Source organism: Arthrobacter sp. zg-Y916, from assembly GCF_020907385.1.
GTDB lineage: Bacteria > Actinomycetota > Actinomycetes > Actinomycetales > Micrococcaceae > Arthrobacter_B > Arthrobacter_B caoxuetaonis.
In genome coordinates this window covers 169,977-227,487 of record NZ_JAJJOD010000007.1, presented here as the reverse complement: position 1 = coordinate 227,487, position 57,511 = coordinate 169,977, and the positions used below count along the sequence as shown (strand labels likewise).

Sequence of the window (57,511 nt, the reverse complement as noted above, 5' to 3'; positions counted from 1 at the left end):
TTCACGTACATTTCCATTCAACACCCGGCGGCCGTGACGTTCCTATTTGTGACCGGGTGCCCTAAGGTGGCCCGCGGCATGGTGTTTGGGCCCGGTTCGGTGCGATGGGCTAACGTGGAACCGAACCTGCGGCGCGGTCTGCGCCACGCCGGTTTTCCATCCCTTCTCTTCCGCACGAATGCTAGGAGCGGCTGGTCATGACGGACCTCATAGACACAACTGAGATGTATCTTCGAACCATTCTGGAACTCGAAGAGGAGAACATCGTGGCTCTCCGGGCGCGGATTGCCGAGCGCCTGCGCCATTCCGGTCCTACGGTCTCCCAGACCATCGGCCGGATGGAACGCGATGGCCTGGTTGTGGTTTCGGGAACCCGTCAGCTGGAGCTGACCGAATTCGGACGCCGGCGGGCAACGGAGGTCATGCGCAAGCACCGCCTGGCCGAGCGCCTGCTGGCCGACGTGATCGGACTGGACTGGGCCTACGTCCATGACGAGGCCTGCCGCTGGGAACACGTGATGAGCGAACGGGTGGAACGGCGGCTCTACGACTTGCTGGGACACCCCACAGAGTCGCCCTACGGGAACCCCATTCCAGGCCTGGAGGCGATTGGCGGGCTGCCCTCGGCGCAGACAACCAGCTGCCTGAATTTGGTCTCGGCGGTGGGTTCTGCCCAGCCGGGAGAAGAGATGCTGCTGGAACGGCTGGCCGAACCGATCCAGGTGGATCCCGAACTGCTGACCCAGCTCGATGAAGCCGGCCTGCGGCCCGGCGCCACCATTACGGCGGAGGTGGTAGGCGGCTATATCTCCGTGCGGGTTCCCGGGATTGAAGGCGCACTGGAACTGCCCGCGGAAGTGGCATCCCACGTCTTTGTCGCGCAGCCCGCCCGCGACATTCCGGTGTCCTGATAACGGAATGGTATCTTTTCGACTTTTTACCCTATAGTTGCATCTGACTACAGCAACCCCACCGCTTACCGGTCCGACAGCCGAACCCTGCCACTGGACCGCAGGTGCAACCGTTCGAAGGCAGGGGCGGAGGACCCAATCACCGGCAGCAGGGCTGCCTTGGGGTGAAGCCTCCGAGCAGCATGGAATCCTTGCGGATCCCGTGCGTCAGAGGCCGAGTTTTCTCTACTCGAATCCGACAGCTAACTTCGCAGGCTTTGCAGAGAGGGAAAAACTTGTCGAAGCATGCAGCTTCGGGCAGGCGCAGAGCCGAAACACCGGCTGCACCGCTGCGCCCACGCTCCACCGACCGGTCAACAGGCCGGCGCCGCGCAGAAACAGTCCAGCGCCCCCTTGGGGCGTCGGCACAGAAGCTGGCCATTGGTGCTGCGGCATCGGGCCTGGTCCTGACGGTCGCCCTGCCTACGACCGCTGCTGCCGATATTCCGATGGAGCAGCCCATGCCGTCAGCGGCACCTGCCGTGTCGGCGGATCCGAACGCCACACTGAGCTTCGACCGGGCGGCGCTTACCAGCAAGTTTGATCCGGACGCCAAGCTCCAGGGGCTCACCGTGGCCGGAATGGACGTCACGCCGGCCGCAGCCAAGGGCACACTGGCCACGCCGCTGGAATCCGAACTGGTGCAGACCTCGTCCTTCGGTTACCGGGTCAGTCCGATCACGGGAGCAGCGGGAGAGCTGCACACCGGCCAGGACTTTGCTGCTGCCTGCGGGACCGAGGTCACGGCAGCAGCCAGCGGCACCGTTACCTTTGCCGGGTGGCATGCCCTCGGCGGCGGGAACCGCGTGGTCCTCGATCACGGCAATGGCGTGGAGACGACGTATAATCACCTTTCCGCCATCAGCGTGTCTGTGGGGGATAAGGTCCAGCGCGGCCACTTGGTGGGCGCCAGCGGCAGCACCGGCGCATCAACCGGCTGCCATCTGCATTTCGAAGTAATGGTAAACGGCACTGCTGTCGACCCTCTTGGGTGGTTGTGATCCGCTCAACACGCTTTCGTGACCTGAGCGTGACATTTCCCTGATGTTGTTATATTCTCGTCACCGTGCCTGGTTCGCAAAGACCGGGCACTCTCGAACAGTTCGCCGAGCTCTGCCACTGTCTGAGATCCGTTCGCAAAAATCGCATGGCAGAGGCGGGGGAACCAATTTTGGGTTTCGTAAGAAGCCCTAGGGGTTAAGTTGCTGGACCTAGCCGTCCGCAGCCGGGTGACTCCCATCCGAATCCGACAGCTCACCTCGCAGGCGTTGGGAGAGGCAAACACTGTGTCATCAAACACGTCCGGACGCCACCGTGCGCCCGCAGTCCAAACCAGCCCGCTTACGGCGCTTTCCAAAGCCGTAACCGCCAACGCAGGATCTGTCGGCCGTCAGGCCGCCGTCGTCGTCGCAGCTTCCGGCCTCGTCCTGGCCGCAGGTATGCCGGCGCAGGCCGCACCGGTCTCCACTGACCGCCAGGCACTGGAATCCACCCCCCTCAACGTTGTGACCTCCAACGGGACCGTCACGGTCTCCGAGCAGGCACCTTTCGAACTTCCGGTTGAGCCCCTTGCCGGCTCGCTTTCCGGTGCCGAAATCCGCGCCGAAATTGCGGCAGCCGAGCTCGCGGCAGCCGAAGAAGCCGCAGCGGCACTCGCCGCCCAGCAGGAAGCCTATGCAGCCCAGCAGGCCGCAGCCGCTCCCGCAGCCGCAGCACAGGCTTCCACCGGCCTCACCACGGCGTCTTCCACTCCGGCGGCCGAGGTTAGCGCCAGCGGCGTTGCAGCCGGACTGGTAGCTTCTGCCTACTCGCAGATCGGCGTGGCACAGGACTGCACCGCCATGGTCGAGAAGGCACTGCGCTCGGTCGGCAAGTCCGTCGGCGACCTCGGTCCCTCACAGTTCTTCGCTTTCGGTGCCGTGGTTGGCACTCCGCAGGCAGGCGACCTGGTAATCACCGGCGGCCACGTAGCCATCTACGTCGGCAACGGCCAGGTCATCTCCGGTGGCCTGAACGGCATGAACACCGGCCTGCACTCCCTGTCCGACCTTCCCGGCGCAAGCTTCGTCCGCGTCAGCTGACGCGCGGTTGCCTGAAACTACGGAGAAACACCTTCCATGACCTCGACAACTGAGCGCGCGCGCCACCGGGCTCCTGTCCAGCGCACCAGCACCCTCACCGCCCTGGCCGGCGCAGTCAGCACCAACGCCGGCACGATGGGCCGCCAGGCCGCTGTCATCGCAGCAGCCTCGGGCCTGGTACTGACCACCGGCGTCGCAGCAAACGCTGCCGGTGCGGAGACCTCCCGTGACGTGCAGACCAGCAAGCTGGATCTCTCCTCCATCCCTCTTCAGGTCCCTGCTGATGCAGCAGGCCTGGAGCTGAAGCTCGCACAGGTACCCGGCGTTATTGCTGCCGAGCAGTCTGTTGTGGAAGCAGAAATCGCCGAAACCGCCGAAACCGCCGACATCTCGGTGCAGTCGCAGGAGGTCATCGCTCCCTCAGCGCAGGCCCAGGGCACCGGTACAGCTGCTGCTGCACCCGCCCAGGCGGCTCCCGCAGTTGCCTCCGGTGTCGGCGCGACCATCGCGGCCGCTGCCTACGCACAGCTGGGCGTGATGCAGGACTGCACCATGCTGGCAACGAACGCCCTGGCAGCTGCAGGCATCAACTACCACGGGTGGCCGGCCGGCTACCTTTCCCTCGGCCGCACGGTGGGTGCAGCTGAGGCGCTTCCGGGCGACCTGATCTACTACGCCGACGGCGGCATGGGCCTGGCTCACATTGCTGTTTACGTCGGCAACGGTCAGGCCATCCACGGCGGCTTCTTCGGAAACCAGACAGTGGTTGCCCCGGCAGAGCTCGGCTCGGGCGGCGTCTACATCCGCGTTGGCGGCTAGCAGTACCTTTTGACCTAGCAGTACCTTTTGACACAGTCCGGCAAAGGACCTTCCCCCTCGGGAAGGTCCTTTGCTGGTTCTGCCCGGCTATAGGCGCGGCCGCTCGGCACTCCGCCGATTCCTTGCCTTTCCTTCCCCTTAAATGGCGCGATTGCCTCCCGCGGCTTACTCTTGCAATCAAGATTCGAAGTACCGCGGTGTAAAGGTGGGGCTGCTTCTCCGCCTGCACCGGCGGGCAGGCGAAGAGGAACGTGCATGCGAACCTTGGTTCTGAATGCCGGCTACGAACCGCTGGCTGTCGTAACTTTCAAGCGCGCGCTGGTGCTGGTGCTCACCGGCAAAGCGAGCGTGCTTGCAGAAAGCGGCGATCCGGTGGTCGGCCCCACGGACGTCTTCGGACGCCCCTCAGTGATTCTCCTCAACCGCTACGTGAACATTCCCTACCGCGAGGGAACGGTCGCCACGCGGCGGGGTGTCCTGAGAAGGGACGGGCACTCCTGCGCGTATTGCGGTAAGCAGGCCTCTACCGTTGATCACGTTGTGCCGAAGTCCCGCGGGGGAGAAGACAGCTGGGAGAATCTTGTGGCCTGCTGCCTGAGATGCAACAACCACAAAGGGGACAAGACGTTGAACCAGCTCGGATGGAAACTGCGCTTTACTCCCCGGCCACCCAGGGGTGCCCGGTGGCAGATCCGTGAGCTGGAGCAGCCCGCAGCCCAGTGGAATCCCTTCCTCGGCGATACGGCAGCCTAGTGGCACTGCCGGAACCGCCCCCGCCTGCCTATGACGCCGTCGTCCTGGCCGGCGGACGCTCCTCCCGATTGGGGGGTGTGCCCAAGGCGGAGCTGGTCCTCGGGGAAAACAGCCTGCTTGAAATCACCCTCGACGCCGCTGCCGGAGCCCGCGAAATAGCCGTCGCCGGACCTGACCGGCTGGAATCAATGCTGCTTAGGCACGGGGATAACTGCGTTCGGGTCCGTGAGGATCCTCCGTTCGCAGGCCCGGCCGCGGCAGTCGGCGCCGCCCTCACGGTGCTTGACCAGCGGTCCGCTGCCCGCGGCCGCCCTGCGCCGGAATGGATACTGGTGCTGGCCTGCGACATGCCCGGCGTGGCCCGTGCAGTTCCCGCCCTGCTCACTGAAGCCGCCCGGGATCCCCGAACCTCCCTCATGGCAGTCGATGCAAGGGGCAAGGCGCAACCGCTGGCGGCGCTGTACCGGAGCGCCGAGCTGCGGCGCTGCGTGGCAGCGCGTCCGGAGGGACTGGAGAATCTGTCAATGTTCAGCCTGCTTGCTAGGGTGCAGTGGAGAGAGGTCGCCGTTCCAGCGGGAAGTACCGCGGACGTGGACACCTGGGAGGATGCCGGAAGATGGGGCATCAGCCCGGGTAACCGCACCGCCTGAAACCTGCTGCTTCCGGTGCTACGCGACGGACAAAGGAGCCACTATGGGAACCCAGCAGCAGCAACTTGAAGCTTGGACGCAGCGCCTGCTGCAGTCCTTGGAGCTCGAAGGCACAGAGGTGGACATCGACGCGGTCCTCGACTTGGCCGCAGCAGCAGCACACAACGTCGTGCGGCCTGCTGCACCGCTCACCACCTTCGTCGCCGGGCTGGCAGCCGGCCTGGCTGCGGGAAGCGGGCAGGCTGATGAGGCACTCGCCATGCGGGCAGCTATCCGGGCAGCCCAGCGTGAATGCGACGCCGCAGGGACGCAGGAGCAGAAGTGAACGGCGCCGCACCCCTCATTCTGCCGCTGCAGCCGAACACTTCCTGGGAACAGGCACGGCGGGCTTCCCACGCCGCGGCCCGGCCGCTGCCGTTTGAGACGGTCCCGCTGGCTGAAGCACTTGGCCAGACACTTGCCTCCGACGCCGTTGCCCTCCAGCCCGTGCCGCACTACCCGTCGTCCGCCATGGATGGCTGGGCCGTGGCCGGAGCACCGCCGTGGACGCTTGTGACGGCCGAAGAGCCCGAACATGAGCGCTGGCAGATCCACCGCGAATCGGGCCGCCGTCCGCTGCAGCGGGGACAGGCCGTGCCGATCCTGACAGGTGGACTGATTCCGGCCGGAGGAGAAGCGGTGCTGCGTTCCGAAAACGGGGTGCTGCGTCCCGGGGATCCCCAGACCATCGTTCCGGGGCCTTCTGCCCGGGCTGACGAACCGCGGCCCGGTGAACACATCCGCCCGGCGGGGGAGGAAGCAGCAGCAGAAGAAACCACGATCCCCGCGGGGACGGTGCTGAACCCGGCCCACATCGCGCTGGCTGCGGTCTGCGGCCATGACACGCTGCCAGTGCTGCGGGCCCCACGGGTTTCGCTGCTGTTCACCGGGGACGAAGTCATCGAGTTCGGCCTGCCGGACTCCGGTCAGGTGCGGGACACCTTCGGCCCCCAGCTTCCGCAGCTGGTGGAAATGCTCGGCGGCAGGATTGATGCCGTGCGGCGGCTTCCGGACCGGCTGGAGGACGTCGTCGCGGCGCTGAGCACCGATGCTGTGGACGAAGCGTCCCTGGCGATGTCCTCCGGCGATGTGCTGGTGACCACCGGCGGCACGGGAACATCAGAGGCGGACCATTTGCGCCGCGCGCTGGAGTCCGTCGACGCAGAGCTGCTGATAGACGGCATCGCGATGCGTCCGGGCCACCCCACCCTGCTGGCACGCCTTCCCGACGGCCGGTTTGTGGTTGCCCTGCCGGGCAACCCCCTGGCCGCGATGATGGCGGTGTTCACGGTCCTGGAGCCGCTGCTTGACGGGCTTCGCGGCGCAGCGGCGGCACCGGAGCGCCATGTGCTGGCAGGGGTCAGCATCGACCCGATGCCGGGCAAGACCCGCCTGGTGCCGTGCCGCATCCAGGACGGGCGTGCCATGCCCTCGCAGTACTACCGCTCAGGCATGCTGCGGGGACTGGCCGACGCTGACGCCGTGATGGTGGTACCCGAAGGCGGCTGCAGCCCCGACCAGAGTATTACTGCGCTGCCGCTGCCGTGGCCGGTGAAGCAGGCTCCAACCGGATAATCACCGATTTCGATGTGGGGGTGCCGCTGACGTCAGCAACCGAGTCCAGCGGCACCAGCACATTGGCCTCCGGGTAGTACGCGGCGGCACAGCCCACAGGGGTGTTGTAGGCGACCGCACGGAAGCTCTCGGCGCGCCGCTCCACCCCATCCTCGTACTCCGAGACCATGTCCACCAGGTCACCGTCCTTGAGTCCGGCCGCCGCCAGATCGGCGGCATTGACGAAGACGACCCTCCGCCCGCCGTAAATGCCCCGGTAACGGTCATCCTTGGCATACACCGTGGTGTTGTACTGGTCGTGCGCACGCAGGGTCTGCAGGATGAGGCGGCCCTCGGGCACCTTGGGGTACTGCAGTTCATTCGCCGTGAATCGGGCCTTGCCCGTCGCCGTGGCAAACTTCCTGCCGTCACGGGGGCCGTTGGGAAGCACAAAACCTCCGCCGCCCCGCTTGATCTTGGACTCGAAGCCCTCGAACCCGGGAATGACGTTCTCGATGTGGCGGCGGATCACGGAGTAGTCCGCACGGGCAGCCAGCCAGTCCAGCTGCGGGGCGTTGTTCCGGAAGGGCGCTTTGGTCCCGGTGAAAAGCCGTTCCGCGAGTTCGCTGACGATCGCAACCTCGGAGCGGACCTGCGGGCCGGGCGGGTCCAGCCGCCCCTGGGATGCGTGGACGGCGCTCATCGAGTCTTCCACAGTGACCCGCTGGTCCCCGCTGGCCTGCGTGTCGCGGTCGGTACGGCCCAGGGCCGGAAGGATGAGGGCCCTGGTGCCATGGACCAGGTGCGACTTGTTCAGCTTGGTGGAGACCTGGACCGTCAGCGCCGTGTTGCGCAGGGCATCCTCCGTGACCAGGGAATCCGGGGTCGCGCGGATGAAGTTGCCGCCCATGGCCATGAACACGCGGACCTTCGAATCCCGCATGGCACGGATCGCGTTGACGGTGTCGAAGCCGTGGCGGCGCGGGGACTGGAATCCGAATTCGTCGTCGAGCCGGTCGTGGAAAACTTCCGGCATGCGCTCGAAGATTCCCATGGTTCGGTCACCCTGGACGTTGGAATGTCCGCGCACCGGGCACACTCCGGCTCCCGGACGGCCGACGTTGCCCTGGAGCAGCAGGACGTTAACGATGTCGCGCAGCATCGGTACGGAATGCTTGTGCTGCGTCAGGCCCATGGCCCAGCACACCACGGTGGATTTCGATGCGGTCAGGCGGGCGCCGGTGGCTTCGATCTGTGCGCGGGTCAGGCCGCTGGCAAAGCAGATTTCATCCCAGCTGGTCCGGCGGAGTTCGGCAAGGTAGGCGTCCAGCCCGTCTGTGTAGGACTTGATGAAGGCATGGTCGAACACGTTCCCGTGCTCTTCCTCCTGCTCGAGCAGGTATTTGCCGAGTCCCTGGAAGAGCGCCTGGTCCCCGCCCAGACGAATCTGGAGGAAGTCGTCGGCGAGCTGGGTTCCGCCGCCGAACTTGGTGCCGAGGATGCCCGACGCCGTCTGCGGGTTGTCGAAACGCAGCAGTCCCGCTTCCGGCAGGGGATTCACCGCGATGATGGTCGCGCCGTTCTTCTTGGCCCGTTCCAGGGCGGTCAGCATCCGGGGGTGGTTGGTGCCGGGATTCTGGCCGGCCACGATGATCAGGTCCGAGCCCTGCACATCGTCCAGGCTGACGGTGCCCTTTCCCACGCCCAGGGTTTCGGTCAGCGCCGAGCCGGAGGATTCATGGCACATGTTCGAGCAGTCGGGCAGGTTATTGGTTCCGATGCCCCGGACCATGAGCTGGTAGAGGAACGCGGCCTCGTTGGATGTCCGTCCCGAGGTATAGAACACTGCCTGGTCGGGGGAATCCATGGCGCCGAGTTCCTCGACGATCAGGTCATAGGCAGCGTCCCAGCTGATGGGGCGGTAATGGGTGTCACCGGCCTCGAGCACCATGGGGTCAGTGAGCCGGCCCTGCTGGCCCAGCCAGTAGTCGTCCATCTCCAGCATCTCGGCCACGGAGTGCTCAGCGAAGAACTCCGGCGGAACCCGGCGCTTCGTGGCTTCTTCGGCTACGGCCTTGGCCCCGTTCTCGCAGAACTCTGCGGCATGCCGCTTGTCTCCTTCAGGCCAGGCGCAGCCGGGGCAGTCAAAGCCCTTCTTCTGGTTGACGTTCATGAGGGTCTGCGCGCTGCGGAGCGCACCCATCTGGTCGAAGGAAATACGCAGGGAATTGATGACGGCCGGAAGGCCGACGGCATGGGTCTTGGGTTCACCCACCCGCAGTTCGGATTCGTCGATTCCGTTCTTCGGAGCCTTGCTTGGCACAGCCACCACGTCCTCATGTAAGAATTCACCTAGTCTGAAGTGAGGCCAGTCTAAGACTTATTGAGGAGCGATGGGATGGGACGGGTTTCACGGCGTGCCCGAATTACAAGGTTCCGCATCGACGGGACGGCCAGCAAGCGCGACGACGTACTGGCCGGCGAGGAACCGCTCGAGATCCGCTTCCAGGGCCGATCCTTCACGGTGACCATGCGGACGCCGGGCGATGACTTTGACCTGGTGGCGGGCTTCCTCGTCTCCGAAGGCGTGATTTGGGAAGCCGGCCAGCTCATATCGATGCGGTACTGCGCCGGCGTCGACGAGGAAGGCCAGCAGACATTCAACGTCGTGGACGTGCAGCTGCGCCCCGGTACGGCGCTGCCGGACACGGGCATGGAACGCCATGTCTACACCTCCAGCTCCTGCGGCATCTGCGGTACGGCCTCCATTGAAGCAGTGCGAAAGTCCTCCCATTTCGATGTCGCCGACGACGGCGTGCGGGTACCCCTGGACGTGCTGGCGTCGCTGCCGGACAGGCTCCGCGGGAGCCAGGCGCTCTTCGACAAGACCGGCGGAGTGCACGCGGCCGGACTCTTCACGGCCGAGGGAGAACTGCTGTGCCTCCGCGAGGACGTTGGCAGGCACAACGCCGTCGACAAGGTGGTGGGCTGGGCGCTCCGCAACGGCCTGCTGCCGCTGCGCGGCACGGTTCTCCAGGTCTCGGGCCGGGCCTCTTTTGAACTTGTTCAGAAAGCCCAGCTGGCAGGTATTCCGGTCCTGGCGGCGGTCTCGGCGCCGTCCTCACTGTCAGTGGAACTGGCGCGTGATGCCGGCATGACGCTTGTGGGGTTCAGCCGCGGCAGTTCGCTGAACTGCTACTGCTTCCCGGAACGGATCGAAGCGCGGGCAGAGGTCGCCGCGGGCACCGGGGCGGGTTCCTAGCCGCTGGGCAGCAGTACTTCGACGCAGGTGCCCTCGCCCACGGCGGAGTCAATGGTGAGCGTACCGCCGTGCTGGTGCACGATGTCCTGGACGATCGCCAGGCCCAGTCCGGTACCGGGGATGGCTGCAGCTGTGGCGTTCGACGCGCGGAAGAACCGTCCGAAGAGCCTGGGCAGGTCTTCAGCGGGGATGCCGATACCGGTATCCCGGACACAGATGCGCAGCATAGGAGCTTTGCCGTCCGTAACGGGAACGCGGCAGGCCTCCACATTGACCGACCCGCCGGGCGGCGTGAACTTCACCGCGTTGGAAACCAGGTTGCTGAAGACCCGTTCAAGCTGTTCGCGGTCGCCGTCCAGACGGAACGCCGAATCCGTCTCCTGCAGCGTGAGGCCGATATTCCGGCTTGCAGCAGCGGGGGTCAGGGAGGCGATGACCTGATCCAGGAGTTCGCTCAGGATCAGCTCCTCCACGTCCATCCGGGGTTCCTCGGCGTCTGAGCGGGAAATGGTCAGCAGGTCGCCGATCAGGTGGTTCAGGCGGCTGGCGTTGCGGCCGACGATTTCGAGCATCTGCGCAATTTCGGGCGAGATCCCGCCGCCTGACCCGTCGAGGATGAGATCCAAGTATCCGGTGATGGATGTCAGGGGCGTGCGCAGTTCATGGTTGATCGTGGCCACGAAGTCGGTTTTCTCCCGGTCCAGCTCGCGCTGGCGGGCCAGGACGGTGCGCTGGGCCGTAATCAGGTGGCCCTGCACCAGTCCGTGGGCGAGGTTGCCGCTGACGTGCTGGATCAGTGAAAGCTCCGTGGGAGTCCAGACCCGCTCCGTGTTTTCTCCCGCCAGCCAGATGATGCCGAACGGCCGGTCCCCGTGGCCCAGGGGCACGATCACCGAGGTGCGCAGCCCGGCCTCGCGAGGAGCCGGGTGCAGGATCGGGTGCGTGTCGCATTCAGGATCCCAGTGGTCCCGCGCGGCCAGCACCCGGCCGTTTTCCCACAGCATTTCCGCTACTTCGATGGCCTGGCCCGGGTCGGGGGCCGGGATCGCGGCACGGGTTCCGGGCCGGCTCCAGGAGGTCAGCAGCTCCGGCACCCGTTCATCGGGGAAGGTTGTCAGGGCGACGTGGTCGGCACCGAATACGCCGCCCAGGCCGGAGACAACGGCGTCGGCCATGACATGGGGGTCGTTCGTGGCGCGGACAGCAGCGGAAATGACACGCGCCTTGCCGCGCAGCAGGTTGTTCACCTCCCGGCGGCGGCGCACGGCCAGGGACTCGGCCCGGATCAGCGCCGCGCGGTAGGACAGCTCATTGCCGGCCAGCGGGCTCAGCACAAAGTCCGTGATGCCGCGCCGCACCATGTCCTCCACATCAAGGAGCTCACCCGTAGTGATGAGGATGACAGGGGGACCGGAGCCGTCGGCACCGGGGAGCAGCCAGCTGCGCAGGTCCGGCCCTGCGGCCTCCACCGTGGCCGTGTCGACGACGGCGAGCACGGGAAGCGGAGCGTCCGGGACACTGCCGGAGGACACCGGACGCAGCCGGGCGAATGAAAGCGCTTCTTCCACTGCACTGCGCAGTGCTGTGTCGCTGACGGCAACCAGCGCCGGCAGGTCATCGCCGGGGCTGTCGGTAGACAGCCCCTCGTGGGTCGGCGCCGTGGGCATAGCGGCCCTTTCACTCTGTGTTCCCGGCTGTGTGCGGGCGGTTTGAGTGTATCCCAGCGCCGGGCCTATCCCGTGGTGCAGGACACATCGTTACCTGTGTCCCCTCCGGCTGCTGCCGCGCCCGGGAATGACGCGGAAGCGGCGGCGGTTATGAACGGCAGGCACAGGGACTCCGTCGCTTAAGCTGGTAGGTGCCGCCAAGTAAGGAAGTTAGACGCATGAGCATGGAAGGTGCTGCGTGGAGTTCTCTGTATAAGATCTCCACGGCCAAAGGCACAGACAAGAAGATTTCCCGCGAGACGCTGAAGCGTATTCTCGGGTTCGCAGCCCCTTACCGCAGGCAGCTGATCGGCTTCCTGGCGCTGTCCACGCTGGGAGCGTTCCTCGCCGTAGCCACGCCGGTCCTTGCCGGTGAGGTGGTGAACGCCCTCGTGGCCCAGACCTCCGTGGAGACCGTCATCTGGCTGGCGGCGCTGATCGCCGTGGTGGCAATCGCGGATGCGGGGGTTTCCCTTGCCACCCGCTGGTTCTCCTCCCGGATCGGCGAGCAGGTCATCCTGGACCTGCGGACCGCCGTCTTTGACCACGTCCAGCGCATGCCGATCGCCTTCTTCACCCGGACCCGCACGGGCGCGCTGGTCAGCCGCCTGAACAATGACGTCATCGGCGCCCAGCAGGCTTTCAGCGGAACGCTCTCCGGTGTGGTGAGCAACGTCGTCGCACTGGTCCTGACACTGATTGTCATGCTCAATACGTCCTGGCAGGTGACCGTGCTGGCCATGCTCCTGCTCCCGGTGTTCCTGGTGCCGGCGCGGCGGATGGGCGGACGGCTTGCCGCGCTCCGGCGCGAGGCCGCCAACCACAACGCCTCCATGGGCACCCAGATGACCGAGCGGTTCTCCGCTCCCGGCGCCACCCTGGTGAAGCTCTTCGGCCGGCCCGAGGCGGAATCCACGGAATTCGCCGTCCGTGCTGCACGGGTCCGGGACATTGGCGTGAAGACAGCCATGATGCAGTCCATCTTCGTGACGGCACTGACCTTGGTTTCCGCGCTCGCACTGGCCCTGGTGTACGGGTTGGGCGGCTACTTTGCCCTGACCGGCACCCTGAACACGGGCGACGTCGTGACCCTGGCCCTGCTGCTGACACGGCTGTACGCACCGCTGACCTCGCTGGCGAATGCCCGGGTGGAAATCATGAGCGCCGTCGTCAGCTTTGAACGCGTATTCGAGATCCTGGACCTCAAGCCGCTGATCCGGGAGAAGGAAAAGACCGCTCCGGTTCCCGCCGGACCGCTGGGCGTGGAGTTCGACAACGTGAGATTCGCCTACCCCACGGCGGACAAAGTCTCCCTGGCCTCCCTGGAAGACGTGGCGGTCCTGGACAGCCGCGGAGGAGAAGACGTGCTCCACGGAGTGTCGTTCAGGGTGGAGCCCGGCCAGACGGTGGCACTGGTAGGCAGCTCCGGCGCCGGCAAGTCAACGATCGCGCAGCTGCTCTCCCGCCTGTACGACGTCGATTCAGGGGCTGTCCGTTTCTCCGGCACCGATGTCCGCGACCTCAGCTTTGAAGGCATGCGTTCGGCGCTTGGCATGGTGACGCAGGACGGGCACCTGTTCCACGAGACGATCCGTTCCAACCTGCTGCTGGCGAACCCCGAAGCCTCCGAAGAAGAGATCTGGGATGCCCTGCGCCGGGCGCGGCTCGAAGACCTGATCCGGTCGCTGCCGGACGGGCTGGAGACCATGGTCGGGGAGCGGGGCTACCGGCTCTCCGGCGGAGAACGCCAGCGAATGACCATCGCCCGGCTCCTGCTGGCCCAGCCGCGCGTCGTCATCCTCGATGAAGCGACCGCCGCACTGGACTCCACTTCTGAGGCAGCGGTCCAGGCAGCCCTTACCGAAGCGCTCGAAGGTCGTACCGCCGTCGTGATTGCGCACCGCCTCTCCACGATCCGCAACGCGGACCGAATCCTGGTGGTGGAGGACGGGCGGATTGTCGAGCAGGGCACGCACGCGGAACTGCTGGCGGCCCGGGGCCGCTACGCCGAACTGCACAACACCCAGTTCGCGACCGGCGAGCCGGCGTCCGTGGCTGACTAGGCGCCGGCGACGATCACCTTTGTGCCTGCGGCTTCGAAGGCGGCTTTTTCCTCTGCAGTAATCCCTGAGTCCGTAATCAGGTTGCTGAAATTGAAGCCGCTGAGCGTCGCGAAGCTGCGGGCACCGATCTTGGACGAATCGGCCACTACGTAGGTCTGGGAGGCACGCCGGGACATCAGCGCATTCACGGCGGCTTCGGCTTCGTCATTGATGGTCGGGCCCACCTCCGGGTCCAGGCCGTTCACCCCGACAAATGCCAGGTCCAGCGCCACCCGCTGCAGGATGGTGTCCGTGTACGGTCCCACCAGCTCATAGGAACGCGGATTGACGACGCCGCCGGTCACCATGACGCGGATATTCGGCCTGACGACCAATTGGGCAGCGATGTTAATGGCGTTGGTGACAACCGTCAGTGTCGGCTTGCTGGAGGTTTCCATGAGGTCCCGGCGCATGCCGAGCGCGTGGGCGATCGCCGTGCTTGTGGTACCGCCGCAGAGTCCGATCACTGCGCCCTTGGGCACCAGGGCGCTGGCAGCCTGGGCGATTGCCTGTTTCTGGGCGGCCTGGTCGTCGCGCGCGTACCGGGAGGGAAGGTCGTAGGCAACCGCGTCCATCCTGGCACCGCCCCTGGTACGGGTGAGCAGCCGCTGCGCGGCGAGGGCATCAAGATCCCGGCGTGCCGTGGCGGGAGAAACCTCCAGCTGCGAGACGATGTCCTCCACCAGGACCTGGCCCTGCGCGGCGAGCAGATCGAGGATTGCGTTCAGCCGCTCTGTCTTTTCCATGGGTTCCTAGTCTTCGCCGGGGCAGTGGCACCCATGGAGCGAGAAGAGCGTCAGCAACCGGCCTGCCTCCGGTGCCAGAGCCTCCCGGCCCGCGCGGAGGTACTTCCGTGAATCCACCAGAGACGGGTTCTGTTCGAGCGCCCCGCGGACTGCACGGGTGAAGAAGCTGTTCAAATGGGTGGAAACATTTATCTTAGTCATCCCCGCCCGAATGGCCGCGACCAGCATGGCGTCGCTCACACCGGAGGATCCGTGCAGGACCAGCGGAACGTCCAGGCTCCTGCGCAGCTCGGCAATCAGGTCCAGATCCAGGGCGGCTGACCGATCGGTCATGGCATGGGAGGACCCGACGGCGACCGCCAGGGCATCGACTCCCGTTGACAGGACAAAGTCCACGGCTTCGAACGGGTCGGTGCGGATTCCGGGGGCGTGTGCGCCGTCCTTGCCTCCAATCTCCCCGAGTTCCGCCTCCACGAAGACGCCTGCTGCCTCGGCATGCTTCACCACTCGTGCTGTTGCGGCAACGTTCTCGCTGTACGGCAGGCGCGAAGCGTCGAACATGACGGAGCCGAATCCCAGCTCGAGCGCGCTGTGCACCAGTGCTTCGTCCTCGGCATGGTCTAGATGCAGTGCCACGGGGACGGAGGCAGCGGATGCCACGGACCTGCAGGCCAAAGCCAGCGGTTCCAGGGCCCCGTGGTACGCGGAGCAGTTTTCCGAGATCTGCAGGATGACCGGCAGGCCTGCTTCCTCCGCACCCATGACGATCGCCTCGGCTGTTTCAAGGTGCAGGACGTTGAAGGCGCCTATGCCGGTTCCGGTCGCAGCTGCGTCCTGCACCAGCGTGCGGGTAGGTGTGAGGCTCATGCGTTTTCCTCCTGTGTCAGGGCTGCGCCCCGGGTAACCCGATGTACCTGCACTTCGTCCGCGAAGGAGGCATAGCGGGGAGATATTTCGCCGGCAGCCGGCATGAGAACAGCGGCTGCGGACCAGGCCGTCGCGGCCCGCAGCCAGGTCGCCGGATTAACGTTGCCGGCGGCCAGCTGGACGGCAACCGCCGCGACGGCGGCGTCCCCGGCTCCGGTGGGATTTCCCGGCAGGCTGCGGCCCAGTGATGCAGTGTAGAAAGCGCCCGTCTCCTCCGCGGTAAAAAGCCACATTCCCTCAGCGCCCGCGCTGACCAGGACGTTCCGGGCTCCGGCCCGCAGGAGCGCTGCCGCGCCTGCGGGGACGCCAGCCTGCCTGGTTGCCTCCGCCAATTCCTCGCGGTTGGGTTTGAGCAGGAAGGCGCCCGCGGCCGCGGCCTCCAGGAGTGCGGGGCCGGAGGTGTCAATGATGCACGGCAGCCCGGACGCGTTGCCGAGCCGGACCAGCCGGGCGAAAAAATCGGGGGGAGCCTGCGGCGGGAGGCTGCCCGCACCAACCAGGCAGCCTGCATGGGGGAGTTCGGCTTCGACAGCTCCCAGCAGGTGCTCCCCTTCCCCCGGCGAAAGCGGGAATCCTGTTTCGTTGAAGATGCTCGTCAGCCCGCTCCCCTCATCAACGAAGGCCATGCTTCGCCTAGTGGGTGCTGCGGTGTCCACGAGCACGTGGGGCAGGCCGGAAGAAGCCAGTTCGGCTCGGAATATTTTCCCCGCCGGACCGCCGGAGGGAGCGACCGCCAGCGCCCGGTAACCGAGCTGGTGTGCCACGCGGGCCGCGTTGATGCCTTTGCCTCCGGCCCGGGCCAGCGGAGGCTGCACGCGGTGGGTGCTTCCCGGTATCAGGGCGGGAACGGCGTACGTCTCGTCGAGAGCGGGGTTCGGGGTCAGGGTGAGGACCGTGCCGGGAACCTGGTTCATGCGGTTGCCGCCAGCAGGTCCCGGGCGCGCAGCGCGGCCCCCGTCAGGCCGGCATCCTGTCCAAGGACGGAGCTGAGCAGCCGGGGACGGCGGTGGAAGGAGAGGCGGGAATCAACCAGCCGTGCCACCGGATCCAGCAATGCGCTGCCGGCCTGGGACAGTCCGCCGCCGAAGATGACCGCTTCACTGCCCAGCACCGCGGTTATCGAAGCGACGACAGCGGCGAGGGCCTCGACCGCCTCGTTCCAGATCCTGGCGGCGTCGGTGTTCCCGGCAGCAGCCGCGGCCAGGACCTCCCGGGCGCCGGAGACAGGCACGCCGGTGAGCTCTGTGTAGCGGCGGGCAATGGCACCTGCTGAAGCGACAGTTTCCAGGCAGCCCGAGGCGCCGCACGCGCAGGGGATGCCGCCTGCCACCGGGGCATGCCCGATTTCACCGGCGAACCCGCCGCCATGGACGCGCCGGCCGTCGCAGAACAGGGCTCCGGCGATCCCGGTGCCGATGACCATGACGACGGCATCCCGCAGTCCGCGTCCGGCGCCGAGCCGCATCTCGGCTTCACCGGCCAGGCCGACGTCGTGTCCGAACGCCACCGGCAGTCCGGTCGCCTCCTCGACATTGCGGGAGAAGGGATAATTCCGCCAGCCGAGGTTCGTGGAGAGGATGCCGACGCCGGATACCTCATCCACGAGGCCCGGAACCACCAAACCGATGGATCGGACGGGCACACTGCCTGCCTGCTCCTGGTAATCCGCCAGAAGCCGGGCGACCTCTTCGACAACGACGTCGCCTGGACGCTGGGCGTCGCGGGGCGTGGAGAGCCGTCTCAGGCCGTGGAGTGTGCCCGAGCCGTCCTGGAGGGCGACCTTGATGTCGGTGCCGCCGACATCGAGGGCGAGGACGAGTCCGTTCCCGTCCCGGGGAACCAAGGGGTGCATTTGGAGTCCTAGTCGTCCAGGATGACGGAGCGGGTCAGGTTGCGGGGACTGTCAGGGTTCAAACCAGCGGCCAGTGCCCTTTCCAGTGCGACTTTGTGGACCCGGACGAGTTCGGCCAGCGGATGCCGGCCTTCGGCCTCGAACCGCGCGCCCGCAGCACGGACGTCATCGCCGAGTCCAGCGGGCTCCGGAGCCAGGAGCCAGGTGACCCTCCCCGGTGCAGCTATCGCAATCGGGCCGTGGCGGTATTCCATGGCGGGATACGATTCCGTCCACTCCTGGGCTGCTTCCCGCATTTTGAGGGCCGCCTCGTGGGCCAGGCCGACGGTCCAGCCCCGGCCCAGGAAAGTAAACTGTCCGGCTTCCAGCAGGGGCGCGGGAGTGCTTTCCTCCAAGACCCCGCGGGCATCGGCGACCGCGTCCGAGAGATCCCAGCCGAGGGAGGAAAGCAGGTAGCAAAGCGCTGCCGTGGCGAAGCGGGTTTGGACAACGGATCTTTCGTCGGCGTACGGCAGTGCAATGACGGCATCGGCCAGTTCGGCGGCAGGCGTTCCCGTTGCTCCCAGCACGAGGACCGTCCGTGTTCCTGTGCCGCGGAGGCTGGACATGAGTTCCAGGATTTCGCTGGTGGTCCCGGAGCGCGTGATGGCAACTACGGTGTCGTATCCCCGTGCCGTAAGGCCGGCGGCTTCAGAGGCGGCAAAAGCGTCGGTGACTCCGTGGCCGGCACTCTCACGCGCAGAGGCGTAGGCCTGTGCCATGAACCACGAGGTGCCGCACCCCACCACGGCCACTCTCGCTCCGCTGCCCGGGAGCAGCTGCTCGCCGCCTGCCTGGCTGATCGCGCGTTCCCAGATCCCGGGCTGGGACTGGAGTTCTTCGCGCATCCATTGCCCCGGAAGGGTGGCGGCGGATGCTGTGGTCGCAGATTCGGGCATTTCGGGCTGTGCTCCTTTTCGAAGGATGCGCCTCACTCCCGGGGCGCGCGATTACTTCATGGTGCATCTTGATTGCTTTAGATGTCCAGCAATCATAAAAAATCATCCTAGCTGGTGGCCCGTTTCCGCCCGCAAAGCCGCGAAGCCCGCACGTTTCGGTGTCATGAAACTTTTTCCAACCTCTTGACTCTGTGCACTGGGCAGGAAATTATGTGGCATCTGCTTGCTTGCTTGTGATTGTGAACAGGTAGAAAAAGTCATGATTTATCACGCGCCCTACCGGTCCATCACTTGAAAGAGGATTCAATGAAGAGAAAACTCCCCCTGGGCCTCATGGCGGCCGTCGCCGCCGGCACCCTGGCAGTCTCCTCCTGCGGCTTCGGCGGGGGAGGGGACAGCGAAGACGGCGCCACCACCCTGAACATGCTGGTCCCCACGTATTCCGACGGCACCAAGGCCCTGTGGGAGGGTGTCATCGAGGAATTCGAGGCGGCCAACGAGGACATCGACATCAATCTCCAGGTCGAGTCCTGGGAGAACCTTGAATCAGTCCTGCAGACCAAGATCCAGGCAGGGGAAGCGCCGGACATTTACAACGGCGGTGCTTTCTCCGCCTTCGCGGAAGAGGGACTGCTCTACCCCGCGGCGGATGTTGCCTCCGAGGAGACAATCGCCGACTTCCAAGAATCGTTCGCGGAGAATGAAGCGCTGGACGGCACACAGTATGGTCTGCCGCTGATTGCTTCGGCACGTGCCCTCTTCTACAACCAGGACCTGTTCGACGCAGCCGGCGTCGAGGCTCCGCCCACCTCCTGGGATGAGCTGCATGAGGCCGCGAAGAAGATCTCGGCGACAGGAACCCCCGGATACGGTATGCCGCTGGGGTCCGAGGAAGCCCAGGGTGAGAGCCTGATCTGGTTCGCAGGCAACGGCGGCGGCTTCGGCGACGAATCGGAAATCACCGTCAACAGCCCGGAAAACGTTGAAGCGGCGGAGTTCATGAAGAAGATGATCACCGACGGCGTCACGCAGCCGGACCCCGGAGCCACCCAGCGCACCCCCATGCTGAACGTCTTCGCACAGGGCCAGATCGGCATGGTCTACGCCCTTCCGCAGACTGTGGGACAGATTGAGGAAGCGAATCCTGACCTCAACTACGGTGTCACCAGTGTTCCGACGAACACGGGTGAGCCGTCTACCCTTGGCGTCGCTGACCGTCTCATGGCGTTCAAGAACGACGACACCAAGGCCGAGGCCATTACCGCGTTCATGGACTTCTTCTTTGCCGAGGACCAGTACGTGAACTGGGTCCAGACGGAGGGCTTCCTTCCCACGACGAAGAGCGGATCCGAGGCCATGGCGTCGGACGAAACCCTGAAGCCCTTCCTCGAGATGCTGCCCAGCGCCAAGTTCTACCCGACAACGAACCCGGCCTGGAATGCCACCGACGGTGCCTTCAAGTCCCTGATGGGCCAGTTGGAAGACCAGGACGCGGCTACGGTCCTGGAGCAGATCCAGTCCAAGGCAGACGCTTCCTAGACCGGACAGAGCAGCACGGATACAGCAGCACAGATACAGCAGAACAGATGCAGCAGCAGGGGCCGGTCCGCACGCCGGGGGCCGGCCCCTCAGCCCGAGAACGGTAGCCAGACATGAGCATACTGACCACGCCGCGGACATCGGTTCCGGGACGGAAACCGCCGAAACCGAAACCACGGACGAAGGCACAGAGGTCCCGGGAAATATTGGCAGCCCTTCCCTGGATAGGCCCGGTGCTGCTGCTGATATTTGGCGTGGTGGTCTTTCCCGCCGGTTACATGATCTACAGCTCAACGCGGAAGATCAGCCAGGCAGGCACCAACGTCGAAGGTGTGGGCCTGGCAAACTTCGCCACGATCTTCAGCGATCCCAATCTTCCCCGCATCCTGCTCAATACGGTGGTGTGGGTAGTCGTCGTCGTGAGCTTGACGGTGCTGATCTCGCTCGCCCTGGCGAACTTCCTCAACAAGCCGTTTCCCGGCCGGACACTGGTGCGCATGGCCGTCGTCGTGCCTTGGGCCGCCAGCGTCGTCATGACTACCACTGTGTTCTATTACGGGCTGGACCGGGACTACGGAATCATCAACAAGTTCATGGTGGACATCGGGCTGATGGACAGCCCTTACGGCTTCACCAAGAACGTTGCCTCCGCCCTTGCGGCAGCGATCATCGTGGGAGTCTTTGTGTCCCTGCCGTTCACTACCTACACCCTGCTTGCCGGATTCCAGGCTATCCCCGGCGACACACTGGAAGCCGCGAAAATGGACGGAGCTGGACCCGCCAAGACGTTCTTCAGCGTCGTCCTGCCGCAGCTGCGCGGTGCCCTGGCCGTTTCGGTGCTGATCAATATCATCAACGTCTTCAACAACCTGCCCATCCTGAGGATCATGACGGGTTCCATTCCCGGATACAACGCGGACACGTTGATGACCTACATCTTCAAAGTGCTCCAGTTCGAGCGGCGGCTCGACATTGCCAGTGCGCTCAGCGTGGTCAATTTTGCCGTGGTGCTCGTGATCGTCGCGGTGTACGTCAAAGTCGTCAAGCCCATGAAGGAGGCCTAGATGGCCGCCACCGCGCCCGTTCCCGTTCACGTCCCGGCACCGCTGAAGCTCCGGACACGCGGCAACAGCACCGCCGAAAACAGCCGGCGCCGCATGGGCCTGCGCTCTGCAATCGGGGCAGTCATTGCGCTGGTATTCCTGACGCCTTACCTGATCATGCTGGTCGGTTCGCTGAAGACCCGGTCCGAAATCCTCGCTGTGCCCCCGGCCTACTTTCCCCAGGACGGACTGCAGTTCGGCAACTACGCCTCCATGTGGGACACGCCTGAAACGCCGCTGACCTTTAACTTGATGTCTACGGTCATCATCGCCGTGTGTTCGACCATCCTGGTGCTGCTGGTGGCTACCCCGGCCGCGTATTACACGGCACGCTTCCGCTTTCCGGGACGGATGGCCTTCCTGTTCCTGGTGATCATCACCCAGATGCTCCAGCCCGCTGTCCTGACCGCCGGGCTGTTCCGGCAAATGCTGTGGCTGGACCTGAACGACACGTGGCTTGCCATGATCCTCATCAACGCCGCCTTCAATCTCTGCTTCGCACTCTGGATCATGCACAGCTTCTTTGCCGCCATTCCCAAGGAAATCGACGAGGCTGCACAGATCGACGGCGCAGGGCGGCTGCGGGTGCTTTTCACCGTGAACCTCCCGCTGGTGTGGCCCGGCATTGTCACCGCAGTGATCTTTACCTTCGTGTCGGCGTGGAACGAATTCGCCGCCAGCCTGGTCATCATGTCCACGGCGGAGAACCAGCCGCTCTCAGTGGCACTGACGAAGTTTATTGGCCAGTACTCCACCAGCTGGCAGTACGTCTTCGGAGTCTCAATCGTCGCGATCGTCCCGGTGATCATTCTCTTCGCAGTCATTGAGAAACGGCTCATCGGTGGCCTGACAGCCGGCGCCGTCAAATAGCCGGGAGCCCGCGGGGCATAAAAAAGTGCCCCCGGCCGGAATCGAACCGACGACCTGCCCTTTAGGAGAGGGCCGCTCTATCCTACTGAGCTACGGAGGCGTGGCTGCCGGGTGCCGGCAGCGATAGACAGCTTACCTGTTTTCCCCGGCTGATGCGGCGCCGGCCTCGGCCGCGCCGCCGGACTCCTCCAGCGCCTGCAGATGTTGGGAGTAGGCCTGCCGCATGCCGTTGAGGAAGCTGTGGATGGTTTCCAGCTCATCCTCGCTGTAGCGGTCCATGACCTGGCTCGTCAGCAGGCCCAGCGGGCCAAAGTAGGCGCCGGCGAGCTGGCGGGCCAGGGCTTCGAAATGCAGCGTCACTTTGCGGCGGTCCTGCTCCGAACGGGTCCGGTGGATGTGCCCGATCCGCTCCAGCCGGTCGATCACTGCAGTCGTGGCTCCGGTGGATGTTCCCAGCAGGCTGCTGAGCCTTCCCGCGGTGAGCGGTTCTCCCCGCACTTCGGCTTCCATAATCAGGGTCAGTGCCCGCATGTCGGTGGAGTTCAAACCGTGGCTGTGGGCGAAAGCGTCCGCGACCAGCTGGCCGTCCAGGCCCAAGCCCCGCACGGCATTCACGATCTCAAGCCTCAGCTCATTTCTCTCCACGGGTACATAGTAGCTCCATGTTGAAGTATCTCTAAATAAGAGATACTTTGTTCCCTAGTTACTTTTTCCAGCCCCCAAACAGGAGTCCGAAATGCATGCAGGGATAGTTCGCTCGGCCAGGGCGGCGTTGGTCACGCTGTTCCTTGGCCTGGTAGTGATCGTGGGGCTTTTTGCCATTCCGGTCCCCGAAAACGAGTCCTCGACCGTGGGCCAGCTCAGCGATAAGTACCAGGTCACCCAGGTGCAGGAGCTGCTCAAGGAATTCCCTGATGCGCAGCAGTCCACCGCGCTGATTGTGGTTTCGCGCGAAGACGGCGGCGAAATGAGCGAGGCTGACATTGCGGGCATCGCTGACATCAGTGCCGCAGCATCGGACGCTGGCGTCGAAGCACCGCCCGCCCAGGTTCCCCCGATGGTCTCCGAAAACGGCGTAGTCGCGATTATCCCGGTCACGCTGCAGGCAGCCAGTGACGACGGCGACGCCGTGGGCGAAGAGGTTGCCAACCTGCGCGAGGCCGTCAGCGGCGCGGCGCCGGAGGGAATCAAGGCGGAACTGACCGGCGGAGCTGCGTTTACCGCAGACCTGGCCGGCGTTTTCGCCGGAGCCAACTTCACGCTCCTTGCCGTGACCGCAGGAGTCGTTGCCCTGCTGCTGATCGTCACTTACCGCTCACCGTGGCTGTGGATCGTCCCGCTGGCGGTCGTAGGCACCATCGAACAGCTCTCCCTGCGCATGGTGGACGTGCTGGCCCCGCTGGTCGGGATTCAAGTCGACCCGTCCGCAGTTGGCATCACCAGTGTCCTGGTGTTTGGTGCCGCCACGAACTACGCGCTGCTCCTCATTGCCCGCTACCGCGAAGAACTCCGGCTTCACGACAGCGTCTACGCGGCCATGGGCAAGGCCCTCACCCGCACCTGTGAAGCGATCATCGCCTCCGGCGGCACCGTCATCCTGGCACTGCTGACCCTGCTCTTCACCGACACCATGAGCTACCGCGGACTCGGGTTCTCCGCCGCATTGGGCATCGTCTTCGCGATCCTGAGCGCCCTGATCCTGCTGCCGGTTGCACTGGTGCTCCTGGGCCGGAAGCTGTTTTGGCCGTTTGTGCCCAAGGTCGGAGACCCGGCACGCGAAGGCAAGTTCTGGGGCAAGCTCGGCGACGCAACGGCCCGCCGGCCGAAGACGATCGCCGGCATCGCCGTCGTGGTTCTCCTGGTCATGGCCAGCGGCCTCTTCAGCGCCAAGATCGGCCTGAGCGAGAACGAACAGTTCACGGACAAGCCCGAAGCCGTAACTGCTGCGGAGACCCTGTCCGAAGGATTCGCTGCGGGCAGCACCTCCCCGGTGATCGTCCTGGTGAAGTCGGATGAGGCAGAGGCAGCAACGGAGGAGCTCGGCTCCCTGGACGGCGTGGACAGCGCCTCCATCACCGACGAGCACGATGGTCTGACCCGGATTGACCTGATCAATTCCTATGAAGCAGGAACCGGGGAATCGAACGACTTCATTCGGGATCTGCGCGCTGAGCTCGCGGAGACCCCGGAGTACGGAGCCCTGGTTGGCGGCGAAGCAGCCGAGCGGGTTGACCAGCTGGATGCGAACACCCACGACGTGACCCTGGTGGTTTCACTTGTCATCATCCTGGTGTTCCTGGTGCTGCTGGTCCTGCTGCGGTCCCTCGTTGCGCCGTTCCTGCTGGTCGGTTCGGTGCTGCTCACCTTCTTTGCCGCCAGCGGCCTGAGCTGGCTGCTGTTCGTGAACGTCCTGGGCTTCCCGGCCCTGGACACCCTGACCCTGCTGTACAGCTTCCTGTTCCTGGTGGCGCTGGGTGTGGACTACAACATCTTCCTGGTCACCCGGGCCCGAGAGAATGCCGGCACCATGGGAACCAAGAAGGGCATGCTGGCAGCTCTGCGCTCCACCGGCGGCGTGATCACCAGCGCCGGTATCCTGCTGGCCGCAGTGTTCGTGGTGCTGGGCGTCCTGCCCCTGGTCACCCTGACCCAGGTGGGTATTACCGTGGCCATCGGTGTCCTGTTCGACACCCTGATCGTGCGGACCGTGATTGTGCCGGCCCTAGTGTTTGTCCTCGGCGACAAGTTCTGGTGGCCGAGCCGTCCGGGAGCTAAACACGGCAAGCACGGACGCCACCAGGCTGAGCCCGAGGAGGACCCAGCGGGCAACCGTCAGGATGCTGGCCAGGCCGGCGTCACCGGCCGCTAGCTCCGCAGACCCCAGGGCGTTGTCAATCGCGACGTTCTCCCACAGATCCGCAATGACGAACAGGATCGGCGCGGCCCACAGCACCCAGCGCAGCGTTCGTCGCTGGGTGTTGAGGCCGATGATCAACAGCCAGGCAAATCCGAACATGAGGGGAAATATGGTGCCCGCCGTCTTGTGCAGGTAGCTGAGCTGGCCCAGCGCATCGGCATCCATTGCCGAGCGCAGGGCAGCCAGGTACTCCATGTCGTACCCGCCGATCAATGAGTCCGGCATGGCCAGCCCGCCCGACAACTGGGACATCTGGTTCAGCCCCAGAAGGTGGTAGTACCAAAACATAAACAGCGCGGTGGCCGCCGCGGCGATCAGGATCAAATTGGCGTTGTTCCTGGCCTGCTGCGGTGTCCGCTGCGTTGTTTGGTTGGCGGCCATTTCCCGCTGGACAGGAGTCAGAGCCTTCTCGCCGTGCTTTGCTGCGCGCTGTGCCGGAGTTTTTCCCATAACTACAGTATGGGGGAGGCGGCTTGTGGACGGCGGCGGGGCCTTGCGCGGCCCGCTAGGGTGGGGCCATGAGCGCGTTCGCCACTGAAGAAGATTTCGTCCTGGCCGCGTCCCTGGTCCGCGAGGCGGGTGCCCTCGCCTTCGCGATGCGCGAAGAGGGGCTGACCGGAAGGCAAAAGACGTCGGTGTCCGACGTCGTCACGGCGGCTGACCATGCCGCCGAAAAGCTGATACTTGAGACGCTCCGAAGACTGCGGCCGGACGACGGCATTGTGGGGGAGGAGGGTGCGAGCCACCAGGGGACCTCCGGCCGGACCTGGGTCATCGATCCGGTGGACGGGACCTACAACTTCCTCTCGGGTTCTCCCTACTGGTGCTCCGCCCTGGCGCTGCGTGCCGACGAGGACACGGACCTGCCCGTGGACAACCCCGGTGTCCTCCTTGGAGCAGTGTTCCAGCCGCAGGAGGACAAGCTCTGGCTCGGTGGGCCCGGGAGGGCAGCGACCCTGAACGGGGGCGCCCTGCCTGCCCTGCCCGACGCCGGCCTGGACCGCCTGAGCGCGGGAACTTACCTGCACCCCACTTGGCTCATGCGCAGCGAAGTTGCCGGTCCCTGGACCAGGGCGGCTGCCGGTGCGGCCACCATCCGCATGCTGGGGTCCGGTTCATGCGACCTTGGTTCAGTGGCCACCGGGCGGCTCGGTGTCTGGTTCCAGCACAGCTGCCCGGAATGGGACTGGCTTCCAGGCAAGGCCATCGTGGAAGCGGCGGGAGGAGCCACCGCGGTGATCGAGGTCAACGGCTTCCGGTGGTACGTCGCCGGTCCCGCAGCCGCCGTCCGCGACGTGCAGCGGCTCCTCGTTGAGGGATAACCGCTGCCGGCGATGGTTGTCCCCGGCCAGCACGGCCCTTCGGCAAAATGTCAGGGCCAGGACCTAGACTTAACCGCACCATGGACTATCTCTTTGATCCGTACTTTTCCACGCCCGGCAAATCCAAGACTGCCTCCGGTGCTGCCGGGGATGACGCCGCCCCGAACACTGAGGGCCAGGCAGCGGGTGCCGTTGCCGAAGCGCCAAAGGCTTCCGGGGGCCATGCCCGCGGTGGGCGGGGCGTGGATGAAGCACGGGCAGCCGACCTGCTCCGCGGCCTGAACCCGCAGCAGGAAGAAGCAGTGAAGCACGCGGGCTCCCCGCTGCTGATCGTGGCCGGAGCCGGTTCCGGAAAGACCCGCGTGCTCAGCCACCGGATCGCGTACCTGATGGCCACGGGCCGTTCGAACCCCGGCCAGATCCTGGCGATTACCTTCACCAACAAGGCCGCAGCGGAAATGCGTGAGCGGATCGAATCCCTGGTGGGCGGCGTCGCCAAGACCATGTGGATCTCCACCTTCCACTCCTCCTGCGTCCGGATCCTGCGCCGCGAGGCCAAAGCCGTGGGCATGAATTCGAACTTCTCCATCTATGACTCCGCGGACACGCTCCGGCTGATCACCCTGGTGGCGAAGGGCCTGGACCTGGATCCCAAGCGTTTTGCCCCGAAGGCCATCGCGAACAAGATCTCCGGGCTGAAGAACGAACTGATCGATGATGAGTCCTATGCCTCCAGCGCCAATTACTCCGATCCGTTCGAGCAGGCCGTTGCACAGGTGTACACCGGATACACCCAGCGCATGCGCCAGGCCAACGCCATGGACTTCGATGACCTGATTGCCCAGACGGTCTACATGTTCCGTGCCTTCCCGGGCGTCGCCGAGTACTACCGGCGCCGTTTCCGCCACATCCTCGTGGATGAGTACCAGGACACCAACCATGCCCAGTACGCCCTGGTGCGTGAGCTGGTAGGCGTGCCCAGCGAGGATAACCAGCTGGACATTCCGCCGGCCGAACTGACCGTCGTCGGCGACTCGGACCAGTCCATCTACGCCTTCCGCGGCGCCGACGTGCGCAACATCGTGGACTTCGAAAAGGACTACCCGTCCGCCCGGACCATCCTGCTGGAACAGAACTACCGTTCCACCCAGACCATCCTCTCCGCCGCGAATGCGGTGATTTCCCGCAACCCCAACCGGCCGGAGAAGAAACTGTGGACGGCGGAGGGCGACGGCGCGAAGATCGTGGGCTACGTCGGCGAGAACGAACACGAGGAAGCCCGGTTCATCGCCGAGGAAATCGACCGGCTTCAGGATGAGGAAGACCTGCGCCCGGGCGACGTCGCCATTTTCTACCGCACCAACGCCCAGTCACGGTCGCTCGAGGACGTGCTGGTCCGGGTGGGCCTGCCCTACAAGGTAGTGGGCGGCACCCGTTTCTATGAGCGTAAGGAAATCAAGGACGCGCTGGCGTACCTGCGGGTGCTGGCGAACCAGGACGACGTCGTGAACCTGCGCCGGATCCTGAACGAGCCCAAGCGCGGCATTGGCGACCGGGCCGAGTATTCGATTGCGGCCCTGGCCGAGCGGGAACGGATTAGCTTCATGACGGCGCTGCGCCGGGCCGAGGACGCTCCCGGCCTGGCAACGCGCTCGCTGAACTCGGTCAACGGTTTCGTGAAACTCATCGACGACCTCGCCGAGGTTGCGTCCGGCTCCGGGGCTTCCGCAGCGCTGGAAGCCGTCCTGGAGCAGACCGGCTATCTGGCGCAGCTGAGGCAGAGCTCGGACCCGCAGGACGAATCCCGGGTCGAGAACCTGGCTGAACTCGTCGCCGTCGTGCGCGAGTTTGAACGCGACAACCCCGAAGGCACGCTGGAGCAGTTCCTGGAGCAGGTGTCCCTGGTGGCTGACGCTGACCAGATCCCGGACGCACCGGAGGGCTCCGCGGAAGAAGTAGCCGCGGCGGTCGAGGAATCCCGCCGGCAGGGCGTGGTGACCCTGATGACGCTGCATACCGCCAAAGGGCTGGAGTTCCCGGTGGTGTTCCTCACCGGAATGGAGCAGGGAATCTTCCCGCACCAGCGCTCGGCCACGGACCCGGCCGAGCTGGCCGAAGAACGCCGGCTGGCCTATGTAGGACTCACGCGCGCCCGGCAGCGGCTCTATCTCACCCGGTCCGAGGTCCGGAGCATGTGGGGGCAGAGCCAGTACAACCCCGCGAGCCAGTTCGTGGCCGAGGTGCCGTCGGAACTGATCGAGTGGAAGCGCGAAGGCATGGACCGGCCGGCGTGGGGCGGCGGAGGCAGCATCACCTCCAGCCGCTACAGCGGATCGCACTGGGGAGCCGGCGCGGCATCATCCACCGGCGGCAGCATCGCTGCAGCCCCCGTGTCCAAGGCCATCGGCCGGGTCCAGCCGCAGAAGGAAGTCATTTCCGTGACGGTGGGGGACAAGGTCAACCACACCTCCTTTGGCCACGGCACGGTCCTGTCCGTCGAAGGCGCAGGGGACAAGACCGTTGCCAAGGTGAAGTTCGACGCCGGCGAGAAACGCCTGCTGCTGCGCTATGCGCCGCTGACCAAGGAGTTTTAGCACACAGGCACGGCCATAACCGAAAGACCGCAATTTCTACAAACCATAGAACTGTGCGCTTCATCACTAAAGCGGTAGTCTGTGAAACGCGTTCGGCGCCAAGGGACTAAAGTGCCAATGGGGCAGCCCGGCTTCACGCATCTGCTTCTCGATCAGCTGATCGATATGTAAACCTACTTCGACGTAGAAGGACACTAGCCCGTGGACCTGTTTGAATATCAGGCGCGCGATCTGTTTGAGGCGCACGGTGTACCCGTGCTTGCCGGAATCGTGGCGCACACTCCTGAAGAAGCCAAAGCTGCAGCCGAAAAGATTGGCGGCGTCGTCGTCGTCAAGGCCCAGGTCAAGGTCGGCGGCCGCGGCAAGGCCGGCGGCGTCAAGGTAGCGAAGACCGCTGACGAGGCGTTCGAGCATGCCAGCAACATCCTCGGGATGGACATCAAGGGCCACACGGTCAACAAAGTGATGATCGCCCAGGGTGCCGACATCGCCGAGGAGTTCTACTTCTCCGTCCTGCTGGACCGCGCCAATCGCAACTACCTGGCCATGTGCTCGGTTGAAGGCGGCATGGAGATCGAGCAGCTCGCCGTGGAGCGTCCCGACGCCCTCGCCCGGGTAGCCGTTGATCCCGCCGTTGGCATTGACACCGCGAAGGCAGAAGAAATCGTCGACGCTGCCGGTTTCGCCCCTGAGCTGCGCGAAGGCGTTGTCAACGCGATCCTCAAGCTGTGGGATGTCTTCGTCAAGGAAGACGCCACGCTCGTCGAGGTCAACCCGCTCGTGAAGACCGGTGCAGGCGACATTGTTGCCCTGGACGGCAAGGTCTCCCTGGACGAGAACGCTGACTTCCGCCAGCCCGGCCACGCCGAGCTGGAAGACAAGGACGCAGCTGACCCGCTGGAGGCCAAGGCCAAGGCGAACGACCTCAACTACGTCAAGCTCGACGGCGAAGTGGGCATCATCGGCAACGGTGCAGGCCTGGTTATGTCCACGCTCGACGTCGTTGCCTATGCCGGCGAAAAGCACGGCAACGTCAAGCCCGCCAACTTCCTGGACATCGGCGGCGGAGCTTCGGCCTCCGTCATGGCTGCCGGTCTGGACGTCATCCTGAATGACTCGCAGGTCAAGTCTGTCTTCGTGAACGTCTTCGGTGGAATCACCGCCTGTGACGCTGTCGCCAACGGCATCGTCAAGGCCCTGGAGATCCTCGGCGACGAGGCCAACAAGCCGCTGGTCGTCCGCCTGGACGGCAACAACGTCGAGGAAGGCCGCCGCATCCTGGCCGAGGCCAACCACCCGCTGGTTACCCTCGCCACCACCATGGACAACGGCGCCGACAAGGCTGCCGAGCTCGCCTACGCAGCTCGCTGACCGAGCCGATCCCCAGAAAGAGAATTCACATATGTCTATCTTCTTGAACAAGGACTCCAAGGTCATCGTTCAGGGCATCACCGGCGGCGAAGGCACCAAGCACACCGCCCTGATGCTCAAGGCCGGGACCCAGGTCGTCGGCGGCGTCAACGCCCGCAAGGCCGGCACCACCGTGACCCACGGCGATGTTGAGCTGCCCGTCTTCGGTACCGTGGCCGAGGCCATGGACAAGACCGACGCTGACGTCTCCATCGTCTTCGTGCCGCCGGCCTTCACCAAGGACGCCGTCATGGAAGCAATCGACGCCGGCATCGGCCTCGTCGTGGTCATCACCGAAGGCGTTCCCGTGCAGGATTCCGCCGAGTTCTGGGCCCACGCCCAGTCCAAGGTCGACGCCGACGGCAACCAGGTCACCCGCATCATCGGCCCGAACTGCCCCGGCATCATTACCCCCGGCGAAGCCCTGGTCGGCATCACCCCGAACAACATCACGGGTAAGGGCCCGATCGGCCTCGTTTCGAAGTCCGGCACCCTGACCTACCAGATGATGTACGAACTGCGCGACCTCGGTTTCTCCACCGCCATCGGCATCGGCGGCGACCCGGTTATCGGCACCACCCACATTGACGCCCTCGCAGCCTTCGAAGCTGATCCCGAGACCAAGGCGATCGTGATGATCGGCGAAATCGGCGGCGATGCCGAAGAGCGTGCAGCCGAATTCATCAAGGCCAACGTCACCAAGCCGGTTGTCGGCTACGTGGCAGGCTTCACGGCTCCCGAAGGCAAGACCATGGGCCACGCCGGCGCCATCGTCTCCGGTTCCGCTGGGACCGCCCAGGCCAAGAAGGAAGCCCTCGAAGCTGCAGGCGTGAAGGTCGGCAAGACGCCGTCCGAGACCGCCACGCTGCTGCGCGAAGTCTTCGCTGCGCTCTAAAGTTCCACCAGCACCGCCCCCGTGCCCGGATTCGTCCGGTGCACGGGGGTTTTGTGCGTTCACCATCAGAAAGACGTATCAATGAGTTCCACGCCAGCTTCCCGCACAGCGCCCGGAGACCACCGCCGGGCCCTGCGCCGGGCCACCTGGATCGCCACACTGGGCGGCTTCCTCTTCGGGTACGACACCGGAGTGATCAACGGGGCGCTGCCCTACATGCAGGACGATCTGGGACTGACACCCTTCACGGAAGGCCTGATCACCTCCAGCCTGCTCTTCGGTGCGGCGTTCGGCGCTGTGGGAGCCGGACAGCTGGCTGACCGGATCGGGCGGAAAAAGCTGCTGCTGATCCTGGCCGGTGTATTCATCGTGGGTGCTGCCGGGACCGCCGCGGCACCGGGTGTGGGGATCATGGTGCTGGCCCGTGTTGTCCTGGGCCTCGCCGTCGGCGGTGCGTCCGCGGTTGTCCCCATGTTTCTGGCCGAGCTGGCACCGGCCGCCCGCCGCGGGCAGCTGGTGACCCGGGACCAGCTGATGATTGTTTCCGGCCAGCTCGCAGCCTTCGTCTGCAACGCCGTGATCGGCAACCTCTGGGGCGAGGAAGGCAACGTCTGGCGCTGGATGCTCCTGGTCGCGACCCTTCCGGCCATCGCCCTGTGGATCGGTATGAACTTCGTGCCCGAAAGTCCGCGCTGGCTGGGATCCAAGGGCAGGTACGCGCAGATGCTGACCGCGCTGCAGAAGATCCGCAGCGCCGAAGAAGCGCGGGCGGAGTATGAAGAGATCAAGGGGCTCGCCGGCACTTCGCGCACCGGCCGGCTGAAAGACTTCGCCGAGCCGTGGCTGCTGCGGGTCCTGCTGATCGGCATGGGCCTGTCGATTGTCCAGCAGATCACCGGCGTCAACGCGATCATCTACTACGGCACGCAGATCCTTGCCGACGCCGGTTTCGGAACGGAAGCGGCACTGACGGCGAATATTGCCAACGGCGTCGTCTCTGTTGGGGCTGCACTGCTGGGTATCTGGTTGCTGGGCAAGGTTGGGCGGCGGCCGATGCTGCTGACGGGCCTGATCGGCACCAGCAGCATGCTGGCCCTCATCGGGATCGCCTCGATCCTCATGCCTGAAGGGACTGCCCGGGGTTTTGCAGTGCTCTCCATGACTGTCCTGTTCCTGGCTTTCCAGCAGGGCGCCGTTTCGCCGGTGACATGGCTGATGCTGGCCGAAATCTTCCCGCTGCGGGTCCGTGGCCTGGGTATCGGCCTGTCCGTGTTCGTGCAGTGGATGGCCAACTTCGCGGTCGGCTTCTCCTTCCCCATGCTGATGGCCGCCCTGGGCATCTCCAACACGTTCTTCATCTTCGTTGCCCTGGGCATCTGTGCGGTGCTCTTCGTGAAGCGGTACCTGCCAGAAACCCGGGGACTTTCCCTGGAAGAAGTGGAACGGCAGATGCGCACGCTCTGACCCTGCCGTGCAGGAAATGGCCCCGCCGGGAGTCCGGCGGGGCCATTTCTCTGCGGCTAGGGCACCACCGGGTAGCTGGCGATGACCGGGAGAGACACAGAGGCGGTGAAAGAGGTCAGGGCGGTGACCTTGGGGGAGGTGTAGACCGAGGAGCTGGGGGTGACCTGCAGTGCCAGTTTGGTTTGCGGCGTCACGTGGTAGGAGATCTCCTCCAGCGGCACGGTTACGGTACGTTCCGTGCCGTCCAGGATCAGCGGCACGGGAGTCACCTGGTTGCCGGCGACCAGTGAGCTTCGGGACTTGTCGATGATCTGCGCGTAGACGTGTGTATTGGGTGTCCGGGAGGTGCCGCGGTAGGTCAGCGTAAGCTGCGGTGCTCCGAAGACCTGCGTCGCGGCCGCCGGAGCCGTGATGGGTGCATTAACCGCTACCGGTGCCCACGCTGCGGCAATGACTCCGCCGCTGACCGCGGCGGGGGAAAGCAGCAGTTTGCCCTTGCCCGAACCCGTCAGCGTACCGACAGGCTGGGGATAGCCGTTGGAGGCCCTGGTTGTGCCCTGCTGGTCGATGAACTCGAAATCCGTGCCGGTGGAGACATCATTGCCGTCCAAATGCTTGCTGAACCAGTTGAGGACTGCACCCGTGATGCGGTCCGGTCCCGCCACACCGGAGCTGCACAGGCCGTGGCCGCCGCAGAACTGCAGCATCTTCACGTCGGTCCCGGCGGATTTGAGGAGGTTGTAGTTGCGCGTGGCCTCGTCCAGTGTGAACAGGGTGTCCACGGTTCCCTGGATGATCAGCGTCGGGGCCGTGATCGAGGTGAACATGCTCTCCGGTGTCAGGGACTCGAAGTAGGCAACAGACTCCGGACTCAGCCGGTTCGGGTAGGTCAAACCTTCGCGGCAGGCTTTTCGCACCAGGGCAGCCAGTGCGCCGCGGTTGCCCACAAGCTCGCCAAGCTGGCCGGTGACGGTTCCCTCCAGGCACAGCAGGGCTCCCCAGCCCGATTTGAAGGAGCCTTCCTTGTAGAGGCTGGTGGTCAGGTCATTCCAGGCGATGGTTGGAGCGATTGCGTCAACGCGCTCATCCAGCGAGGCCAGGACGAACTGGATGCCGCCCCCATAGGAGGCACCCGCCATGCCCAGTACCGGGTCGCCCGGGGCATCCAGGGCCGCTTCCGGCTGGGAAGCGATGAAGTCGATGAGGACCTGACCGTCACGGCCTTCGAACTCCGGGTTGTTGACGTATGCTTCCCCGCCGCTGAAACCGAAGCCGCGGGGATCCCAGGTCACGACGTTGTAGCCGGCTTCCCTGAGCGGGGCAATGCCGATGGAGCCAACCAGTGCGCTGGTGGAGGTGTTTGGGATTCGCCCTCCAGGCAGCCCGAATCCAGGTCCAACCATCACGGTCGGCGCCTGTTCGCCGGCCTGCAGCCCCAGCGCCGGAAAGAAGTTGGTGTGGATGGGGGTGCCGTCGAAGGAAGGAACGACGACGTCGGTCCGGGGAGCCGGCGCGGGGGCTGCGTGCGCGGCCGGTGCGGCCACTAGTGAACCGAATGCCAGGGCGCCTGCGGTGAGCAGGCCGAGTGATTTTTTCATGGAAGACCTCAGCGACTTCATTGTCAGAAGGTGCGGTTACCGGCCGGTAACCTGAGGCGAGCTTAGGGTTCCTAAATATTTGGGCACAAGCATCCAACGCGAAAATACGGCTGCCCCAGCCGATATTCCGCTCGCCGCGGTTAGTTGAGGGGTTTTCCAGCCGCCGGTTCGTGTGCGGGATCAGAGGAGCATCCGCTGACGATTTCGACGGACTGCCGGTAGTCATTGGCAGCGTAGCGAACCGTTACGCCTGAGTGGCTGCCTACGTAGGTGAAGTCCGTGGAAGGTGCGGCTTCAGGTCCCGGCGTCAGTGCCGAAAGCATCTCGGTCCCCAGGGTGCCCAGGATGTGCTGGGCCTGGTCCCGGGACGCCACGGCGGACTCAGGCGCCGGCCCGGTCAGGCGCGTGGTGAGGACCTGCCGCCGCGGCCCCGTCCCTGTGCTGCTGGTGCCCCAGCCGGACCCCCGCAGCACGGTGCACGGCGTGACCTGTGGCTGCAGTGTTCCCTCGGCATAGGCTGTGCCGTCCGAGGAAGTCCACCCGGCCGGTCCGAGCGCGCCGAGCAGGCCGCGCAGCAGTTCCTCCTGCGCGGCCACGATCTCGGCTGCAGAAAGTTCGGCGCCGCCGGCTGGGGGACCGGCGGCGGGGGCAGCGGGCGGTGGGGGGACCGCTGATCCTGCTGCCAACACGATCCCTGCGGCTATGACGCAGAGTGATCGCGGGTCTGTCCTCCTCATCTGCGGCATTGTGCCGGTGGGAAGGAGAAGTGTCGAGAGTACTGCCTCAGGCCTTCGTGGTGCAGGGGCGGGACCGGCTCCAGTTGCGGCGGCAGAGTGTCCTGGGAATCCGCGCGCGCGGAACCAGCCGGACGGGCGCTTCTTTGCAGTGCCTAAGCATTTTCCACCTGTTTATGTTTGTGCCGCTGTTCTGACGGATCCTGCAAAGAGCAGCGTTGCGGCGTCTCGGTTTTAAGCTCAGCAGCCACGCTAGTGCGGATTCCCGGATCCGGACATGGGGAGAACTACCCATGCTCCTGGCTTTCCCTTTCCCGGCTAGGCTGGTAGGCGACGAACAGGCACCAACCCAGGAAGGCTCCCATGCGCGCCACCATCATCCACGGCCCCGGCGATATCCGTGTCGAGGACCGGGACTATCCCCGGGTCGAGCTTGATTCCGACGCCGTCGTCCGGGTCAGTGCCGCGTGCGTCTGCGGGTCCGATCTGTGGCCGTACCGGGGTGTCCGTGAGACGCGTGAGCCACGCGCGATTGGCCACGAGTTCATCGGTGTGGTGGAAAGCGTTGGACCAGGAATCTCCTCGCTGGCCGTCGGCGATTTCGTCATTGCGCCTTTCACCGGCAACTGCGGCCACTGCCCAGCCTGCCGGGACGGGGTCACTGTGGCGTGCGAGCACCTGGTCAGCTGGGGCAGCAAGGACGAGAAGGGCCATTTCGTGCAGGGCGCCCAGGGGGAGGCAGTGCGGGTGCCGAATGCCGAGGCCACCCTGGTCAAGGTGCCCGGCGTTAAGGATCCTGATGACGAACTGCTGGCAGACCTGCTGACGCTTTCGGACGTGATGGGGACGGGGCATCACGCGGCAGTCAGTGCCGGAGTTGGCCCGGGCTCCACGGTGGTTGTCGTGGGCGACGGCGCTGTCGGGCTCTGTGCCGTCCTTGCCGCCAGCCGGCTCGGCGCCGATCGCATCATTGCCATGTCCCGCCATGAGGACCGGGCAGCGCTCGCCCGGGAATTCGGCGCCACAGATATCGTTGCCGAACGAGGCAAGGACGGCGCGGACCGGGTCAGGGACCTCCTCGGCGGAGTCCTGGCCGGTGCCGTCCTGGAGTGCGTGGGTACGGCCGAATCCATGGATCAGGCGCTTCGCTGCACCCGGCCCGGCGGCCGGGTTGGTTTCGTCGGCGTTCCCGCGGGCGGTGCCGAACTCCCGATCGGCCTGCTTTTCGCCAAGAACATCACTGTTGGAGGTGGAATGGCTCCGGTCCGGACCTATCTCCCCGAACTCCTTGAAGACGTCCTTGCCGGCAAGATCCATCCAGGCCGGGTGTTCGATTCCGTGCTGTCCCTGGAAGAGGCGCCCCGGGCATACGCCCTCATGGATCAGCGGCAGGCAGTCAAGGTCATGCTGAAGCCCTAGCTGGTACGCATGTGATTTCTTGCACTTCTGCAATTTTGCAGTTGTGAAAAGTTTCCCCGGGTGACAAAGTAGTTCGGTGAGTCAACAACTTTCCCTCCGCGATCGCAAGCGCGCCGAAACCTGGGCAGCGCTGCACGCGGCGGCAGCCCGCCGGGCCATCGAAAACGGGCTGGACTGCGTCAATGTGGAAGTGGTTGCCGAAGATGCCGGCGTTTCGTCCCGGACGTTCTTTAACTACTTTGCCTGCAAGGAAGACGCGGTCCTCGGACTGCAGGAGCCTTCGGTCAACCAGGAGATGCTCGAGGACTTCGACATCGAAGGGGACCTGCTCAGCGAGGTCTGCAAGCTCATGCTCTCCGTCCTCCGCACGATCCAGGGCGGAGATGACTCCAATGACCTGCGCAGCCGCATTTACCAGGCCTACCCGCACCTGCGTCACCGGCGCTACCAGTACATCCTCAAGGTCGAACAGCTGGTCCTTGAAACGGTAAGCAGCCAACTGGCGGAATCACGCCGCTGGCGCGAGCAGGGGCCCGATTCCGGCTGGAGCGGGCACGACGTCGACGACGTCGCCTCCACGATTGTCCTCACCGCCGGCACCCGCATGCGCCACGTCATGCAGAAAACCTGGTCCAACCCCACCCAAACCGCCCAGTTCCAAGCCCTCGATCAGGGCATGGAACTTCTCAGAGACGTTCTCAAGGAAATCCTATGACGCGATCCGCTGCAGGTGCAGCTCCCCAAAGCACTGGGAAAAAACCCAGTCTCGTGCTTGTCTTCACGGCCCTGGTCCTGGCGATGCTCCTCTCGGCGCTCAACCAGACCATCCTGGGCACGGCCCTTCCCACCATCGTCGGCGAGCTCAACGGGGCCAACCTGATGCTCTGGGTGATCACCGCCTTCATCCTCGCCTCGACCGTGATGATGCCCATCTACGGGAAACTCGGCGACCTGATGGGACGCAAGTACCTCCTGGTAGCCGCAATCCTGATCTTCCTGGCAGGGTCCGTTGTCGGTGCACTTTCCCCGGACATGACGTGGCTGATCGTCGCCCGCGTCATCCAGGGCATCGGCGCCGGCGGCCTCATGATCCTCTCCCAGGCCATCATCGCCGACGTCGTACCCGCACGTGAGCGCGGAAAGTACATGGGCTGGATGGGTGGAGTCTTCGCGTTCTCCTCCGTTGTGGGTCCGCTGATCGGCGGCTGGCTGACCGAAGGTCCCGGCTGGCGCTGGGCGTTCTGGTTCAACATCCCCGTTGGGGTGCTCGCACTGCTCGGCGCGCTCTTCTTCCTCAAGCAGCGCGCCGTTCCCTCCCGGCCAAAGATCGACCTCTGGGGCATGGTGTTCATTGCCCTTGCCACCACCGGGCTGGTCCTGGTCAGCAGCTGGGGCGGCAGCAACTACGACTGGAACGATCCGCTGATCCTCGGACTGATCGCGGGCACCGTGCTCGCAGCCGTGATCTTCGTGATGGTGGAACGGCGCACCCCCGAGCCCATCATCCCGATGGAGCTTTTCCGCGACCGGAACTTCAACCTCGCCACGGCCTCCGGCCTGCTGACATCCGTGGCCATGTTCGGTGCCATCGGCTACCTGCCCACCTACCTGCAGATGGCCACCGGCGCCAGCGCCACCGAAGCCGGCATGCTGATGATCCCCATGATGGGCGCCCTGCTGGTGAGCTCTGTGGTCTCCGGTTCGCTGGTTTCCAAGACCGGACGCTACAAGTGGATGCCGATCACAGGTTCTGCGGTCATGGTGCTGTCCCTCTTCCTGATGGGCACCATCACGGCAGACTCACCCGTCTGGCAGCTGTGCGTCTACATTGCCATTCTTGGCCTCGGCCTGGGCCTCAATATGCAGATCCTGGTCCTGGTCGTGCAGAACTCGTTCCCCATGCGCCAGGTCGGCACCGCGACGGCAGCCAACAACTACTTCCGCCAGATTGGCGCGACCCTGGGCTCCGCCGTCGTCGGCAGCCTTTTTGCCCACCGCCTGACGGACCTGCTCAGCGAAAAGCTTCCCGCCTCCGCTGCCACGGCCACGGGAGGCGGCAATTCCCTGACCCCCAAAATGGTCCACGAGCTGCCCGACGCGATCCAGGGCATCATCATCACCTCCTACAACGAGGCGTTGATTCCGCTGTTCCTCTACATGGTGCCCATGGCAGTGCTGGCGACAATCCTGTGCCTGTTCATCAAGGAAAAGCCGCTGGCTACCCGGCTGGAACCCGAAGTCATGCCGGAGGCTATCGGTGAGGGCAACGTCCTGATCAGCACCGAGGACGAGGGCAACGGTCCGAGCACCACGGAGATCCGTCAGGTCAGCCAAACGCGCTGACGCACTCCGCTTTTTCACGACCCCCAAAAATCGAGGGGCCAGTTGCGGGGGGTGGTGGGCCGGAGACGCTCCGCCACCTGGCCCCCCCCCCCCCCCCACCGGGGGGGGGCCCCCCCCCCCCCCCCCCCCCCCCCCCCCCCCCCCCCCCCCCCCCCCCCCCTCGGTGGTTTCTTAGGCGGGGCCGGTGCCGAAGAGCAGGCCCAGTGCGTAGGTGACCGCGGCAGCACCCAGGCCGATGGCCAGCTGCCGCAGCCCCCGCTTCACCGGCGAGGCTCCGGAGAGCAGGCCCACCACGCCGCCGGTCAGCAGCAGGGCGATTCCCACCAGCGTGCAGGAGAGGACGACGGCGGAGAGCCCGCCCATGCCAAACAGGTACGGAAGCACGGGGATGATGGCGCCCGAGGCGAAGAAGCAGAAACTGGACAGGGCCGCGCCGATCCCGGTCCCGACGGACTCGTGGTCATCTCCGGCGGCTTCCTCCATCTTTTCCGGCCAAAGGGAAAGCGACGGATCGCAGTCGCAGGTGAACAGCCCCATCCTCTCGGCGGCCCGGTGCTCTGCGGCTTCCCGGCTCATCCCGCGGGCACGGTAGACCAGGACGAGTTCGTTGGCGTCAATGTCCAGTGACTTTGCTGCCGACAGGGTTACCTGTGTGGGCCGGGAGGCTTCGAGCAGCTCGCGCTGGGAACGGACGGAGACGTATTCCCCGGCTCCCATCGACAGGGCGCCCGCCAGCAGCCCGGCAATTCCGCTGAAAAGGATGAACGTACTGGAAACCCCGGTGGCTCCAATGGCCATAACCAGTGCCAGGTTGGAGACCAGGCCGTCATTGGCACCGAAAACCGCTGCCCGGAAATTGCCGGACAGGCGTGTACGGCCCCGCGTCGCCAGGCCCCGGATTACCTCTTCGTGGATCTGTTCATCGGCTGCCATGGCGCTGGTGGCTGAAGGATCGTCGCTGTAGGGGGAGCGGCCCTCGGCGCGCTGGGCAAGGGCCAGGACGAAGACTGAACCGAAGCGGCGGGCGAGCAGGCCCAGCATGCGGTTGCGCAGGGACGGGCGGGTGGGTTTGTCCGCCTCGGGGCCCAGCAGCTGGCGCCAGTGCTCTTCATGGCGGCGTTCAGCGTCGGCCAAGGCGAGGAGGATGTCCCGTTCTTCGCCCTGGCGGCGCTCAGCCAGATAGCGGTAGGTGGCTGCTTCAGCCTTCTCATCAGCCAGATACTGCCGCCATCGGCGACGCTCTGCCGCGGACGGTTCGCCACGGTCTGGGGGCTGGGGCCCGGAAGTCGGTGGGGTGCTCACTTATGCTCCTGCTCATGGCCGGAGCGGAAAAAGGGGCTCCGGCCAGCTGTCAAAAACCGGCCGAAGGTCTCGCTCGCCGGGTGCCGGGCACCGCGGTGGACTGCCGGGCTGCTGCTGCAGCCAGTATGTCGACAGGCCTCGATTTGAGCCGATTTCATTGCGCACGACGGCGAAACTAAAATTGGAACAAACCTGAGCTACTCCCCTTCGGTTCCCCAGTCTAGCGGAGGAGCCGGCGCACCCGCTGCGCAGTAAGGGAGAGGGAGATGCTGGTGCGTACACCCGCCAAAGCCGGGTTCCTTAACCTGGCTGTGAACCGGATAGAGTCAATGCCGTGAGCAAAGCTGTCAAAGGACTTTTCGAACATAACAGGCCCTGGATGCGCCACTATGCCGAAGGAGTGCCTACGGACCTTGTGCTCCCCAAGGGCTCCCTGGTGGACATGATTGAGGAATCCGTCAGCAAATACGGTTCGAAGCCGGCACTCCAGTTCTTCGGTGCCACAGTTTCCTACCGTGAGATGGGTGAACAGATCCGGCAGGCTGCAGCCGGCTTGAAGCGGCTGGGGGTGCGCCCCGGAGACCGGGTCGCGCTCGTGCTGCCGAACTGTCCGCAGCATGTCGTCGCGTTCTACGCGGTGCTCCGCCTCGGGGCGATCGTCGTCGAACACAATCCGCTGTACACGGACCGCGAGCTGCGGCACCTGTTCGAGGACCACGGTGCCACCGTGGCAATCGTCTGGGACAAGGCAGTCGACCGGATCCAGGGACTTCCGGCGGACATTCCCGTCCGGACCATCGTGTCGGTGGATCTGATCAGCGCCATGCCGCGCACCATGCGGCTGGCGCTGAGCCTTCCGATTCCCGCCGCCCGACGGAGCCGGAGCGCCCTGACCGCGGATAAGAAGCCGCGGAGCGCCGGACGGCCCGTCCTGGAATGGAAGAAATTCCTGGATAACCGCCCCCTGCCGCGGCGCCACCCGCGTCCGGCGGCCGGGGACCTTGCTGCGATCCAGTACACCTCCGGCACGACGGCTGACCCCAAGGGTGCCATGCTCACCCACGCGAACCTCATGGCTAATGCGGCCCAGGGACGGGCCTGGATTCCAGGGCTGCGCATGGGCAAGGAAACGGTTTATGGTGTCCTGCCGATGTTCCACGCCTACGGCCTGACGCTGAGCCTGACCTTCGCGATGAGCATTGGCGCGAAGCTTGTCCTTTTCCCGAAGTTCGACGTCGACCTGGTGCTGAAGGCTGCCAAGAAAACCCCGCCGACATTCCTGCCCGCGGTACCGCCCATTTATGACCGGATCGTGGAAGGTGCCGCCAAGGAGGGCGTCTCACTCAAGGGCGTCCGCTTCGCGATTTCCGGGGCCATGAACCTGCCCGTCGCCACAGTGGAAGCCTGGGAAAAGGCGACCGGCGGCTACCTGGTCGAGGGCTACGGCCTGACCGAGACCTCGCCTGTGGCACTGGGCAATCCCATGGGGCCGACCCGGAAAGCCGGAACCGTTGGAGTCCCCTTCCCGCTGACGGACATCAAGGTTGTCGACCCGGAAGACCCCACCAGGGAAAAGCACCGCGGCGAGGCCGGGGAACTGCTCATCCGTGGCCCGCAGGTCTTCCAGGGATATTGGAACAAGCCGGCCGAAACACGCGCGGCACTGCTCGACGGCGGCTGGTTCCGCACCGGTGATATCGTCTCGGTGGACGACGACGACTTTGTTACGGTCCGGGACCGGATCAAGGAACTGATTATCACCGGCGGCTTCAATGTCTCTCCCTCGGAAGTGGAAGAGGCACTGAAGCGCCACCCTGCGGTCGCTGAGGCGGCAGTTGTGGGCCTGACCCGCCGCGGTGGCGGGGAAGACGTGGTGGCCGCCGTAGTCGTCCGTCCCGATGCCGATTTTGACCCTGACAACCTGCGGACCTACGTACGTTCCGAGCTGGCGGCTTACAAGGTGCCGCGCCGGATCGTGCAGATCCCGGACCTTCCGCGGTCCTTGATCGGCAAGGTGCTCCGCCGCCACGTGCGGGAATCGCTCCAGCCCAAAGGAACCGGCGAAGACACCGGAACCACAACTTAGACGGGGGACCCAAGAATCCATGGATAGCGAGCCCGGCTCCAGGCCGAACACGACAGAGCCGCGCAGGCAGCAGGGGTATTGGAGCGACGGCCTTGGCCACGCTGCCCTGCGCTCGGCGCAGGTCCTCCTGGTCCTCCTCCTGATCGCGGTAGCCGTCTTCGCCCTGAGGCAGGTGACCCTGGTGGTCATCCCCGTGCTGCTGGCACTGATCCTGGCAGCCGCGATCGCGCCCTTCGTGAACTGGCTGCGCCGCAAGGGCTGGCCGGGTGCGCTGGCGACGGGGACTTCTTTCCTGCTCCTGCTGGTTGTCTTCGGCGGACTCGTCACCGGGATCGTCTTCGCGGTCCGCAGCGAATGGCGCACCCTGGTGGACCAGGCAGTGGCAGGCTTCGACGAGCTCTACGCGCTCATCCAGAGCGGCCCCCTGGCCATTGATTCGGCCGTCATCGAGGACTCCCGGGACGCGGTACTCGACTTCGCGACGTCGTCCACGGTGGGCAACGGCGCCCTGGCCGGGCTTTCGGCGGCAGGCTCCTTCGCCACCGGTTTTGTACTCATGGCTGTCGTGCTGTTCTTCTTCCTCAAGGACGGCGACAAGATCTGGACCTTCATCCTGCGCTGGTTCAGCGCAGAGAGCCGGCAGAAGGCTGACCTCTCCGGAGCCCGCACCTTGGAGGTCCTTGGCAATTACGTGCGGGGGACCGCCATCGTGGCGGCAGTCGACGCTGTCTGCATCGGCGCGGCCCTGTTCTTCCTTGGCGTGCCGCTGGCACTGCCGCTTGCCGTGATCGTCTTCGTCGGCGCCTTCATCCCGCTGGTGGGTGCGACGGCTGCAGGTGTCCTGGCAGCGCTGATCGCCCTGGTGGCGAACGGGCCGTTCGTGGCACTGATCGTCATCATCGTGATCATTGCGGTGAACCAGCTCGAGGGGAACTTCCTCCAGCCGGTGGTGATGGGCAAGACCCTGAGCATCCATGCCCTGGTGATCCTGCTGGCGCTGACCGCCGGAACCATCCTGGCCGGCATCATCGGAGCCATCCTGTCGGTGCCGATCGCGGCTGTCGGATGGGCAGTCATCAAGGTCTGGATCGGCGAGGATACCGGCGACCCGGCCGAGGTGCCCGAAGCGGCGGCCACCCGCGAAGACGAGCTGCAGCAGGGGACCGAACCCTAAAAAGAGCACCGGGGCCGGACGGGCAGGGGATGAACCGTCCGGACCCGGTGCAGCACTGGGGCCGGGGTAAACCGGCGGGGGATAAGGGAAACTTATGTTTACCTGTACGCTAGTGTGCAGCCCAGCAACCGTCAATTAGGCCGAAACGCAAGGGTAAAGCACCGTCTTATCCGCAAAAAAAGGATCTCCCGTTCATGAAGGCTTTGTCGGTTGAACCCAGCAACGCACCGTTGGCTATTGGTTCGCGGATCAGGACTGCACGCCAGGCCAGGCACCTCACGATCGAACAGGTGGCGGATTCGACCGGCCTGACCAAGGGATTCCTCAGCCGGGTGGAAAGAGACCTGACGTCGCCCTCCGTGGCGTCCCTGGTGACGTTGTGCCAGGTGCTGTCCATCTCCATCGGCGACCTTTTTATGCCACCCGAAACCACGCTGGTCCGCTGGCCGGAAGCTCCCGGCATCAACCTGGGCGGGGACGGCATCAACGAGCGGCTCGTAACGCCCCGCACCGAACGCCGGGTCCAGGTGATCCGGTCGGAAATCGTCCCCGGCGGCTCCGGGGAAGCGGAACTGTATTCCGTGGACTGTGACGTCGAGGTGCTGCACGTGGCCGCGGGACGGCTGGACCTGGTCTTCACGACCGAAACCATGTCCCTGACGGCCGGGGACACGGTGACCTTTCCGGGCAAGGAGCCGCACTCCTGGCGTAATCCCGATGACGCGGCTCCCGCCGTCGTGATCTGGACCCTGGTCAGTCCCGGCACGGCCTAGCCCCCTACCAATCCCCGGGGCCGGCGCGCACAGTGGGCGCATGCACCAGGACCGCGAACTCACCGAACGCCGCATCGCCCGTTTCCTGGCCCAGCGCCTGACCCCCTCGATCTGGACCGCGCCCGTCCCGCTCCATGCCCAGGCGTGGGACTGTCCCGGCGAGCCGGTTAGCTTTGCGGAGGCAGCCGCGCAGGACTATCGGCCGTTTCCACCCGGCAGCCCGTGGGGAAGGCCCTGGCAGACGACGTGGCTCAGGCTCACCGGGTCCGTCCCGGCCGCTCCGGACGGATTTACTGCAGAAGCCGTGATTGATCTGGGGTTCAGCACCGATATGCCCGGTTTCCAGGCGGAGGGCCTCGTCTACTCGGCGGACGGAACCGTCCTGAAGGCCCTGGAGTCCACCAACATGGCGGTACCGCTGACGGGCCCGGCCGGGTCAGACGTGACGCTTTTTGTCGAAGCTGCCGCCACCCCCAACGTGATCGGCAGCTTCAGTTTCCTGCCGACCCCGCTGGGAGACCGGGAAACCGCGGGGACGGAGCCGCTCTATCTCTTCCGCCGGGCGGACACAGCGCTGCTGGACCGCCAGGTCTGGAACCTTGCCCAGGACTTCGCCGTGCTCTGGGGCCTGATGCACGAGCTCCCCATGGACTCACCCCGCCGGCACAACCTGCTGCGCGCGCTGGCGGAAGCCGTCAATGCCGTGGTCCCGGACGACGTGCACAACAGTGCTGCAGCAGCCCGGCGCATCCTGGAACCGGCACTGTCCGCGCCGGCGGCGGCCAGCGCCCACCGCGTGCACGCCGTCGGGCACGCCCACATTGACAGCGCCTGGCTGTGGCCCGTGCGTGAAACCCGGCGCAAGGTCGCGAGGACCTTTGCCAATGTCCTCGCGCTGATGGAGACGGACCCGGACTTTGTGTTCACAGCGTCCTCGGCGCAGCAGTACGCCTGGCTGCTGGAGGACCACCCGCAGCTCTTTGCCCGGGTGGCAGAGCGCGTTGCAGAGGGACGGTTCGTGCCCGCCGGCGGTATGTGGGTGGAGGCGGACACCAACCTGCCCTCGGGGGAGTCACTGGTGCGGCAGTTCACCTTCGGGAAGCGTTTCTTCATGGAGAACTTCGGGGTTGAACCCCTGGACGTCTGGCTGCCGGATTCGTTCGGGTATTCGGGGGCCCTGCCGCAGATCGTCCGGTCCGCGGGATCCCGCTGGTTCCTCACCCAGAAACTGAGCTGGAACGAATCCGACGTGATGCCGCACCATACGTTCCTGTGGGAAGGCATCGACGGGACACGGGTGTTCACGCATTTCCCTCCGGTGGACACCTACAACTCCGCCCTGACCGGCCAGGAACTGGCCCGGGCCGAACGGCAGTTTCGGGAAAAAGGCGCAACGAACCTTTCCCTGGTGCCCTACGGCTGGGGCGACGGCGGCGGCGGTCCAACGCGCGAAATGCTGGCTGCCGCGCACCGCACGGCGTCGCTGGAAGGATCTCCCCGCGTTCAGCTGTCCAGTCCGCGCACGTTCTTTGAAGAAGCCGAGGCCGACTACGCAGACCCACCGGTCTGGTCCGGCGAAATGTACCTGCAGTTCCACCGCGGAACCTACACGTCCCAGGCCCGGACCAAGCGCGGAAACCGGCGCAGCGAGTCAGTGCTGCGCGAAGCCGAACTGTGGGCAGCGACCGCCGCCGTCCGCACTGCGGCGCCGTACCCCTACGAGGAACTGGAGGAGGCGTGGAAGACGGTGCTCCTGGGACAGTTCCACGACATCCTGCCGGGTTCCTCGATTGCCTGGGTGTATCAGGACATCGAACAGGCCTATGAACGCACCGCAGCGGCGCTGGAAACCATCATCGGCCAAGCCCAGCGGGAGCTGGCCGGCAGCGGCGGCAGCACGCTGGTCTTCAACGCCGCACCGATACCGCTCCAGGGTGTCGCACCGCTTGCGGCTGAATCCGCTGCGTTGCCGCCCGTGCCGGGCCGCTTGACAGAGCTAGACGGCGGCGGCTGGGAACTCTCCTCCGAGCACCTGAGCGTGCGCATCGACCCCTCAGGCGCAATGACGTCCCTTCGGGCTGCCCAGGGGCGGGAACTGCTGCTGCCGGGCCACCCGGGGAATGTGTTCCAGCTCTTCCGGGACACTCCCAACCAGTGGGACGCCTGGGACATCGACGCGGCAGATCGGAGAAGCGCCGCTGCCCTCCTGATGCCGGACTCGGTGGAAGCCGGGGATGGGAGTCTCACTGCCACGTACGTTTTCGGAGCATCACGGCTGCAGGAGCGGGTGTGCCTGAGTCCGGACGGCCGGTCGGTTGACCTGGTGGTAACCGTCGACTGGCACGAGCGGCAGAAACTGCTCAAGCTGGCGTTTCCGGTGGGGGTGCTGGCCGACCGGGCTGCCTCGGAGATCCAGTTTGGCCACATCCAGCGGCCCACCCACGCCAACACCTCCTGGGACCACGCACGTTTCGAAACACCGGCGCACCGCTGGGTGCACGTGGGGGAGGACGGGGAGGGGATCTCCCTGGCGAATGACTCAACCTACGGCTATGACATCACCCGCACCGGGAACCGCGACGCCGGCACCGGAACGCTGGTTCGCGCTTCGCTCCTGCGCGCTCCGCTCTTCCCCGACCCCGGTGCGGACCAGGGCGGGCACGTGTTCCGTTTCTCGCTGCGTCCGGAGGCCGCCGTGGCCGACGCCGTGGCCGAGGGGTACCGGCTGAACCTTCCGCCAAGGACCGTCTCCGGGTGCGCCTCCACTCAGGTGCCCCCGGTTGTGTCCCTGAGTCCCGCCGGCGTTCTGGCCGAAGCCGTGAAGCTGGCCGATGACCGCAGCGGCGACGTGGTGCTGCGGCTCTACGAATCACTCGGCAGGCACACCGCTGCGTTCCTGGAACCGGGGTTCGAGGTCCGGGACGCTGCCCTCACCGATCTGCTGGAACGCCCGGCGGGCGAGGCCCCGGCCCGGAACGGGCGCGGATACGTCCTGGACTTCAGGCCGTTCGAAGTGAAGACTCTTCGCTTGTCCCGGTGAGCCGCCCCAGATAGCCCAGTGCACCGTTGATGTCGGTTCCGGAGGAACGGAATCCGATGTAGCCGTCGGGGCGCACCACGATGATCTCGGGGCGGCGGGCGGAGAGTCCCAGCCGTTCAAACGCCAGCCCGCTGGTGTCCTGGATGATGCCCGGACCGCCGGGAGTCAGGCGGCTGCCAACCACCAGCCGGTGCACGCTGAGCAGGCCGTCAACGGCCGGGAGTGCGGCATGGAACTGCTGCGGGGTGTCCTCAGGCCATCCGGGGCCGGTGAGCAGGACGTGGAAACCGGGGGAAGACACCAGGTCCTGGAGCCTGCGCTCGTGCTCCTGGTAGGTCACGGCGGCGTCCGGCAGCCGGTCCCCGGGGCGCGGCCCTGACGCCAGGACGGCAGGCAGCCGGTTCCCTCCGGTCTCGGAGAGATCGCTGCCACGATAGTGGATGCCCAGCTGGGACATGGTGCGGAAAGCCCGGCTTCGCAGGCGCTCGCTTGCTGCGGCAACGGGAGCCAGAGCGGGAAGCAGTTTGGTGCGCGGGAGCTTCTTCACACCGTTGCGGGTAGTGGCGAGTTTGAAGAGCCGGTCGGTGAACCCGACAATCTCCCGCGCTACCGGACGCCGCTCGGCGTCGTAGCTGTCAATCAGCTCATCGCTGGCCAGGCCGCGTGCACCCAGGGCGAGCTTCCACCCGAGGTTCAGTGCGTCCTGGATCCCGGTGTTCATGCCCTGGCCGCCGATGGGGGAGTGCACGTGGGCCGCGTCTCCGGCCAGGAAGACCGATCCCCACTGGAAATACTCGGCCATCTGGTGGGAGAGCCTGAAGGTGCTCATCCAGTGCGGATCCCGCAGCTTCAGCGTTCCGCCGGAGAACTTGTCGGCGGTTTCCTGCAGGCTTGAGAGCGTGGTCTCGCTTGTGTCGCCCTTGTCCTTGAGGCTGATCATCCGCCAGGACGCGGGCGAACCAAGCGGGAAAAGCACCATAAAACCGTCGTCGGTGGGGTAGGCGTGTACGGCGGAGGGTTCCGCGCCGTCGATCTCCAGGTCCGCCAGGACAAAGGAATCTTCGTAGCCCGAACCGCGGAAATCCATTCCGGCGCGGCGGCGGACGGCGCTTCCCACGCCGTCGGCCCCGACAACGTAGCGGGCCCGGATACGGTCGATCCCGCGGTCCTGGCGCTGGACGCGTGCTTCCATGCCGGCAAAGGGATCCTGGGGGTCCAGACGGTCGAGCTCCAGCAGTTCGGCGCCGCGTTCCACGCGTACGCCGCGGCTGGCGAGGTAGGACGTGAGGATGTTTTCCGTGTCCGACTGGGGCAGGAAAAGCAGCTGCTGGTAGGCGGAGTCTTCAACGCCGGCGTCGAAGAGGCCGATGGACACAGTGTCTTCAGGAAGGTGCAGGTGGAGCTGCGTGGCCGCGTTGCCGCGGCGGACCATGGCATCGCTGACGCCGAAGGGCCGCAGCGCCTCCAGCGTGCGCGGCTGCACGGCAAGCGCCTTGGATTGGGTGGACGGGGCTTGCCTGCGGTCAATGATCCGGAAGCTCGTGCCGTAGGTGGCCAGCTGGGCCGCCAGCGCGAGTCCGGTTGGTCCGGCGCCCACGATCAGGACATCGACGTCGTAGTTCATTCCATTATTCTTCGCACTCGGTTCCGTGTCCGCCATAGTCACAGCCTAGTCTTGACGCCGAGAGCTGTTCCACTTTAGCGTGGCGATAAACATTTGATGCATATTGGATAACTTTTGCCGGTTCGGCCGATAGCATCAAGGTAAGCGCCGTTCCGGCACCGAAGCAGATGAACCGGGAGATATACCTAGTGGACAAGCCAAACACCCAGCCCCGCGTCAACGCCAACGGCAAGGTTGGACCGATTGATGCCGCGCAGGTGCCGCGTTATGCAGGTGCCGCGACGTACGCGCGCCTGCCCCGGCTGGACCAGGTGGACCACGCAGACGTCGCCGTCGTGGGCGTTCCGTTCGACACCGGCGTCTCCTACCGGCCCGGCGCCCGGTTCGGCGGAAACCATATTCGTGAAGCCTCCCGCCTGCTGCGCCCCTACAACCCGGCCCAGGACACCTCGCCGTTCGAAAACCTCCAGGTCGCAGACGCCGGTGACCTCGCCGTGAACCCGTTCAACATCAACGAGGCGATCGAGACCATCCAGGCCGGTGCCCTGGACCTGACCGAGGGCGGTACCAAGCTGCTGACCCTGGGCGGGGACCACACCATCGCCCTGCCGCTGCTGCGCGCCGCGGCCGAGCGGGCAGGGGAGCCGGTGGCCATGCTGCACTTCGATGCGCACCTGGACACCTGGGACACCTACTTTGGTGCCGAGTACACCCACGGCACCCCCTTCCGCCGTGCGGTGGAGGAAGGGATCCTGGATACCGAGGCGATCTCCCACGTCGGTACCCGCGGCCCGCTGTACGGCAAGAAGGACCTGGAGGATGACAAACGCTTCGGCTTTGGCATCGTCACCAGTTCCGACGTCTTCCGCCAGGGCGTGGATGAAGTCGTCGCCAAGCTCCGGGACCGGATCGGAAACCGCCCGCTGTACATCTCGGTGGACATCGACGTGCTTGACCCCGCCCATGCCCCGGGTACCGGAACACCGGAAGCCGGCGGCATGACCAGCCGCGAACTGCTGGAAATCCTGCGCGGCATGCGCGGTATGAACCTCATCGGAGCCGACGTGGTGGAAGTGGCTCCGGCCTACGACCACGCGGATATCACCGCCGTCGCCGCCTCGCACGTGGCCTATGACCTGATCACCCTGATGGGCCTCACCTCATGACCGGGGCAGCGGACGGCGCAGTACGCAACGGCGGGGACCTCGTCGTCGAGACCCTGGAAGCCCTGGGTGCCACCACGGTGTTCGGGATCCCCGGCCAGCACGCGCTGGGCCTGTTCGATGCCCTCTCCCGCTCCACGCTGGAGTTTGTCTCCTCCCGCGTGGAAAACAACGCAGCGTTCGCTGCCGACGGCTTTTCCCGCGCCACGGGCAAGGTGGGCGTACTGTTCCTGTCCACCGGCCCCGGAGCGCTCACCTCGCTGGCGGGCCTGCAGGAGGCCTATGCGACAGGCGTTCCCATGGTCGTCGTCGCCAGCCAGATCCCGATTGAAGGCCTGGGAGCGCGGCGGCGGGGCATGCTGCACCAGCTCGATGACCAGAAAGCCTCGGCAGCGAACGTCACCAAGAGCCAGCGCCTGATCCAGCACGCCTCGGGCATCCCGTCGGCCATCCAGGATGCCTGGACCGAAGCGATTTCCGCGCCCATGGGACCGGTCTGGATCGAGGTTCCGCAGAACGTCCTGCTCGGCCCGGTCATGGTGCCGGCTGTTGAAGACGCACTCGCGGAGCCGTTCGACAACCCGCCGCGCAGCGAGCTGGTCACCGAAGCGGTGAAGTGGCTCAGCACGGCCCGGCGTCCGGCCATCATTGCCGGCGGCGGCACACGCCGCGGCCACGGCGAAGAGCATCTGCTTTCGATTGCGGAGAAGCTGCGTGCCCCGGTCATTTGCACGCCCGGCGGCAAGGGCGCCTTCCCCTGGGCCCATCCGCTGTCCCTGCAGTCCTGGATCGAGGACCGCTGGGCCACGGACCTCCTCGAAGAGGCAGACGTCCTCGTTGTGATCGGATCCTCCCTGGGGGAAATCACCTCCAACTACTTCACGTTCGCGCCGCGCGGCCGGATCATCCAGATCGACGCCGAACCCCGGGTCCTGGAATCCAACGGTCCGGCGCTGGGTATCCGGGCGGATGCCGGACAGGCGCTGGCAGCGCTCGACGCCGCACTTCCGGTCCCGGAGCAGGCGCCGGAATGGCACGGCCAGTCCCCCGAAGAGCTGGTCGGGGACACCTTGAACCGGATTGCCGCCCGGCTGGACGCCCAGGACCTGGCTCCGGAACGCACGTTCATGGCAGATATCCGCGCTGCGGTCCCGGCTGGGATGCAGACGTTCTGGGATATGACCATTGCGGCGTACTGGGCCTGGAGTTGCTGGGATGCCAAATCCGGCCAGTTCCATTCGGCCCAGGGTGCCGGCGGCCTGGGCTTCGGCTACCCGGGAGCGCTCGGTGCGGCCGTCGGGACCCGGGACAGGGTGCTTGCCGTCTCCGGTGACGGCTCGGCCATGTACTCCATTGCCGAGCTGGCGACCGCCCGGCAGCATGACCTGCCGGTCACTTGGCTGATCGTGGACGACGGCGGCTATGGAGTGCTGCGCGAATACATGGTTGACGCGTTCGGCAAGGCTACGGCCACCGAGCTGGCCGGTCCCGACTTCGTCCGCCTGGCAGAGTCCTTTGGAATCCCGGCGAGGCGCGCCGCTCCGGGGAACGTAAGGCAGGCACTCGAAGAATCCTTCGCCGAAGAAGGGCCCAACGTGGTGGTGGTGGAAACCGTCCTGCGGCTCTTCGCCCCCACGCATCTGGTGCCCTAGTATCCAGCAGCCCTCCAGCTGCCTGCGATAAAGTTATCTCAGGCAACTAAGTGGAGGTTTCCGGTGAACATTGTTCCCAGGCGGCAGAACGCTGCCCTTGGAGGGCCCAGCGCATGGAATTCCTGATCCTGCTGATCGGACTGCTGTTCGGCACGGTGCTGGTGGTAGGCATCGGAGAGCGCATCCGGCTGCCGTACCCGGTGCTGATGCTGATCTTCTCCGCGCTCTTCGCGTTCCTGCCGATGATTCCGGAGATCCACATCGACCCGGAACTGATCCTGCCGCTGTTCCTGCCGCCATTGCTCTACGCGGCTGCCCAGCGGAGCTCGTGGTCTGTGTTCCGGCTGCGCTGGCGCTCGCTCATCCTGCTGGCAGTGGCCCTGGTTGCCGTAACTGTTGCCGTGGTGGCCGGGGTTTCCTGGGCGCTGGTTCCGGCCCTGGGCCTGCCGGCTGCCATTGCCCTGGGGGCGATTGCCGCCCCGCCGGATCCGGTGGCGGTGGAAGCCGTCGCCGGCAAGGTGAACATGCCCCGCCGGCTGATCACCGTGCTGCAGACCGAGGGACTGTTCAACGACGCGATCGCAATCGTCATTTTCCAGGCCGCCGTCGCCGCGGCAGTCAGCGGCGGCGAAGTTGGCTGGTCGATCATTCCCAAGTTCCTCATCGGTGCCGCCGGCGCCGTGGTCCTTGGCCTGGCCATGGGATGGCTGGTGGGCGCGCTCAACCGGTTTGTGCCGAACCTGGTGGCACGGTCCGCCGTGACGCTGGTGGCACCCTACGCGGTCTACATCCTGGCGGAGGAGATGCATTTCTCCGGTGTGGTCGCCGTGGTGGTGACCGCCCTGGAGCTCGGCCGCCGTGCCCGTCCCCAGGACTCGGAGGAACGGCTCACGCGCACAGCCTTCTGGGACGTCGTAGAGCTGCTCACCACCGGCGTGGCCTTTGGGCTGGTGGGCATCGAGATGCGGTACGTCATCGAGGACGAAGGCCGCGAAATCTTCAGCTTCATCCCGGGCGTCGCTGCCGTCTGCGCCGCGGTGATCCTGGTCCGCTTCCTCTGGATGTACGGGCTCTACCGGTTCGGCAGCACCGAACGGCTCCGCCGCGTACCCGGCTCCATGAAGGAAGTCCTGGTCCTCTCCTGGTGCGGCATGCGCGGTCTGGCAACGCTGGCGCTGGCGCTGGCGCTGCCTGCAACCACGCTGGCGGGTGAGGCCCTGCCCGGCCGGAACTTCATGATCGTCACAGCCGGAGCTGTCCTGCTGGTCACCCTGGTGCTGCCCGGTCTGACCCTGCCGTGGCTGATGCGCCGCCTGTTGCTGCCCAGCGACCACGGCGCGGTTGCCAAGCAGGAACGGGAACTGGCGCGGCGGGCCGAGCGGGTGGCCATGGAAACCATGAAACGCTCGACGGCGGCGGACAAGCTGCCGCCGGAGCGCCGCGCGGCACTGGCCCGCCGGATGTCCTCCCTGCACTCCATCCTTGAACGCGACTCGGAATCGGATCCGCAGAAGATGCTGCAGCTCAAAGCCACGCTGGAAGTCATGGACATGGTCCAGCGCGAGGCCCTGGCCGCGGCCCGGAAGGAAGTACTTGCTGCTCGCCGGCAGTCCGGCATGGACCCTGAGGCCGTGGACCGGGTGCTGCGGCGCCTGGACCTGCGGACCGTGACCCTGGACCGCGGAGGCCATTAGGTGTCCCGGTAGAACCAGGGACTACTGCATGGTGAACCTTCGGGCCACCGCATCGCCCAGCCGCCGTGACTGGAAGAACGATGCCAAGACCAGGTTGCGGGCTTGCATCACCCCGGCCGGCAGCGGGCGGCCAAGCGCCATGTTCAGCTGCGCCTGCGCGGAGGCGATCTGCGCTGCCCGGCGCCGGCGGCGGGTGAACTGCCCGAGTTCACTGCTGATGTCCTCTCCGCGCAGTCCGGCGGCGAGCAGCGGTGCCAGCTCCGCCGCGTCGAGCCAGCCCAAGGTCATGCCCTGCCCGCCGATCGGGCTGACTTCATGGGCTGCGTCACCGATCAGTACCGTACGGCCGTGCACCAGCTCCCGCACCAGCGTGGTGTTGACGGAAAACGCGCTCAGCATCGTATGCCCGGCGGCATCAATGTCACGGCCGGTGCGCTGCCGGACCAAGCGTGCCAGGTCCTTTGCATCGGCATCCGCGTGGAGCGTGCGCGTGTGCACAACCCAGCGCCGTTTGCCGCCCGGCAGCGGAAACGACTCCACGATGCCCGCAGGCTCCAGGTACAGCACACCGACGGGACCGTCGCCGGTCGTGTCCGGAAAATCTCCCATCAGGTAGGAATCCTTCAGCCGCCTGCCCCGGGCGCCGGCACCCAGCATGGTCCGCAGCGCCGACCGGGCGCCGTCGGCCGCCACCACCCAGGAGGCACGGAGACGGACCGGCTCGCCGCCGGACGTCCCCTCCAAGGTGACCCCGGCGCCGTCGTCCGCCAATGAGGAGACGGTCCAGCCGCGCCGCAGCGCCCGCGGGTCCAAGGCGCGAAGCCTGTCCTCGAGGACGTGTTCCGTACGTTCCTGCGGCAGCGCCAGGACGTACGGGTACCGGGTGGACGTCTTGCTGAAACGCAGGGAGACGAGGTCCCGCTCCCGGGACCGTGCCTCACCGTGCCGGATCTGGACGCCCTCCCGGGTCAGCTGCTCGGTGACGCCGGTGCCTTCGAGCGCCGCCAGCCCGGGAGGATGGATGCCGATCGCCCGGGAATGGCTGCTCCGCACGGTCCGGCGTTCCAGGACCCGGACGCTGGCACCTGATTGCAGCAGCAGGATGGCCAGGGCCAGGCCAACGGGACCGCCGCCAACAACGGCGACGTCGACGTCGGCCGCTGGCTTCCCGGTCACCGGCGGGCCCGGTAGAGGAGCAGGTTTTGCCAGGGATGCTGGCGGCGGGTTTCCCATCCGGCGGGAGCCGCGGCAGCCAGCTCCGCCGCGGTGTAGCTGCGGCGGATGGAGGTCAGGCCGTCGGCACGGATGAAGGATCCGTGGAAGAACGGCAGCGTGCCGGCTGAGAACAGTCCGTAGGCCCAGGGACTGCGCTCAATGTCACTGTGCAGGACAAGGCCGCGGGCCAGCTTCTCGGAATCCGCCAGCAGCCCCTGGAACGCTCCCGGGTCCAGATGATGCAGCACGTGGTTGGAGATCACGACATCGAAGACCTGCCCCTCGGCTACCAGATCAGAGCTGAACACGGGACGGAACACCAGGCCGGGAACAGGCCTGCGGGAGGCAGCGTAAGCGTGTGCCCTCGGATCCGGGTCGATGCCGGTGACCTGCACCTCAAGGCCGTCACGCCGGGACCAGCGGGCCAGCGACCGCGCCAGGTCCCCGCCCCCTGAACCGACGTCCAGGATGGTTCCGCCTCCCCGGGCAGCCAGCGCCGGGCGCACATAGCGGCGGTAGTTCCGGCGCCATCCGGAGACGACGGCGTTGATCAGCGGGAACTGCGCATAGGTGCGTTCCAGCCGCACCGGGTCACAGTTCGGACTGTCCATCTGCTCGGCCGCATCCAGCGCGCGGGTACTCAGATCCGGCGGAAGGAACGGAGGAGCGTCAGGGCTCACCACGCTCACCGGCGCTACCCGACGGCGGCAGGGACGTGCTCTGCCGATGCTGCCTGCGCCGCGGCTGCCTGGGCCGTCCCGGCAACGCGGGTGAACAGTCCGGTTTCGACGGTCAGACCTGGCCCGAAGGCCATGGAACAAATCCGCTCGTTACCCCCGTTGAAGGGCTGGTCCAGGATGTGCTTGAGCACGAACATCACGGTGGCCGAGCTCATGTTGCCGAAGTTCCGCAGTGTCTCGCGGGCGGGAACCAGCTGTTCCTCGGTGAGTTCCAGCTTTGCTTCCACCTTGTCCAGGATGCTGCGGCCGCCGGGATGGATGGCCCAGTGCTCAATCTCGTTGTAGGCCCGTCCCGCCAGCGACGGATCATGTCCCAGCAGCGGTTCCAGGGCGCCGACGATGTGGTCGTCAATGATGTGCGGGACATAGGTTCCCAGGACCATCTCAAAGCCGTGGTCACCGATGTTCCACGCCATGGACTCCTCACCCACGGGGGTCAGGGTGGTTTCGAAGTGGTCCAGCACGATCGCCGGGTTTTCGCCCGGGAGATCCCGTGCGGTGACAACTGCGGCAGCGGCACCGTCGGCGAACAGCGAAGATCCCATGATGATGTCCGGGTCGTTGGAGGAACGCACGTGCAGCGAGCAGAGCTCGGTGCTGACCACCAGCACAACGGCGTCGGGATCCGCGTCGCAGAAGGCCTTGGCTGCCCGCAGGGCAGGGAAGGCGGCATAACAGCCCATGAACCCCAGGTGATAACGCTGCACCGAAGGTTTCAGGCCCAGGGCGCGGACCAGTTTGTAGTCCGGACCCGGGTTGAAGAACCCGGTGCAGGAGACGGTGACCACGTGGGTGACGTCTTCGGGGGAGATGCCGGGGCAGTTCTCCACCGCCTTGCTGCCCGCCTCGATGAAAAGCTTGGTGGCTTCCGCGGCGAAGATGTCGTTGCGGGTCTTGGTGCTGGGCATCAGCAGGAGGCCGGTTTTCGGATCGAAGAACTGTGGATTTTCCGCCGTTGACGCAAGAGTCAGCTCCTCCAAAGCGGTCCGGCGGGTCTCAATCGCAGCCGAGTTGAAGCAGGTGTTCACTAATCGCGTGCCGAGCCTGGTCAGCCCCGGCTGGGCGGCGAAGACATCGCGGACCTGGTCCTGCACCAGGACCGTAGGCGGGACAGCAGTTTCTAGGGATCTGAGCGTAACTGGCATCCTCCATTGTTAGGGGAACTACCTTCAGTACACAATGGTCCGGCGTGGCCGGACCATTGTGGCCGCCCTGTTCCAGGCCCGGACGTTCCCGCCCGGAAAGCCACCGACCTGAGGGCACTGTGCATTTGTGCAGATACGCCATGCGGTATTGGCGATTGAGCGGTCCCGTGCAAGGCACCATACTCATCCTTACTCCGCCGGGACGGACCCGCGCCCGGCGGCGGCCTGCTGGCCGAGTGTCAACGAGGACACCAAAGGAGACGAGTGGATGAGCACTGATAATCGACCAAGGGGTGGCCGCACCAAGGCACCCGTCCCCGAAGGACTGCGTAAGGTCGTAGTCGCTTCCATGGCCGGCACGGTGGTGGAGTGGTACGAATTCTTCCTGTACGCGGCGGCGTCAACCCTGGTCTTCGCCCGGCTGTTCTTTCCGAATGCCGAGACGGAATTGGACGGCATCATTGCAGCCTTCGTGACCTACGCCGTCGGTTTCGTAGCCCGTCCGGTCGGCGGAATCGTGTTCGGCCACTTCGGCGACAAGTTCGGCCGCAAGAAGCTGCTGCAGCTCAGCATCATCCTGGTGGGTGTTTCCACTTTCCTCATGGGATGCCTGCCCGGCTTCGACTCCATCGGCTACTGGGCTCCGGCCATGCTGGTGGCCCTGCGGTTCATCCAGGGCTTCGCAGTCGGCGGCGAGTGGGGCGGAGCAGTGCTCCTGGTCGCAGAGCACAGCCCGAACAAGTCCCGGGGATTCTGGTCCAGCTGGCCGCAGTCCGCGGTTCCGATGGGCAACCTCCTCGCGACAGGTGTCCTGTTCCTGCTCTCGGCCACGCTGACGGATGAGGCATTCCTCGGCTGGGGCTGGCGGGTGGCTTTCTGGCTGTCGGCAGTGATCGTGCTGGTTGGCTACTACATCCGGACAAAGGTCTCCGATGCGCCGATCTTCCTGGAAGCGCAGAAAGAGGTGGAGCAGGAAGCCAAGGGCTACGGCGTCCTGGAAGTTTTCAAGCGCTACCCGCGCGGCGTCTTCACCGCCATGGGCCTGCGCTTTGCGGAGAACATTCTCTACTACCTGGTGGTCACGTTCTCCATCACCTACCTCCGGACCGTGGTGGAAACGGACACGTCCCGGATCCTGCTGCTCCTGCTGATCGCGCACTTCATCCATTTCTGTGCCGTGCCGGTGGCCGGCCGGATGTCAGATGCCCTGGGCAGGCGTCCGGTGTACCTGGCCGGCGCGATCCTCGGCGCAACCTGGGGCTTCTTTGCCTTCCCAATGATGGACACTGCGAACGATTTCATGATCCTCGCGGCAG

General features: G+C 65.6%; 45 protein-coding genes, 1 tRNA gene, 1 pseudogene and 2 riboswitches (1 of these 49 running past the window's edge). Of the genes and pseudogenes, 30 read left to right on the top strand and 17 right to left on the bottom strand.

The genetic code is table 11. The features are described 5' to 3' along the window. The first annotated feature begins 197 nt into the window (after positions 1-197). From LOC59_RS13010 to LOC59_RS12975, 8 genes are all read left to right on the top strand, one after another. On the top strand, positions 198-911 hold the full coding sequence (locus LOC59_RS13010) for a metal-dependent transcriptional regulator (RefSeq protein WP_227897552.1): 714 nt from the start codon (positions 198-200) through the stop codon (positions 909-911). A gap of 68 nt (positions 912-979) precedes the next feature. Beyond that, positions 980-1,183, top strand: a riboswitch (cyclic di-AMP (ydaO/yuaA leader). Between the two features lie 3 nt (positions 1,184-1,186). Continuing rightward, positions 1,187-1,951 (top strand): M23 family metallopeptidase, encoded by a 765-nt coding sequence (locus tag LOC59_RS13005; protein WP_229972435.1) that lies wholly within the window; start codon positions 1,187-1,189, stop codon positions 1,949-1,951. 124 nt (positions 1,952-2,075) lie between these two features. Further along, positions 2,076-2,232: riboswitch (cyclic di-AMP (ydaO/yuaA leader) on the top strand. Positions 2,233-2,236: 4 nt separating this feature from the next. Then, on the top strand, positions 2,237-3,031 hold the full coding sequence (locus tag LOC59_RS16685; protein ID WP_229972433.1) for an NlpC/P60 family protein: 795 nt from the start codon (positions 2,237-2,239) through the stop codon (positions 3,029-3,031). Positions 3,032-3,067: 36 nt separating this feature from the next. Further along, positions 3,068-3,850 carry an NlpC/P60 family protein gene (locus tag LOC59_RS12995; RefSeq protein WP_229972431.1) on the top strand — a complete coding sequence of 261 codons (783 nt, stop codon included), beginning with the start codon at positions 3,068-3,070 and terminating at the stop codon, positions 3,848-3,850. Positions 3,851-4,105: 255 nt separating this feature from the next. Further along, entirely contained in the window at positions 4,106-4,603 is a 498-nt protein-coding gene (locus tag LOC59_RS12990; protein WP_227897556.1) for an HNH endonuclease, read from the top strand. Continuing rightward, on the top strand, positions 4,603-5,253 hold the full coding sequence (gene mobA, locus LOC59_RS12985) for a molybdenum cofactor guanylyltransferase (RefSeq protein WP_229972429.1): 651 nt from the start codon (positions 4,603-4,605) through the stop codon (positions 5,251-5,253). The genes LOC59_RS12990 and mobA overlap by 1 nt, the downstream gene beginning before the upstream one ends. 43 nt (positions 5,254-5,296) lie before the next feature. After that, positions 5,297-5,578 carry a DUF6457 domain-containing protein gene (locus LOC59_RS12980; RefSeq protein WP_227897558.1) on the top strand — a complete coding sequence of 94 codons (282 nt, stop codon included), beginning with the start codon at positions 5,297-5,299 and terminating at the stop codon, positions 5,576-5,578. Further along, positions 5,575-6,867 carry a molybdopterin molybdotransferase MoeA gene (locus LOC59_RS12975; RefSeq protein ID WP_227897559.1) on the top strand — a complete coding sequence of 431 codons (1,293 nt, stop codon included), beginning with the start codon at positions 5,575-5,577 and terminating at the stop codon, positions 6,865-6,867. Before LOC59_RS12980 ends, LOC59_RS12975 begins: the two co-directional genes overlap by 4 nt. Here LOC59_RS12975 and LOC59_RS12970 read toward each other — a convergent pair. Beyond that, positions 6,818-9,169 (bottom strand): FdhF/YdeP family oxidoreductase, encoded by a 2,352-nt coding sequence (locus LOC59_RS12970; RefSeq protein ID WP_229972425.1) that lies wholly within the window; start codon positions 9,167-9,169, stop codon positions 6,818-6,820. The genes LOC59_RS12975 and LOC59_RS12970 overlap by 50 nt on opposite strands. A 75-nt stretch (positions 9,170-9,244) precedes the next feature. Between LOC59_RS12970 and fdhD the strand changes: the two genes are divergently transcribed. Continuing rightward, positions 9,245-10,108 (top strand): formate dehydrogenase accessory sulfurtransferase FdhD, encoded by an 864-nt coding sequence (gene fdhD / locus LOC59_RS12965; RefSeq protein ID WP_229972414.1) that lies wholly within the window; start codon positions 9,245-9,247, stop codon positions 10,106-10,108. Here the strand turns inward: fdhD and LOC59_RS12960 are convergent. Then, positions 10,105-11,775 (bottom strand): ATP-binding protein, encoded by a 1,671-nt coding sequence (locus LOC59_RS12960; protein ID WP_229972411.1) that lies wholly within the window; start codon positions 11,773-11,775, stop codon positions 10,105-10,107. The genes fdhD and LOC59_RS12960 overlap by 4 nt on opposite strands. A 218-nt stretch (positions 11,776-11,993) precedes the next feature. On the opposite strand from LOC59_RS12960, the gene LOC59_RS12955 reads away from it, so the two are divergent. Continuing rightward, positions 11,994-13,877, top strand: coding sequence for an ABC transporter ATP-binding protein (locus tag LOC59_RS12955; RefSeq protein ID WP_227917448.1), 1,884 nt, complete (start codon positions 11,994-11,996; stop codon positions 13,875-13,877). On the opposite strand, the gene LOC59_RS12950 is transcribed toward LOC59_RS12955, so the two are convergent. Genes LOC59_RS12950 through LOC59_RS12930 form a run of 5 tightly spaced genes read right to left on the bottom strand, consistent with a single transcriptional unit; the run spans position 13,874 to position 18,379 of the window. Then, positions 13,874-14,662 (bottom strand): DeoR/GlpR family DNA-binding transcription regulator, encoded by a 789-nt coding sequence (locus LOC59_RS12950; RefSeq protein ID WP_227897564.1) that lies wholly within the window; start codon positions 14,660-14,662, stop codon positions 13,874-13,876. The genes LOC59_RS12955 and LOC59_RS12950 overlap by 4 nt on opposite strands. Positions 14,663-14,668: 6 nt before the next feature. Then, positions 14,669-15,529: a class II fructose-bisphosphate aldolase gene (locus tag LOC59_RS12945; protein ID WP_229972409.1), complete on the bottom strand. Its 861-nt coding sequence runs from the start codon at positions 15,527-15,529 to the stop codon at positions 14,669-14,671. Then, positions 15,526-16,503, bottom strand: a complete 978-nt coding sequence (locus LOC59_RS12940) for a 1-phosphofructokinase family hexose kinase (RefSeq protein ID WP_229972407.1) — start codon at positions 16,501-16,503, stop codon at positions 15,526-15,528. The genes LOC59_RS12945 and LOC59_RS12940 overlap by 4 nt, the downstream gene beginning before the upstream one ends. Next, on the bottom strand, positions 16,500-17,441 hold the full coding sequence (locus tag LOC59_RS12935; RefSeq protein ID WP_229972405.1) for an ROK family protein: 942 nt from the start codon (positions 17,439-17,441) through the stop codon (positions 16,500-16,502). The genes LOC59_RS12940 and LOC59_RS12935 overlap by 4 nt, the downstream gene beginning before the upstream one ends. 8 nt (positions 17,442-17,449) lie before the next feature. Further along, positions 17,450-18,379 carry an SIS domain-containing protein gene (locus LOC59_RS12930; protein WP_227917444.1) on the bottom strand — a complete coding sequence of 310 codons (930 nt, stop codon included), beginning with the start codon at positions 18,377-18,379 and terminating at the stop codon, positions 17,450-17,452. 306 nt (positions 18,380-18,685) lie between these two features. Between LOC59_RS12930 and LOC59_RS12925 the strand changes: the two genes are divergently transcribed. The 3 genes from LOC59_RS12925 (at position 18,686) to LOC59_RS12915 (ending at position 21,891) form a co-directional block, all read left to right on the top strand. Next, positions 18,686-19,918: an extracellular solute-binding protein gene (locus LOC59_RS12925; RefSeq protein WP_227897569.1), complete on the top strand. Its 1,233-nt coding sequence runs from the start codon at positions 18,686-18,688 to the stop codon at positions 19,916-19,918. A gap of 206 nt (positions 19,919-20,124) precedes the next feature. Further along, a complete protein-coding gene (locus LOC59_RS12920) occupies positions 20,125-20,982 on the top strand; it encodes a carbohydrate ABC transporter permease (RefSeq protein ID WP_227917443.1) in 858 nt (285 codons plus the stop codon). Continuing rightward, positions 20,983-21,891: a carbohydrate ABC transporter permease gene (locus LOC59_RS12915; protein WP_229972403.1), complete on the top strand. Its 909-nt coding sequence runs from the start codon at positions 20,983-20,985 to the stop codon at positions 21,889-21,891. Positions 21,892-21,917: 26 nt separating this feature from the next. Here LOC59_RS12915 and LOC59_RS12910 read toward each other — a convergent pair. After that, positions 21,918-21,991 (bottom strand) — tRNA-Arg (locus tag LOC59_RS12910). Positions 21,992-22,023: 32 nt separating this feature from the next. Further along, complete coding sequence (locus tag LOC59_RS12905; protein WP_227897572.1) at positions 22,024-22,536, bottom strand: MarR family winged helix-turn-helix transcriptional regulator; 513 nt, start codon at positions 22,534-22,536, stop codon at positions 22,024-22,026. 91 nt (positions 22,537-22,627) lie between these two features. Here LOC59_RS12905 and LOC59_RS12900 point away from each other — a divergent pair. After that, a pseudogene (locus LOC59_RS12900) lies at positions 22,628-24,595 on the top strand (MMPL family transporter); the annotation flags it as partial. An 18-nt stretch (positions 24,596-24,613) separates the two neighbouring features. On the opposite strand, the gene LOC59_RS12895 reads toward LOC59_RS12900, so the two are convergent. Then, positions 24,614-25,258: a hypothetical protein gene (locus LOC59_RS12895; protein ID WP_229972401.1), complete on the bottom strand. Its 645-nt coding sequence runs from the start codon at positions 25,256-25,258 to the stop codon at positions 24,614-24,616. A 68-nt stretch (positions 25,259-25,326) separates the two neighbouring features. Between LOC59_RS12895 and LOC59_RS12890 the strand changes: the two genes are divergently transcribed. From LOC59_RS12890 to LOC59_RS12870, 5 genes are all read left to right on the top strand, one after another. Further along, positions 25,327-26,130, top strand: a complete 804-nt coding sequence (locus tag LOC59_RS12890; RefSeq protein WP_229972399.1) for an inositol monophosphatase family protein — start codon at positions 25,327-25,329, stop codon at positions 26,128-26,130. Between the two features lie 80 nt (positions 26,131-26,210). Beyond that, positions 26,211-28,724, top strand: a complete 2,514-nt coding sequence (gene pcrA, locus LOC59_RS12885) for a DNA helicase PcrA (RefSeq protein ID WP_227897575.1) — start codon at positions 26,211-26,213, stop codon at positions 28,722-28,724. A 201-nt stretch (positions 28,725-28,925) separates the two neighbouring features. Continuing rightward, entirely contained in the window at positions 28,926-30,095 is a 1,170-nt protein-coding gene (gene sucC / locus LOC59_RS12880; RefSeq protein ID WP_227917439.1) for an ADP-forming succinate--CoA ligase subunit beta, read from the top strand. A 31-nt stretch (positions 30,096-30,126) separates the two neighbouring features. Then, on the top strand, positions 30,127-31,029 hold the full coding sequence (gene sucD, locus LOC59_RS12875) for a succinate--CoA ligase subunit alpha (RefSeq protein ID WP_227897577.1): 903 nt from the start codon (positions 30,127-30,129) through the stop codon (positions 31,027-31,029). 81 nt (positions 31,030-31,110) lie between these two features. Further along, positions 31,111-32,493, top strand: a complete 1,383-nt coding sequence (locus LOC59_RS12870) for a sugar porter family MFS transporter (RefSeq protein ID WP_229972397.1) — start codon at positions 31,111-31,113, stop codon at positions 32,491-32,493. A gap of 56 nt (positions 32,494-32,549) precedes the next feature. On the opposite strand, the gene LOC59_RS12865 is transcribed toward LOC59_RS12870, so the two are convergent. Both LOC59_RS12865 and LOC59_RS12860 read right to left on the bottom strand, forming a co-directional pair. Next, positions 32,550-34,091 (bottom strand): alpha/beta hydrolase family protein, encoded by a 1,542-nt coding sequence (locus tag LOC59_RS12865; protein ID WP_229972395.1) that lies wholly within the window; start codon positions 34,089-34,091, stop codon positions 32,550-32,552. A gap of 140 nt (positions 34,092-34,231) precedes the next feature. Further along, positions 34,232-34,828, bottom strand: a complete 597-nt coding sequence (locus LOC59_RS12860; protein WP_229972393.1) for a hypothetical protein — start codon at positions 34,826-34,828, stop codon at positions 34,232-34,234. 360 nt (positions 34,829-35,188) lie between these two features. Between LOC59_RS12860 and LOC59_RS12855 the strand changes: the two genes are divergently transcribed. From LOC59_RS12855 to LOC59_RS12845, 3 genes are all read left to right on the top strand, one after another. Further along, positions 35,189-36,244, top strand: coding sequence for a zinc-dependent alcohol dehydrogenase family protein (locus LOC59_RS12855; protein ID WP_229972391.1), 1,056 nt, complete (start codon positions 35,189-35,191; stop codon positions 36,242-36,244). A 76-nt stretch (positions 36,245-36,320) separates the two neighbouring features. Then, a complete protein-coding gene (locus tag LOC59_RS12850; RefSeq protein WP_227897582.1) occupies positions 36,321-36,959 on the top strand; it encodes a TetR/AcrR family transcriptional regulator in 639 nt (212 codons plus the stop codon). Next, positions 36,956-38,587 (top strand): MDR family MFS transporter, encoded by a 1,632-nt coding sequence (locus tag LOC59_RS12845; protein ID WP_227897583.1) that lies wholly within the window; start codon positions 36,956-36,958, stop codon positions 38,585-38,587. Before LOC59_RS12850 ends, LOC59_RS12845 begins: the two co-directional genes overlap by 4 nt. A 171-nt stretch (positions 38,588-38,758) precedes the next feature. Here LOC59_RS12845 and LOC59_RS12840 read toward each other — a convergent pair whose 3' ends face one another. Then, a complete protein-coding gene (locus tag LOC59_RS12840) occupies positions 38,759-39,889 on the bottom strand; it encodes a VIT1/CCC1 transporter family protein (RefSeq protein ID WP_227917433.1) in 1,131 nt (376 codons plus the stop codon). 379 nt (positions 39,890-40,268) lie between these two features. On the opposite strand from LOC59_RS12840, the gene LOC59_RS12835 reads away from it, so the two are divergent. From LOC59_RS12835 to LOC59_RS12820, 4 genes are all read left to right on the top strand, one after another. Further along, positions 40,269-41,975, top strand: coding sequence for a long-chain-fatty-acid--CoA ligase (locus LOC59_RS12835; RefSeq protein WP_229972466.1), 1,707 nt, complete (start codon positions 40,269-40,271; stop codon positions 41,973-41,975). Between the two features lie 19 nt (positions 41,976-41,994). Continuing rightward, a complete protein-coding gene (locus LOC59_RS12830; protein ID WP_227917431.1) occupies positions 41,995-43,149 on the top strand; it encodes an AI-2E family transporter in 1,155 nt (384 codons plus the stop codon). Between the two features lie 194 nt (positions 43,150-43,343). After that, positions 43,344-43,922: a helix-turn-helix domain-containing protein gene (locus LOC59_RS12825; RefSeq protein WP_227897587.1), complete on the top strand. Its 579-nt coding sequence runs from the start codon at positions 43,344-43,346 to the stop codon at positions 43,920-43,922. Between the two features lie 40 nt (positions 43,923-43,962). Further along, complete coding sequence (locus tag LOC59_RS12820) at positions 43,963-46,962, top strand: alpha-mannosidase (protein WP_229972382.1); 3,000 nt, start codon at positions 43,963-43,965, stop codon at positions 46,960-46,962. Here LOC59_RS12820 and LOC59_RS12815 read toward each other — a convergent pair. Next, complete coding sequence (locus LOC59_RS12815; RefSeq protein ID WP_227897589.1) at positions 46,922-48,586, bottom strand: FAD-dependent monooxygenase; 1,665 nt, start codon at positions 48,584-48,586, stop codon at positions 46,922-46,924. The two genes, LOC59_RS12820 and LOC59_RS12815, sit on opposite strands and share 41 nt — an antisense overlap. Positions 48,587-48,774: 188 nt before the next feature. Between LOC59_RS12815 and speB the strand changes: the two genes are divergently transcribed. The 3 genes from speB to LOC59_RS12800 all read left to right on the top strand — a co-directional run bounded on the left by speB (position 48,775) and on the right by LOC59_RS12800 (position 53,095). Next, on the top strand, positions 48,775-49,752 hold the full coding sequence (gene speB, locus LOC59_RS12810; protein ID WP_423722570.1) for an agmatinase: 978 nt from the start codon (positions 48,775-48,777) through the stop codon (positions 49,750-49,752). Further along, positions 49,749-51,401, top strand: coding sequence for a thiamine pyrophosphate-binding protein (locus LOC59_RS12805; protein ID WP_229972380.1), 1,653 nt, complete (start codon positions 49,749-49,751; stop codon positions 51,399-51,401). Before speB ends, LOC59_RS12805 begins: the two co-directional genes overlap by 4 nt. A 113-nt stretch (positions 51,402-51,514) precedes the next feature. Then, positions 51,515-53,095 carry a Na+/H+ antiporter gene (locus LOC59_RS12800; protein WP_227897592.1) on the top strand — a complete coding sequence of 527 codons (1,581 nt, stop codon included), beginning with the start codon at positions 51,515-51,517 and terminating at the stop codon, positions 53,093-53,095. Positions 53,096-53,116: 21 nt separating this feature from the next. Here the strand turns inward: LOC59_RS12800 and LOC59_RS12795 are convergent, their stop codons facing one another. From LOC59_RS12795 to LOC59_RS12785, 3 genes are read right to left on the bottom strand one after another with little or no spacing between them, the layout of a single operon-like run. Next, complete coding sequence (locus LOC59_RS12795) at positions 53,117-54,271, bottom strand: FAD-dependent oxidoreductase (RefSeq protein WP_229972378.1); 1,155 nt, start codon at positions 54,269-54,271, stop codon at positions 53,117-53,119. Continuing rightward, positions 54,268-54,999, bottom strand: coding sequence for a class I SAM-dependent methyltransferase (locus tag LOC59_RS12790; protein ID WP_331460459.1), 732 nt, complete (start codon positions 54,997-54,999; stop codon positions 54,268-54,270). Before LOC59_RS12790 ends, LOC59_RS12795 begins: the two co-directional genes overlap by 4 nt. A 5-nt stretch (positions 55,000-55,004) precedes the next feature. Further along, positions 55,005-56,195 (bottom strand): type III polyketide synthase, encoded by a 1,191-nt coding sequence (locus tag LOC59_RS12785; protein WP_227917426.1) that lies wholly within the window; start codon positions 56,193-56,195, stop codon positions 55,005-55,007. A gap of 268 nt (positions 56,196-56,463) precedes the next feature. Here LOC59_RS12785 and LOC59_RS12780 point away from each other — a divergent pair, with 268 nt between their 5' ends. After that, positions 56,464-57,511, top strand: the 5' portion of a protein-coding gene (locus LOC59_RS12780; RefSeq protein ID WP_227897596.1) for an MFS transporter. The gene runs 362 nt beyond the window's last position; only the first 1,048 of its 1,410 coding nucleotides appear in the window; its start codon is at positions 56,464-56,466; its stop codon lies beyond the right edge, outside the window.

Excerpts from the sequence above, each read along its gene's own strand:
- LOC59_RS13010 (WP_227897552.1), top strand. The coding sequence starts at position 198 with ATGACGGACCTCATAGACACAACTGAGATGTATCTTCGAACCATTCTG.
- LOC59_RS12995 (WP_229972431.1), top strand. The coding sequence starts at position 3,068 with ATGACCTCGACAACTGAGCGCGCGCGCCACCGGGCTCCTGTCCAGCGC.
- LOC59_RS12990 (WP_227897556.1), top strand. The coding sequence starts at position 4,106 with ATGCGAACCTTGGTTCTGAATGCCGGCTACGAACCGCTGGCTGTCGTA.
- LOC59_RS12980 (WP_227897558.1), top strand. The coding sequence starts at position 5,297 with ATGGGAACCCAGCAGCAGCAACTTGAAGCTTGGACGCAGCGCCTGCTG.
- fdhD (WP_229972414.1), top strand. The coding sequence starts at position 9,245 with ATGGGACGGGTTTCACGGCGTGCCCGAATTACAAGGTTCCGCATCGAC.
- LOC59_RS12960 (WP_229972411.1), bottom strand. The coding sequence starts at position 11,775 with ATGCCCACGGCGCCGACCCACGAGGGGCTGTCTACCGACAGCCCCGGC.
- LOC59_RS12955 (WP_227917448.1), top strand. The coding sequence starts at position 11,994 with ATGAGCATGGAAGGTGCTGCGTGGAGTTCTCTGTATAAGATCTCCACG.
- LOC59_RS12950 (WP_227897564.1), bottom strand. The coding sequence starts at position 14,662 with ATGGAAAAGACAGAGCGGCTGAACGCAATCCTCGATCTGCTCGCCGCG.
- LOC59_RS12945 (WP_229972409.1), bottom strand. The coding sequence starts at position 15,529 with ATGAGCCTCACACCTACCCGCACGCTGGTGCAGGACGCAGCTGCGACC.
- LOC59_RS12940 (WP_229972407.1), bottom strand. The coding sequence starts at position 16,503 with ATGAACCAGGTTCCCGGCACGGTCCTCACCCTGACCCCGAACCCCGCT.
- LOC59_RS12935 (WP_229972405.1), bottom strand. The coding sequence starts at position 17,441 with ATGCACCCCTTGGTTCCCCGGGACGGGAACGGACTCGTCCTCGCCCTC.
- LOC59_RS12930 (WP_227917444.1), bottom strand. The coding sequence starts at position 18,379 with ATGCCCGAATCTGCGACCACAGCATCCGCCGCCACCCTTCCGGGGCAA.
- LOC59_RS12925 (WP_227897569.1), top strand. The coding sequence starts at position 18,686 with ATGAAGAGAAAACTCCCCCTGGGCCTCATGGCGGCCGTCGCCGCCGGC.
- LOC59_RS12915 (WP_229972403.1), top strand. The coding sequence starts at position 20,983 with ATGGCCGCCACCGCGCCCGTTCCCGTTCACGTCCCGGCACCGCTGAAG.
- LOC59_RS12895 (WP_229972401.1), bottom strand. The coding sequence starts at position 25,258 with ATGGGAAAAACTCCGGCACAGCGCGCAGCAAAGCACGGCGAGAAGGCT.
- LOC59_RS12890 (WP_229972399.1), top strand. The coding sequence starts at position 25,327 with ATGAGCGCGTTCGCCACTGAAGAAGATTTCGTCCTGGCCGCGTCCCTG.
- pcrA (WP_227897575.1), top strand. The coding sequence starts at position 26,211 with ATGGACTATCTCTTTGATCCGTACTTTTCCACGCCCGGCAAATCCAAG.
- sucD (WP_227897577.1), top strand. The coding sequence starts at position 30,127 with ATGTCTATCTTCTTGAACAAGGACTCCAAGGTCATCGTTCAGGGCATC.
- LOC59_RS12870 (WP_229972397.1), top strand. The coding sequence starts at position 31,111 with ATGAGTTCCACGCCAGCTTCCCGCACAGCGCCCGGAGACCACCGCCGG.
- LOC59_RS12865 (WP_229972395.1), bottom strand. The coding sequence starts at position 34,091 with ATGAAAAAATCACTCGGCCTGCTCACCGCAGGCGCCCTGGCATTCGGT.
- LOC59_RS12860 (WP_229972393.1), bottom strand. The coding sequence starts at position 34,828 with ATGAGGAGGACAGACCCGCGATCACTCTGCGTCATAGCCGCAGGGATC.
- LOC59_RS12855 (WP_229972391.1), top strand. The coding sequence starts at position 35,189 with ATGCGCGCCACCATCATCCACGGCCCCGGCGATATCCGTGTCGAGGAC.
- LOC59_RS12845 (WP_227897583.1), top strand. The coding sequence starts at position 36,956 with ATGACGCGATCCGCTGCAGGTGCAGCTCCCCAAAGCACTGGGAAAAAA.
- LOC59_RS12835 (WP_229972466.1), top strand. The coding sequence starts at position 40,269 with ATGCGCCACTATGCCGAAGGAGTGCCTACGGACCTTGTGCTCCCCAAG.
- LOC59_RS12830 (WP_227917431.1), top strand. The coding sequence starts at position 41,995 with ATGGATAGCGAGCCCGGCTCCAGGCCGAACACGACAGAGCCGCGCAGG.
- LOC59_RS12825 (WP_227897587.1), top strand. The coding sequence starts at position 43,344 with ATGAAGGCTTTGTCGGTTGAACCCAGCAACGCACCGTTGGCTATTGGT.
- LOC59_RS12820 (WP_229972382.1), top strand. The coding sequence starts at position 43,963 with ATGCACCAGGACCGCGAACTCACCGAACGCCGCATCGCCCGTTTCCTG.
- LOC59_RS12815 (WP_227897589.1), bottom strand. The coding sequence starts at position 48,586 with ATGAACTACGACGTCGATGTCCTGATCGTGGGCGCCGGACCAACCGGA.
- LOC59_RS12805 (WP_229972380.1), top strand. The coding sequence starts at position 49,749 with ATGACCGGGGCAGCGGACGGCGCAGTACGCAACGGCGGGGACCTCGTC.
- LOC59_RS12800 (WP_227897592.1), top strand. The coding sequence starts at position 51,515 with ATGGAATTCCTGATCCTGCTGATCGGACTGCTGTTCGGCACGGTGCTG.
- LOC59_RS12785 (WP_227917426.1), bottom strand. The coding sequence starts at position 56,195 with ATGCCAGTTACGCTCAGATCCCTAGAAACTGCTGTCCCGCCTACGGTC.